The organism is Moorena bouillonii PNG (assembly GCF_001942495.1).
Lineage (GTDB): Bacteria > Cyanobacteriota > Cyanobacteriia > Cyanobacteriales > Coleofasciculaceae > Moorena > Moorena bouillonii.
Window position 1 is genome coordinate 2,931,336 of the sequence record NZ_MKZS01000001.1, and the last position, 57,671, is coordinate 2,989,006.

51 protein-coding genes and 4 pseudogenes (2 of these 55 cut by a window edge) are annotated in these 57,671 nt (G+C 43.1%); 31 read left to right on the forward strand and 24 right to left on the reverse strand.

Annotated elements, in window-relative coordinates; genetic code table 11:
* The 4 genes from BJP37_RS11995 to BJP37_RS12005 form a co-directional block, all read right to left on the reverse strand.
* On the reverse strand, positions 1-738 hold the 5' portion of the coding sequence (locus BJP37_RS11995) for a pyridoxamine 5'-phosphate oxidase family protein (RefSeq protein ID WP_075899031.1). The gene continues 183 nt to the left of window position 1, outside the view; only the first 738 of its 921 coding nucleotides appear in the window; its start codon is at positions 736-738; the stop codon falls past the left edge of the window.
* Positions 739-1,318: 580 nt separating this feature from the next.
* Entirely contained in the window at positions 1,319-2,119 is an 801-nt protein-coding gene (locus tag BJP37_RS12000) for an ABC transporter permease (protein ID WP_070392661.1), read from the reverse strand.
* Between the two features lie 274 nt (positions 2,120-2,393).
* Positions 2,394-2,771: a hypothetical protein gene (locus BJP37_RS36310; protein ID WP_158069546.1), complete on the reverse strand. Its 378-nt coding sequence runs from the start codon at positions 2,769-2,771 to the stop codon at positions 2,394-2,396.
* A 48-nt stretch (positions 2,772-2,819) separates the two neighbouring features.
* The gene (locus BJP37_RS12005; protein ID WP_070392662.1) at positions 2,820-3,848 is read right to left on the reverse strand and encodes an ABC transporter ATP-binding protein; all 1,029 of its coding nucleotides are present in this window, start codon (positions 3,846-3,848) and stop codon (positions 2,820-2,822) included.
* 327 nt (positions 3,849-4,175) lie between these two features.
* Between BJP37_RS12005 and BJP37_RS12010 the strand changes: the two genes are divergently transcribed.
* The 3 genes from BJP37_RS12010 to BJP37_RS12025 all read left to right on the forward strand — a co-directional run bounded on the left by BJP37_RS12010 (position 4,176) and on the right by BJP37_RS12025 (position 6,226).
* A complete protein-coding gene (locus BJP37_RS12010; protein WP_143727580.1) occupies positions 4,176-4,370 on the forward strand; it encodes a hypothetical protein in 195 nt (64 codons plus the stop codon).
* Between the two features lie 276 nt (positions 4,371-4,646).
* Positions 4,647-5,447 (forward strand): hypothetical protein, encoded by an 801-nt coding sequence (locus BJP37_RS12020; protein ID WP_075899035.1) that lies wholly within the window; start codon positions 4,647-4,649, stop codon positions 5,445-5,447.
* 272 nt (positions 5,448-5,719) lie between these two features.
* Entirely contained in the window at positions 5,720-6,226 is a 507-nt protein-coding gene (locus BJP37_RS12025) for a hypothetical protein (RefSeq protein ID WP_075899037.1), read from the forward strand.
* Between the two features lie 319 nt (positions 6,227-6,545).
* On the opposite strand, the gene BJP37_RS42420 is transcribed toward BJP37_RS12025, so the two are convergent.
* Positions 6,546-6,893 carry a phycobiliprotein lyase gene (locus tag BJP37_RS42420; protein WP_229415281.1) on the reverse strand — a complete coding sequence of 116 codons (348 nt, stop codon included), beginning with the start codon at positions 6,891-6,893 and terminating at the stop codon, positions 6,546-6,548.
* A gap of 7 nt (positions 6,894-6,900) precedes the next feature.
* Here BJP37_RS42420 and BJP37_RS42425 point away from each other — a divergent pair.
* The 3 genes and pseudogenes from BJP37_RS42425 to BJP37_RS36315 all read left to right on the forward strand — a co-directional run.
* A pseudogene (locus BJP37_RS42425) lies at positions 6,901-7,228 on the forward strand (transposase); the annotation flags it as partial.
* Positions 7,229-7,232: 4 nt separating this feature from the next.
* The gene (locus BJP37_RS39040; RefSeq protein WP_158069547.1) at positions 7,233-7,379 is read left to right on the forward strand and encodes a hypothetical protein; all 147 of its coding nucleotides are present in this window, start codon (positions 7,233-7,235) and stop codon (positions 7,377-7,379) included.
* Between the two features lie 135 nt (positions 7,380-7,514).
* Positions 7,515-7,637, forward strand: a complete 123-nt coding sequence (locus BJP37_RS36315; protein ID WP_438941503.1) for a hypothetical protein — start codon at positions 7,515-7,517, stop codon at positions 7,635-7,637.
* 12 nt (positions 7,638-7,649) lie between these two features.
* Here BJP37_RS36315 and BJP37_RS12040 read toward each other — a convergent pair whose 3' ends face one another.
* The 3 genes from BJP37_RS12040 to BJP37_RS43500 form a co-directional block, all read right to left on the reverse strand.
* Positions 7,650-7,928: a DUF7689 domain-containing protein gene (locus BJP37_RS12040; protein WP_075899039.1), complete on the reverse strand. Its 279-nt coding sequence runs from the start codon at positions 7,926-7,928 to the stop codon at positions 7,650-7,652.
* A gap of 100 nt (positions 7,929-8,028) precedes the next feature.
* Positions 8,029-8,283, reverse strand: coding sequence for a hypothetical protein (locus BJP37_RS12045; RefSeq protein ID WP_143727581.1), 255 nt, complete (start codon positions 8,281-8,283; stop codon positions 8,029-8,031).
* Between the two features lie 50 nt (positions 8,284-8,333).
* Entirely contained in the window at positions 8,334-8,468 is a 135-nt protein-coding gene (locus tag BJP37_RS43500) for a hypothetical protein (protein ID WP_269086991.1), read from the reverse strand.
* A gap of 428 nt (positions 8,469-8,896) precedes the next feature.
* On the opposite strand from BJP37_RS43500, the gene BJP37_RS12050 reads away from it, so the two are divergent.
* Entirely contained in the window at positions 8,897-9,094 is a 198-nt protein-coding gene (locus BJP37_RS12050; protein WP_075906012.1) for a DUF433 domain-containing protein, read from the forward strand.
* A complete protein-coding gene (locus BJP37_RS12055; RefSeq protein ID WP_075899041.1) occupies positions 9,091-9,297 on the forward strand; it encodes a hypothetical protein in 207 nt (68 codons plus the stop codon). The genes BJP37_RS12050 and BJP37_RS12055 overlap by 4 nt, the downstream gene beginning before the upstream one ends.
* Positions 9,298-9,309: 12 nt before the next feature.
* Here BJP37_RS12055 and BJP37_RS12060 read toward each other — a convergent pair whose 3' ends face one another.
* Positions 9,310-12,378, reverse strand: a complete 3,069-nt coding sequence (locus tag BJP37_RS12060; RefSeq protein WP_075899043.1) for a DUF4407 domain-containing protein — start codon at positions 12,376-12,378, stop codon at positions 9,310-9,312.
* A 177-nt stretch (positions 12,379-12,555) separates the two neighbouring features.
* Here BJP37_RS12060 and BJP37_RS44965 point away from each other — a divergent pair.
* The 7 genes and pseudogenes from BJP37_RS44965 to BJP37_RS12090 all read left to right on the forward strand — a co-directional run.
* Positions 12,556-12,675: pseudogene (locus BJP37_RS44965) on the forward strand (IS982 family transposase); the annotation flags it as partial.
* A gap of 1,111 nt (positions 12,676-13,786) precedes the next feature.
* On the forward strand, positions 13,787-14,320 hold the full coding sequence (locus BJP37_RS12065) for a hypothetical protein (protein ID WP_075899045.1): 534 nt from the start codon (positions 13,787-13,789) through the stop codon (positions 14,318-14,320).
* Between the two features lie 395 nt (positions 14,321-14,715).
* Positions 14,716-14,970: a hypothetical protein gene (locus tag BJP37_RS12070; protein WP_075899047.1), complete on the forward strand. Its 255-nt coding sequence runs from the start codon at positions 14,716-14,718 to the stop codon at positions 14,968-14,970.
* A gap of 492 nt (positions 14,971-15,462) precedes the next feature.
* The gene (locus tag BJP37_RS12075; RefSeq protein WP_075899049.1) at positions 15,463-15,723 is read left to right on the forward strand and encodes a type II toxin-antitoxin system Phd/YefM family antitoxin; all 261 of its coding nucleotides are present in this window, start codon (positions 15,463-15,465) and stop codon (positions 15,721-15,723) included.
* Positions 15,723-15,977: a type II toxin-antitoxin system RelE family toxin gene (locus tag BJP37_RS12080; RefSeq protein ID WP_075899051.1), complete on the forward strand. Its 255-nt coding sequence runs from the start codon at positions 15,723-15,725 to the stop codon at positions 15,975-15,977. The genes BJP37_RS12075 and BJP37_RS12080 overlap by 1 nt, the downstream gene beginning before the upstream one ends.
* A 270-nt stretch (positions 15,978-16,247) precedes the next feature.
* Entirely contained in the window at positions 16,248-16,412 is a 165-nt protein-coding gene (locus BJP37_RS39045; RefSeq protein WP_158069548.1) for a hypothetical protein, read from the forward strand.
* 172 nt (positions 16,413-16,584) lie between these two features.
* Positions 16,585-18,024 (forward strand): S-layer homology domain-containing protein, encoded by a 1,440-nt coding sequence (locus BJP37_RS12090; RefSeq protein ID WP_075899053.1) that lies wholly within the window; start codon positions 16,585-16,587, stop codon positions 18,022-18,024.
* A gap of 104 nt (positions 18,025-18,128) precedes the next feature.
* On the opposite strand, the gene BJP37_RS12095 is transcribed toward BJP37_RS12090, so the two are convergent.
* A complete protein-coding gene (locus tag BJP37_RS12095; protein ID WP_075906014.1) occupies positions 18,129-18,470 on the reverse strand; it encodes a ribbon-helix-helix domain-containing protein in 342 nt (113 codons plus the stop codon).
* Between the two features lie 413 nt (positions 18,471-18,883).
* Here BJP37_RS12095 and BJP37_RS12100 point away from each other — a divergent pair, with 413 nt between their 5' ends.
* Both BJP37_RS12100 and BJP37_RS12105 read left to right on the forward strand, forming a co-directional pair.
* Positions 18,884-19,462: an HNH endonuclease gene (locus BJP37_RS12100; RefSeq protein ID WP_075899055.1), complete on the forward strand. Its 579-nt coding sequence runs from the start codon at positions 18,884-18,886 to the stop codon at positions 19,460-19,462.
* The gene (locus BJP37_RS12105; RefSeq protein WP_075899057.1) at positions 19,434-19,823 is read left to right on the forward strand and encodes an alr0857 family protein; all 390 of its coding nucleotides are present in this window, start codon (positions 19,434-19,436) and stop codon (positions 19,821-19,823) included. Before BJP37_RS12100 ends, BJP37_RS12105 begins: the two co-directional genes overlap by 29 nt.
* A gap of 51 nt (positions 19,824-19,874) precedes the next feature.
* Here the strand turns inward: BJP37_RS12105 and ureE are convergent, their stop codons facing one another.
* The 4 genes from ureE to holA form a co-directional block, all read right to left on the reverse strand.
* Positions 19,875-20,306, reverse strand: a complete 432-nt coding sequence (gene ureE / locus BJP37_RS12110) for an urease accessory protein UreE (protein WP_075899059.1) — start codon at positions 20,304-20,306, stop codon at positions 19,875-19,877.
* A gap of 395 nt (positions 20,307-20,701) precedes the next feature.
* Positions 20,702-21,148 (reverse strand): DUF4168 domain-containing protein, encoded by a 447-nt coding sequence (locus BJP37_RS12115; RefSeq protein WP_075899061.1) that lies wholly within the window; start codon positions 21,146-21,148, stop codon positions 20,702-20,704.
* 694 nt (positions 21,149-21,842) lie between these two features.
* Positions 21,843-22,355, reverse strand: coding sequence for a DUF4168 domain-containing protein (locus BJP37_RS12125; RefSeq protein WP_075899065.1), 513 nt, complete (start codon positions 22,353-22,355; stop codon positions 21,843-21,845).
* A 204-nt stretch (positions 22,356-22,559) separates the two neighbouring features.
* On the reverse strand, positions 22,560-23,552 hold the full coding sequence (holA, locus tag BJP37_RS12130; RefSeq protein WP_075899067.1) for a DNA polymerase III subunit delta: 993 nt from the start codon (positions 23,550-23,552) through the stop codon (positions 22,560-22,562).
* 24 nt (positions 23,553-23,576) lie between these two features.
* On the opposite strand from holA, the gene BJP37_RS12135 reads away from it, so the two are divergent.
* The 4 genes from BJP37_RS12135 (at position 23,577) to BJP37_RS12150 (ending at position 32,144) form a co-directional block, all read left to right on the forward strand.
* Positions 23,577-24,383 carry a DUF1868 domain-containing protein gene (locus BJP37_RS12135; protein ID WP_075899069.1) on the forward strand — a complete coding sequence of 269 codons (807 nt, stop codon included), beginning with the start codon at positions 23,577-23,579 and terminating at the stop codon, positions 24,381-24,383.
* Between the two features lie 55 nt (positions 24,384-24,438).
* A complete protein-coding gene (locus BJP37_RS12140) occupies positions 24,439-25,065 on the forward strand; it encodes a cobalt-precorrin-8X methylmutase (RefSeq protein WP_075899071.1) in 627 nt (208 codons plus the stop codon).
* Between the two features lie 10 nt (positions 25,066-25,075).
* Positions 25,076-26,401 (forward strand): precorrin-6y C5,15-methyltransferase (decarboxylating) subunit CbiE, encoded by a 1,326-nt coding sequence (gene cbiE, locus BJP37_RS12145; protein ID WP_075906016.1) that lies wholly within the window; start codon positions 25,076-25,078, stop codon positions 26,399-26,401.
* A 1,288-nt stretch (positions 26,402-27,689) separates the two neighbouring features.
* The gene (locus BJP37_RS12150; RefSeq protein ID WP_075899073.1) at positions 27,690-32,144 is read left to right on the forward strand and encodes a condensation domain-containing protein; all 4,455 of its coding nucleotides are present in this window, start codon (positions 27,690-27,692) and stop codon (positions 32,142-32,144) included.
* Here the strand turns inward: BJP37_RS12150 and BJP37_RS12155 are convergent, their stop codons facing one another.
* The 3 genes and pseudogenes from BJP37_RS12155 to BJP37_RS44970 all read right to left on the reverse strand — a co-directional run bounded on the left by BJP37_RS12155 (position 32,145) and on the right by BJP37_RS44970 (position 34,292).
* Positions 32,145-33,497 (reverse strand): flippase, encoded by a 1,353-nt coding sequence (locus tag BJP37_RS12155; protein ID WP_075899075.1) that lies wholly within the window; start codon positions 33,495-33,497, stop codon positions 32,145-32,147.
* A gap of 428 nt (positions 33,498-33,925) precedes the next feature.
* Entirely contained in the window at positions 33,926-34,078 is a 153-nt protein-coding gene (locus BJP37_RS36330; RefSeq protein ID WP_143727584.1) for a BrnA antitoxin family protein, read from the reverse strand.
* A gap of 4 nt (positions 34,079-34,082) precedes the next feature.
* Positions 34,083-34,292 (reverse strand): annotated as a pseudogene (locus BJP37_RS44970) (BrnT family toxin).
* A 246-nt stretch (positions 34,293-34,538) separates the two neighbouring features.
* On the opposite strand from BJP37_RS44970, the gene BJP37_RS12165 reads away from it, so the two are divergent.
* Entirely contained in the window at positions 34,539-35,387 is an 849-nt protein-coding gene (locus BJP37_RS12165; protein WP_081431472.1) for a DUF4437 domain-containing protein, read from the forward strand.
* Positions 35,388-35,576: 189 nt separating this feature from the next.
* Here the strand turns inward: BJP37_RS12165 and metH are convergent, their stop codons facing one another.
* Entirely contained in the window at positions 35,577-39,179 is a 3,603-nt protein-coding gene (gene metH / locus BJP37_RS12170) for a methionine synthase (RefSeq protein WP_075899079.1), read from the reverse strand.
* 1,462 nt (positions 39,180-40,641) lie between these two features.
* On the opposite strand from metH, the gene BJP37_RS12175 reads away from it, so the two are divergent.
* Complete coding sequence (locus BJP37_RS12175) at positions 40,642-40,857, forward strand: hypothetical protein (RefSeq protein WP_075899081.1); 216 nt, start codon at positions 40,642-40,644, stop codon at positions 40,855-40,857.
* 435 nt (positions 40,858-41,292) lie between these two features.
* Here the strand turns inward: BJP37_RS12175 and BJP37_RS42430 are convergent, their stop codons facing one another.
* The 5 genes from BJP37_RS42430 to BJP37_RS12195 form a co-directional block, all read right to left on the reverse strand.
* Positions 41,293-41,745 (reverse strand): hypothetical protein, encoded by a 453-nt coding sequence (locus BJP37_RS42430; RefSeq protein WP_229415282.1) that lies wholly within the window; start codon positions 41,743-41,745, stop codon positions 41,293-41,295.
* A gap of 69 nt (positions 41,746-41,814) precedes the next feature.
* A complete protein-coding gene (locus BJP37_RS42435) occupies positions 41,815-42,375 on the reverse strand; it encodes an RNA ligase (RefSeq protein ID WP_229415283.1) in 561 nt (186 codons plus the stop codon).
* 378 nt (positions 42,376-42,753) lie between these two features.
* A complete protein-coding gene (locus BJP37_RS12185) occupies positions 42,754-44,190 on the reverse strand; it encodes a coniferyl aldehyde dehydrogenase (RefSeq protein WP_075899083.1) in 1,437 nt (478 codons plus the stop codon).
* A 40-nt stretch (positions 44,191-44,230) separates the two neighbouring features.
* Entirely contained in the window at positions 44,231-44,794 is a 564-nt protein-coding gene (locus tag BJP37_RS12190) for a TetR/AcrR family transcriptional regulator (RefSeq protein WP_075899085.1), read from the reverse strand.
* Between the two features lie 18 nt (positions 44,795-44,812).
* Positions 44,813-46,021: an iron-containing alcohol dehydrogenase gene (locus BJP37_RS12195; protein ID WP_075899087.1), complete on the reverse strand. Its 1,209-nt coding sequence runs from the start codon at positions 46,019-46,021 to the stop codon at positions 44,813-44,815.
* 171 nt (positions 46,022-46,192) lie between these two features.
* Here BJP37_RS12195 and BJP37_RS43505 point away from each other — a divergent pair, with 171 nt between their 5' ends.
* Positions 46,193-46,327, forward strand: a complete 135-nt coding sequence (locus tag BJP37_RS43505; RefSeq protein WP_269086992.1) for a hypothetical protein — start codon at positions 46,193-46,195, stop codon at positions 46,325-46,327.
* 179 nt (positions 46,328-46,506) lie between these two features.
* Positions 46,507-47,094: a hypothetical protein gene (locus tag BJP37_RS12200; RefSeq protein WP_075899089.1), complete on the forward strand. Its 588-nt coding sequence runs from the start codon at positions 46,507-46,509 to the stop codon at positions 47,092-47,094.
* Here the strand turns inward: BJP37_RS12200 and BJP37_RS12205 are convergent.
* Positions 47,078-47,305: pseudogene (locus tag BJP37_RS12205) on the reverse strand (hypothetical protein); the annotation flags it as partial. The gene BJP37_RS12200 and the pseudogene BJP37_RS12205 overlap by 17 nt on opposite strands.
* Positions 47,306-47,732: 427 nt before the next feature.
* Between BJP37_RS12205 and BJP37_RS36335 the strand changes: the two are divergent.
* From BJP37_RS36335 to BJP37_RS12230, 6 genes are all read left to right on the forward strand, one after another.
* Complete coding sequence (locus BJP37_RS36335) at positions 47,733-47,939, forward strand: hypothetical protein (RefSeq protein ID WP_143727585.1); 207 nt, start codon at positions 47,733-47,735, stop codon at positions 47,937-47,939.
* 1,033 nt (positions 47,940-48,972) lie between these two features.
* Positions 48,973-51,468: a cellulose biosynthesis cyclic di-GMP-binding regulatory protein BcsB gene (locus BJP37_RS12215; protein ID WP_229415284.1), complete on the forward strand. Its 2,496-nt coding sequence runs from the start codon at positions 48,973-48,975 to the stop codon at positions 51,466-51,468.
* Positions 51,468-54,059 (forward strand): UDP-forming cellulose synthase catalytic subunit, encoded by a 2,592-nt coding sequence (gene bcsA / locus BJP37_RS12220; protein WP_075899093.1) that lies wholly within the window; start codon positions 51,468-51,470, stop codon positions 54,057-54,059. Before BJP37_RS12215 ends, bcsA begins: the two co-directional genes overlap by 1 nt.
* A 27-nt stretch (positions 54,060-54,086) precedes the next feature.
* Positions 54,087-54,344 (forward strand): Uma2 family endonuclease, encoded by a 258-nt coding sequence (locus tag BJP37_RS44975; protein WP_438941504.1) that lies wholly within the window; start codon positions 54,087-54,089, stop codon positions 54,342-54,344.
* Complete coding sequence (locus BJP37_RS44980) at positions 54,326-54,682, forward strand: Uma2 family endonuclease (protein ID WP_438941505.1); 357 nt, start codon at positions 54,326-54,328, stop codon at positions 54,680-54,682. The genes BJP37_RS44975 and BJP37_RS44980 overlap by 19 nt, the downstream gene beginning before the upstream one ends.
* A 288-nt stretch (positions 54,683-54,970) precedes the next feature.
* On the forward strand, positions 54,971-57,671 hold the 5' portion of the coding sequence (locus BJP37_RS12230; protein ID WP_075899095.1) for a helix-turn-helix domain-containing protein. It continues 989 nt past the right edge of the window; 2,701 of the gene's 3,690 nt are visible here — the first part of the coding sequence; its start codon is at positions 54,971-54,973; its stop codon lies beyond the right edge, outside the window.

The following is a 57,671-nucleotide window of genomic DNA, read 5'->3' on the forward strand; positions in this document are numbered from 1 at the left end:
TAGTTGTAAGGTATTACCTCGCTCAAAATCGATGAACAGCAGACCAGCATGGGGATTCACTGTCAGGTTACCTAGGGTTTGAAACATATTATTGCCAGCATAATCAGGAAACACTAGCTGATTATCACTGATCACCTGGATAAATCCTGGATATCCACCCCGATGAGAGGCATCTGCCCCAGTTTCTGGATTAAAACTGGCAATGAAAAAGGTATCAGATTGGGTAATCCAGTCTTGCTCGGTTGTGGTCAAAGCCTCAAAGCTGCGAATTTCAGGCTCCCTTGACTCAGGGGTATCAGTCTCTAGATGACGCAGCTGGATGTATTTGGGACAGTTGAAAAATACCTCAGTGGTCTGCATCACAATCTGCCCTTTGCCTTCTACTCTAGCCAAGCCATTCATCCGCAAGCGTTTACGGGTAGTCAGGTCAATCACCAGAAGTCCCAGTACTCCATTTTGCACCAAGTTTTCGTACAAGGGATCCCCATCGATAGGGATACAGTTAATCTCGACAGTTTGATTATCGAAAACTTGGACAAAACCAGGTTGACCAGTCAGCAATGATGCCCAAACTAAGCCATTGGTATCCACACTACTAGCGATCGCTAATTGTTGAGTTGTCAGGAGCATCTGAGCAGCAGGTTTGATCACGGGAGTAATCATCGAGCTGAGTTTCTCAGCTTCTTCGGTTACCCCAGCCCGAGTTTGAACAGCAATCTCTCCAGTGTGAAAGCTCATAATCTACTCCTTTGGGGATAGTGACACAGAACACAGCAGTTTTCTTATACACAGAATTTCTGTATATGTCTGTATCTAATCTGTCTGTCTCTAAACTAGAAAACTGTCCAGATTTGGGCTAAAGAAGACTATCACCCAGCACCGGACAGGATACAACCAGTCAGGGGTGTTAGGTCAATAGCTACATATCCCTGAACTTTCTCTAATCTCAGACTACTGGGAAGACAAGAGCAAAATGTCTCAGTTTTTGTCTCAGTTTTGTCTGGTGTTGTTTAACTGACAATCACTCACCTCAGTTCGATGTCAGAAATTGCTTTAAGAAATTGCCAGGTTTTGAGGAAAGCATTCAGCTATCAGTTATCAGCTATCAGCCATTAGCCATTGGCCTGTGGCCACGTTACTTGAGGTGCTTATCGGCTATGGGCACGCTACTGTTCGCGCAGCACCTCAAGTAGCGCAATCCGTGCTTTTAGGTGCGACCCGTGGCGAATTTAATAATTAGATCTCGAAAGCGCACCTTTGAATGAAATAAGCTGACCGCTGACCGCTGACCGCTGACCGCTGACCGCTGACGGTTTACCTAAGAACGCTGAAATCTCAATGCATCAATAGACTGAGCAGTTAGAAAAATACCGATAAAGATATAACTCAAAAACAGAATTATACTACTAGTATCCAAAACACCCTGAATCAGATTTTTATAATTTTCCAACAACGATAAATGACCTAAGGCTTCTCCAAGGGGTCCACTAACATTTTTAGCAATCAAATCAATCACCCAAAGTCCCAAAACCACAGCAAAGGTGAGGATTGCTGACAAAATTGAGCTATCAGTTAGGGAAGAAATGAACATCCCCAGAGAAAGCACCGATGCTGCCAGTAAAATTAATCCGGCGTGGGCGAGTAACGGTAGGACAGGTTGAACCGGGGGATCTGTAGCACTAAATGCGATCGCTTCATAGGCAAGTAAGGGTAGCACCATAAAGCTATAAAATGTCACCACTCCCAAGAGTTTACCCACGGCTACAGCCCAATTCGTTAGTGGAGAAGTTGCCAAAAGCTCCAAAGTCCTGCGTTTGCGTTCCTCAGCATAGAGTCCCATGGACAGAATTGGCAACACAAATAACGACAGTGAACCCATCACTTCCAAGAATTGACGCAAAAATACATAAGCAACATCCACTGGCGGTATCGGTAAACCCAATTGTTCTGCCGTTGCTACTTGGTTAATAATACCCTCTTGATCCAAAAGAATTTCTACAAAAAAGGAGCCAGACAGCCACCAAAATACACCGGCGATCACATAAGCGAATGGTGAAGCAAAATATCCCTGTAATTCTTTCCTAAAAATTGCTAATATATTGCCAATAATTATCATTATTCGTTTAATTATAGAGGGTATTTTTTGGGATTGAAGGTTGAAAGTTATTTAGTTTAAGGTTGAAAGTTATTTAGTTTAAGGTGGAAAGTTAGTTAGGTAATGATTAGTTATTTTAAGGTTACTTAGTTAAGCATGTAAACAAAATTGATTACACATTATTTCACAAACCTCAAAGTATGACAATCGTAAGCTATCAGCTATCAGCTATCAGCTATCAGCTATCAGCTATCAGCTATCAGCTTTTGAATAAAACAGGTAACCATTTGTTTAATAGTCACGAAAGTCCCAGGGTCGTTCGCACAGCGTGGCCATTCGCGTAGCGTGGCCATTCGCTTAGCGTGGCCATTCGCGTAGCGTGGCCATTCGCGTAGCGTGGCCATTCGCGTAGCGTGGCCATTCGCGTAGCGTGGCCATTCGCGTAGCGTGGCCATTCGCGTAGCGTGGCCATTCGCGTAGCGTGGCCATTCGCGTAGCGTGGCCATTCGCGTAGCGTGGCCATTCGCGTAGCGTGGCCATTCGCGTAGCGTGGCCAAAGCCTGTGCCACAAAGCTGACCGCTGACCGCTGACCACTGACCGCTGACCGCTGACGGCTGATGGCTGAATGCTTACTGACAATCTAAGGGTTACCAAACTTGGTAGTAGGTAATTCATTCTGTGTAGGTGATTAAAGGTTTTCAAAATAACTTTCATCCTTGATGCTTAATCCTTAATCGTTAATCCTTCATCAGATTCCTCAGACTCGTCTAAATCAGACTCCTGTAAATCAGGATCGGGTTGAGGCAGTGGTTTTTCGGTGGTAGTCAGTTTCAAAAAGACATCTTCCAGGGTAGCGCGAGTCCGTCGCATTTCGTATATCCCTACACCAGCTCCCACGGTCACAGCTGCAATATCCCGTGCGGGTTCTGCTCCCGGTGCTGATACGATGTGGAATAAAGATCGTCCGCCAGGTAAATTGTGATCATTAACCAGTTCCACCAGGCAAACTCCTGGTATTACTTGTAATAATTTCTGTAACTCCTGTGCATCACCATCTATTTCTAACTCATAACCTGATCCCCCGGTTAACTCCGCCAGTAACTTGTCTGGACTATCTGTTGCTACAATTTTGCCTTCATTGATAATGGCTACCCGGCTACAGGTCATACTCACTTCTGGTAGAATGTGGGTAGATAGGATAATAGTATGGTCACCAGCAAGGCTCTTAATTAAGTTACGGACATCAATAATTTGCCGAGGATCAAGACCGACTGTCGGTTCATCTAGAATGATGGCCGGTGGGTCATGTACAATCGCCTGAGCGATACCCACCCGTTGACGGAAGCCCTTAGAAAGCTTGCGGATCAGTAGCTTGGCCTTGCTCGTTATGTTACAGCGCTCCATGGCAGTTTTGACCTTAGTAGTGCGATCGCCTGCAGCAACACCTTTAATACGGGCAACAAAGTGCAAAAATCCTTCAACGGTCATGTCCGGATACAGTGGCGGAAATTCCGGTAAATAACCAATTCGGCGTCGTACTGCCATAGAATTTTCATGAACATCATAATTAGCAATTCGGGCAGTACCATGGGTTGCTGGTAAATAGCCTGCCAAAATTCGCATGGTAGTGGTTTTCCCTGCACCATTCGGTCCAAGGAAGCCTAGGATTTCTCCTGGTTCAACCCTGAAAGTAACATTCTCTATCGCTGGGGTGGTGCCATAGATTTTGCTTAGATGCTCTACTTCTATCATAGTCTTAAGTATTACGTGTTAAGTATTAGGTATTAAATATTACCTGTTAAGTATCACTTGTTATAGATAAAGTTTTAAGTGTTAATTATTAAATATTAAGTAGTAATTATTAATTACTAGGTGTTAAAAATTACCTGTTAATTACCATTTACTGACTAATATGGTTAAATCTATTATTCACGTTAACCCAGTCACTGGTAAGGATAGCGATACTGGTGATACTGTTCCATTTAAAACGTTGACGCTTCGCACTTTCTATTGCCACTGCTTGAACTACCATTCACTTAGCACCTGGCACCTATAATGCGGCTAGTGGAGAACAAGTCAGTGAAAGAATCTTCTGACATTTCTGGCATTTATGAAGATTGGAAGGATATTCCTGGTTATGCGACCGTTGCAGTTGCGATTGACATGCAGGTCACGCGGGGCGCGAACGCATTTATCTATCAGGCCTTGGTTAAGGCAGGACGTGTCACTGAGTTCAACTCACCGTATAGTGTTTTCATGAGTCCTAAGTCCTGATTTCAGTGACTAACCAACTCACTACCAAAACTAGTTGCAAGTTCCAGGTTGCAGGTTGCAGGTTACAGGTTGCAGGTTGCAGGTTACAGGTTGCAGGTTGCAGGTTGCAGCTTGTAGGTTACAGGTTGCAGGTTGCAGGTTGCAGGTTGCAGGTTGCAGGATATAGGTTATATTCCCAAGCGACTTTGCCCGAAGCCGCTGTGTGTCGATAATTTGTCACCTTTTTACCTTTCCACCTGGAATCGTACCACCTTCCCACCTTGAACCCTTTTACCCATGACCAATGACTCAGATTTAGCCATTGCCTATGCCCTTGCCTTGCTCAGTCACTATGGGTTTGAGCTCAGGGGTTACACTGTAGAAGAATTAGTCAATCTATGGATTGAGCACTATCCTGCCAATTGGGTGCGTCTAGCGGTGATTGAGGCTCTTTATCAAGGGCGTTACAAAGCGATATCTGTAGAGCAAATTTTGGCAGTCTGGTTACGACGAGGACAACCTATATATCGCTTTAATCATGAGTTTGAGCGGATGGTTTGTCGTAAATTTCCCCAAAATTTAACCGCTCCAGTCGATAGTACATCCACAACCGAGAGCTTAGAACTAAGTTTACAGTGGTTCGACAATATTGCTGAAACCTCTGTAGGTACTAGTTCTTATGAAACTACACCAGAGCAAGAGATGCTTGAGTCAAAGACACTCCAAGCACCACCAACAGGGCAACAGGACACTTCCCCTGAAGCCAAGACCATACCATCCAAAATACCTGAAAAATCAGTCAAGCCCAGAGAAAGCTTCCCAAAGCCTCTGAGCAAAGCCCGTGCTAGTCCTATCTACAATGTAGATTGGTCAAGTTATGAGCTTAACAAGAAGCCAATTAACCAATTTCATCCACCACCAGACTCTTCAGATGTCTACCTTAAGCTGAAGGCAGTTGTCCAGCACCAAGACTCTGGTACAGTCACAGCTACGGTAGTCAATCAGCAGGTCAGCGATTCAGGGGAAGATCAGGACGTCGAAAGTAGGTCAGAGGCAGAGAGTCTTTCTCAGGCCACTGTTAACTTGGATAAAAGTTAACCATCCCAGGATTAATCCCCGTGGGATGATTGGCCGTAGGCCACGCTACGCGATTGAAATGCAGGTCACGCGGGGCGCGAACGAAGCTAATCATACCAAATTCTCCCTGATACCCCTATGGTATACCTCATTGTGATTAAATTATTTTTTATAAACTTTCATAAAATTATCCAGTAATTTACATTAAAATTTCATATATTATATAAATTTATAGCGATTAATTGATAGATATAACTCCAGTCTAAAGTCCTTTAGCCAAGTCTAGGATCAGGATGCAGGAAAAAAGTTTTTATTTTCCCCTATTTTCTGGTTTAATAGCCGGACTTATTTTTGGGATACAGCTGACCTTATTTGTCCAAATAATTCTTGAAAACTACTCTGCCCGAGCCTGTGCCAAGATTCCCGATGGCAAATTTGCTGTTTTTGTACCAACAAGTTATTTATTGAATAAAATAAATCTTAAACGAGTCGTTATATCTAACAAATGGGCTTACAATTACAATTGTAAGCTGTTTAAATCAAAACATGATTATATTAAAAATTCTCAAGTCCTTAAGTCGGATTCATTTATAAAAGATAACTATGCCCCAGCCGGTTATATACAGGTGCCATCAGAGAGATATATGCTCAGGAAAGTGTGGCGAGGTACCCTGATTGGCTATTTTTCTGAATATGAGGCAAATTTAGTCAGGAACAAAGTCCTGGAAAGTGCTTACAGTAAAGAACCAAAACCTATCGATAAGCCTTTTGTAGTAAATAACATAAATACTAATAATTGAGACTATAAGCATTGAGCGGTCAGCTGTCAGCTGTCAGCCGTCAGCTAAAAGCTAACGCTAGTTGAGGTGCCTTAGCCGTTGAGCGATTCGCGTAGCTTGGCCAACAGCCAAGGCTCACGCTACTGTTCGCGAAGCACCGATCTAGTAGCGCAATCGGTGCTTATTTTATTCAAAAGTATCTCAAGTAGCCTGGCCACAGGCTCAAAGCTGTTGGCGTAGCCTGCGCGTAGCGCATTAGCATCTCACAAGTAGCATCTCAAGTAGAGCATTAGCTGATAGCTGATAACTGATAACTGATAGCTTACTTAATGCTTAACTTTCACGTAACACCAAGACGAATTTCTGTGGCCAGAGAAGCCATGGTTAATTGCCCCCCCTGCTGGAGAACGTTAGTGCGTAAGCGAAAGTTAGGGCTAGCAAACCAAAAACGTTCTTCAGCATATAGAGTTTTCCCCTCTGTAATCATTGTTAAAACATCATCCTGGCCGATACTGTAACGACATTTTAGCGATGCAGCGAGGTAGCGCGGTCTTGGGGGTCCCCCCCATGAGCGACTACCGGTGCGGTCTTGGGGAGGCAGCGCGGTCTTGGGGGTTCCCCCCATGAGCGACTGCCGTGGTCTCCCCCACTCGCGGTCTGCCGTGGTTTCCCCCATGAGCGACTGCATCAAGACAATGGTTAGGATGTATGCTAGAGCCTTAAAAGGGAAAAGAGCCAGAGGTAAAAAACCACTGAAAAGAGCCTGAGGCAAAAATATCTCCGTAATAGGTGCTTTATCTTTATAAAAAGTCGTGGCATCTAGTAATATATCTGGAGGAGTTAATCGAGTAACTTTTGAAGCAGTTATTGCTAAAAATTTAGTTACTAATTTATTTCTGTAAAAATGCCTGTATAATAATGGATAATGCTAAAATCCATGAAGGATAAATGGTTAGAGAATTAATTGAACAAGCGGGAGCAAAACTGATTTATTTACCCCCCTATTCTCCCGAGTTTTCACCAAGCGATGCAGCGCGGTCTTGGGGGTTTCCCCGGAGACGAAACCTTAGAGAGTGGAGCCTTTAATGTCAGCAGGTTATGCAGAAAAGAGGTGCGACCCGTGGCGAATTTAATTCGCCTACGGAAAGCGCACCTTTGGTTAAATATTTTTTAATAAGGCGACCCTCTCGAAACGGTAACTTCGGCGTAGCCGACGCTTGGCCGTAGGCCACGCCAAAGGCGAACGCGAACAAACCACTCGCTATTGCATCAAGACATCGAAAATTTTTGGTCAAAAGTCAAAGCAATCTTGAAAAAGATTAAAGCCAGAACTTACAAAGATTTAATAGAGGGGATTGCCGATGCCATCTTAAAAGTCACTAAGGAAGATATTCGGAATTGGTTTACTCACTGCTGTTACTGTACCTCATGAATATGAGAATTGCTATAGCGCAATTTTCTCATAACCAAACTCTAGAAACTCGCTCTGGCATGGTGTATAACCCAATGTTTGATAGGCTTGAATATAGGCAGATAATGTTTCTTCTTTCGGTACGCATTCAACCCAATAAAACTGATATTCTGGCGTAGGTTGCCACCATCTTTCGCGATCGCCAGCCACCCAAGCAAAACAGTTATATTCTTGGGATTTTGGACTGGTAACAGTATATTGAGTCCGCGCTAAATTAGGAAAACGTAACTCTAAGTGTATAGCTTCTCCCATGAAAAACTCAAGCAATATAACCCTTTTGTCTTCCCCAATTTAACCATGCTTGAGCCATTAGTTTGATTTTTCCCCGTTGTTCTGGCAGAACTGGGTTTTCTTAGGTAATCTGACCTAAAGCAGGCAACCAATAGAGCGGGTTTTGCTGCAAATCTTCCAATAAAAAAGGAATTACCCCTTCTCCCATCTTGATGATTTCTTGATAAGCGGGATGTTTTGACATTTCGACAGTCGAGGATAACGCCTCTACTTCTTGACGACCTTGGGAAGCAAGAGCGGTAAATTTTTGGCGTATTTCTTCGGGATTTTCTTCAGTCGGTTTTCTAGAGGCTGCATCTAAGGTTGGTTTTTTCATAGTTGCTTTGTGAGTTGCTTTGTGAATTGGCAATACTGACTAGGAAGTCATTACTCCAAAGTGCGTTCGCGTAGCGTGGCCCAAAGGCCAAGGCCAAGGTCAATCGCCCATCTTGTAGGGTGCGTTAACAAAGTGTAACGCACCGAAAACTCACCCGTCCACCCGACAATATCGTAGGAAATCATCTGGGGCTCTTGGAATTGCGATCGCCTACGGCACTAGCGGAGCTGATCCCATCAAGTAAGGGAATTACTAATATAGTGAAGAAAAATACAGCAATTTATAGCCTAATGAGGTACACAGGATTTTTTCCCTCTTGCCTCTTGCCCGCCCCCCTTACTAAGGGGGGTTAGGGGGGATTCCTCTTGCCTCTTCTCTGTTCCCTGTTCCCAGATCCGCTGTTCCCTAAAACCCAGGACTGAAGTACCTCACTCAATTAAAAACCACTATACAAGGTGTGAGCTATGACAGATAATAAACTGGTATTTGAACGCATTACCTGTCTTGATGCAAAGCGCGAGTGGGGGAAACCACGGCAGTCGCTCATGGGGGGAACCCCCAAGACCGCGCTGCCTCCCCTGTTCCCTTGCTGCATCGCTTTGATCCCCAAATAATGGGAGGACGTGCTTGTATTCGAGGCATGAGGATTACAGTATCTCTAGTACTGAGTTTGGTAGCCGACGGTATGGATGTCAACGAAATTATTGAAGCTTATCCCTATCTAGAAGCAGAAGATATTAAAGCTAGTCTTCTGTATGCAGCATTTTTAGCTAGTGAGCAAGTTCGTCCCTTCAGTGGAAGTGCAGCATGAAGTTTTTAGCAGATATGGGTGTCTCTCCTTTAACTGTTCAATTAGTGCGTCAACAGGGACCAGTCCAAACTTGTCGTTTTCAACAACGGTCGGTGATGGATTTCTTTGACCTTTGGTCACGCTACGCGAACGAGCAAGCTCTCATGGCTCAATCGGGTCATTTAACGGAACCTCCTTCCCTCATCCCTTCTTTCGAGACCTGAATCCTTACTAATTTACTGTTCAAAATCATTAATTTTTTTCATGTATTTTTTTGATAATTCTTCAGATAAGAGAAGTCTTTGTTCTTTTTTAAGGCGGAAATATTCATTATAATTTTCCTGACTTTCTTTCTGTTCAAGTAAATAATCATAAGGACCTTTGCCAGACAAAAGTTTAACTAATATAGGTGAGATTTCAATAGTGACGAATAAGGCAGTTATTAGCCAATTAATATTACGAATATTCGGATCGTCTTTAGATAGTTCTTCTAAAGCAACAAGACGGGCTAAGAAGCCATCTGATTCTTTGTCAATTTGTTCTTTCAGTTGTTCTAAGTTACTGTCTGGTGACTGCAAAATCAGGTTACGTTCTTGCCTAAGCTTATCTATTGTTTCCTCTTTATCCTTAACTTTCTTATCTAATTCAATAAATTTTTGTTTTATTTCATCTGCATAATTTCGTTTGTCTTGATAAACAATTCCTTTTCCAAATTGGCCTGTTCCCTGTGTACCTTCTGCTTCTGCATTAGCTGCATTTTCGGCGTCCTTCCATTCATTTTTATACTTGTCCTTTTCTTGATTTAATGCTTTAATTTCTTGCTCCAATTCTTTTATTGGTTCGTTAATTTTTTCTTCTCTTATCTCATTTTTATTTTGTTTTATTTTCTGGTTAATTTCTTTTTCAAAAAGCCTCAATTCAAGGGGCTTAGCAACCACAAAACTTAATAATAATGCTATTATTAATCGAAGAATTGTTGCTGCAATAAATGGCAACTTTGAATCCGATTGTTTTCTCTTAGAGCTTAAAATTAAAAAACGATCTAAGTTAAAAACTATAAAACTCCAAAAAGTTCCTCCTACACAAGAAGCTGCTACAGAACCGAATACTGTAAAAAGAGCATAACCACCGGAAAAAATAGCCGTTGTTGATGTTAGCAAAACCGTGGTACCAATTGCTGTATATTTATATCGTTCTGTCAAACATTCTTTTTGTGCCAAAATATCATGATCTGCACCAGCAGACCATAGCAAGAATTTTTCTAGTGAATTTAAATTATCTTTAATTGTTGGAGCCTGTATTAGGTGTTGAAGTTCAGCTGGTAAGCCAATTTCGTTGATAAAAGTACCAACCGCTTCAACACCATAAGCATTAAGAGCACTTTTGATATGTTCTGTAGCTCGTTCCTGGATTTGATCCCGTTGTTGTAAGAAGTCTAAGACATTATATTCTTGAGCGGAATTACGGAAGTAATTATCAACCATCGGTTCTAATACCCTATTCACAAGGTTTTTAATGGAGCTATATTTAACCGCACCATTAGACAAGCAGCTAAGAACTCCTCCTTGTTCCTCAACTTGCTTATAACTATTAGCATTTGGTGAACCCACACGAGATATCATTTTAGGGGAATTTTTGGGATAAATATTAATAACCTGTGTGACTTCAAGATTCAAAATAAAGCCATCTTTTGAGCGAAGCTTTAAGGTTTCCAAATTAGAATCGTAGTTGGTTGCTGGTTTATTTTTATCTGTCCTCCAGTCCAAAGTTATTTCATGGACAGGAACTATTACTATACTTTTCACTCTTGTATTGATAGGATGTGTTCCAGCTTCTATTGGTATGTTCTGAATCCCTTTATACCCGATATTAAACTGAGAACCATAAGTAGTTTGCTCTTGATTTGCTTGGCTATTCTTACCAACATTTGAGATTAAAACTCCAACTGTTCCAGTTTTAATATTAGTTAAAGGAACTTGTTCAACTTCCACAAACCAAGGATTTAAACTCCAAAAACCTTCTTCGATAAATTCTTCTTGTAAACCTCGATAGCCACCTTTATCAATAAACTCCTGTGGCTCCTGAAACTTATTATGTCCCTCAATAACTGCTCCCGCAATGTCTCCTCCTGGTAAGGGCTTACCATCAAAAGTGGTAACAATACCAATTTTACCTGATTCAACTCTGTAAACTTTTAATTGTTCTGGATTCAGTCCATATTGCTTGGCATTGTCAGTAGTAACTACTGTAAATAGTTCAGTGTTTATTCTATAGTAACCTTCAGTAATAATTGCTCGCTGTTTACCTTGTTGACCACCGTTTTTGACAAAGGCTTCAGCATTCTGAAAATTCTCGCAATCTACAGCTTTACCTAGTATTTGTCCTGGTGGTAGTTCAGCACCATCTTGAGCAATAACTAGCCCTATCTCCCCTGAGCGAATATTAATTACTGGTACATTGCGAACTTTAAACAACTCTGTATTAATGTAGTGAATTCCAGGAGGAATAATTGCTAATTGGTTCCCTTGTTGACCGCCGTTTTTGATAAATGCTTCAGCGTCCTGAAAAGTGCCACATTCAACAACTTTACCAAAGTTCTGACCAAGTGGAAGTGGCTCACCATCCCTTGCTTCTACTAACCCTACTTCATTAACTCCAATTTTGATAAGTTCAACTCTCTTAATTTTGAAAAGTTCTGTATTAATTGCGTATTTGCCAGTAGTAATAATCTTTAACTGTTGGCTCCTATATCCTCCATTATTAATAAATGCTTGAGCATCCTCAAAATTGTTGCATTCAACAGCATCACCAAAGGTTTTTCCAATCGGAAGTGGCTTGCCATCTTTCGCTTCTACTAAGCCAATTTCATAGTCATTAATATGAGTAATTGGCCTTATTTCAACAGAAAAAAGTTGAGGATTAATCCGATAAATACCATTTCTTAAAATACCTAACTGCCTACCCCGTTGACCACCATTGTTGATAAAAGCACGACCATCTTGAAAGTCATCACATTCTTCGACAACTTTACCAAACATTTTACCTGTGGGAAGAGAAGCACCATCGTTGGCTGTTACTAATCCAATTTCATCTTTATCAATCTGTATAGCCTTTTGTTTGAAAACTTTATAGGTCAACCTAGAGCGGAAATGTCGTCCAGGACCAAGAGTATCAACCTGCCAACCCATTTCTCCATTAAGAGCAATTTGACGATTAGATGGTAAAGGACTACCAAACTTTTTATAGACAATTCCAACCTCATCTTGAGAGATTACATAAACGCCAGGTACCCGATCAATTGCCATAACAACAAATTTAGTTAATTAGTTAACTAATGAATTGAAAAAAAAATACTCTTTCGCTACCTTAATCGTTATTATTGTAACGTGAGTTGGACGAACTGCACAAAGGTGAAAGAAAGGCGCTCGACTAGATTTGAAGCCATTGAGTCTCAGCCAGCTATAACCAATATTGTATCGCGTTTGGATATCACCCGTATGTTCTGTGAAGTAGACGACTTTTGTCAGTTGTTTGAGTGTTACTGGCAGCAACAGTCCCAATTACCTTCCATTGCAGGGGAACGATCCTGTCGTTCTCGAATGAGTCGAGGGTGAGATGATGACCATCGTGATCCCCTTGTTTACGATTCCTTTGGAAAGGATAGAAATTAAATAGTATACAATTTAGAGAGTTTGTCAAGTACCCTTTAAAACGCCTCGAATTTTGTATCAAAAGTTACAGCTAAAAGGTAAACCATAGTAATCCTTGTTTACGATTCATTTGGAAAGGATAGAAATTAAATAGTTTACAAATTAAGGATTCTGTCAAGTACCTTTAGATGGTTTTACCCTAGCAAAAATTAAGTGTAACGTTTTGTTAAACACATGATATTTGTTGAAAATTAGTTGATATAGTTGCATAGGTTGGATTTGAAAAAGCCTGTTTCAAAAGGTGCTCAGGCAAGGTTGAGAGGCAAAAGTAAAGCCGAACAACCGCAAAATTAGCCAACCATCGTAGGATCAACCTCAGGGATAACCAGTGCCAATTGCTGTTGACACTCATACCCAGAGCCAAGGCCGTCCGACGCCATCGCGGGGTTTTGGTGCGGGGAAGTACTCAACGCAATTTTATAGCTCCTATCAACAGGCATTGCTAGGAGTATGGTGCCCGGTGGGATTCTCAGTAAATGGCAAAAAAAAGAGTTGAGCCTAGGCATCAATAGCATGATTTATTGGCTGGGCTAAAACTTGTATGTAAAACCGGCTTTTTTTGCTTGTCAAGTCATTTTTAATACTGTCTTGTTGAGGGTTGCTCAGGGTAAGCTATTAGCTATCAGCTAATGGGCGTAGCGTATATCCTTACATTGTAGTAAATAGTAAATGTCCCTACAAGGAATTTTATTACCTATTTGATTGTAGTGCTTTACTACAAGAAATAAATAAGTAAGTCGCCCAAAATTTTTGGGAGCAATCAGAGCTAATTCGTAAAGTAAATCTTAATAAGTCTGAAAGCCTTGCTATGATTGTATTTTAGCTATTAAATAGTTCAATTGTTCTATTTTTACGCAAGCCTTATCCTACAAGGTTTAGTGCAATTTTACGAATCAGCTCTCAAAGTTTTAAAAAAAAAGTAAAAAAAAAATCAAGGATTTTTTTTTTACTTTGCTCTATATTAATTACTATAGATTTTTCGCTTAAAAAGGTAAAAATACCTATGAAATTGGTAAAAACCTGTCTGAAATTAATCGGAACAATTGTTCTTGTCTGTGTACTTTCTTTGACCTTATCTCAGTCAAAAGCCTTTGCTTTCCAAGAGTATCAATTTGCAAACAATTCAACGCCCATACTTCTAGCTTGGGCCCCGCGAACTCTTACACTAAAAGGTTCGGTTTACATTGTTGACGATGAAGTATTTGGGGATGAAGTGTGTAATGTCCCTGTTAATGGCAAAATTACTCTAGCACCAGGCAAATCCGGAAACCTGATTAATTTTAAAGAATGTTGTGGAGATGAAGTTCGTGCCGAACTCTATTTGGATGCTTCAAATAGTTATGACCACTTTGAGGTTGATGGTTCCGCGAAGCTATATGAAGGGACGAGTTGTAAAACCGACGATCTAGAAGATGATCAAGTAGTCAATTTAGGGGTTGATAAAAATGACTCCGAAACTTTAAAAATTAATTTGGAGAATACAGGTATCGGTGGTGGCGATACCGCTGACTTTGACTTGAGATTCACCAATACCTAGTTAGGGGTAATCCCGAATTCGGTTATCATCGACCTTAGTTTAGCGGAATAGGGCTCTGCCACCCCTAGGCAATCCCCTGAAATTTTGCAGGGACATTATCAGAAGTGTTGAAGGTTTTAAATCTTCAACACTTCTGCTTTTCATTATAGGGGTTGGCCAGTTTATTGAGTACATCTTTATGGATTTTTAGGGAACAGGATAAAAATTTGTGTCCCTCATTATATAAACTGCTATACAATCCCTATTACCTATTCCCTTTTTTTAAAACAAGCTTCCATTTCATTACCGTACGATTTATTTCAATTACCCCTCAAAAAAAAATTTCTAAAAACCCTTGACACTTAATCCTATAATCGTTATGATTATAGTGTAAATTTCAAAACCAATTTTGAACTATGCCTGACAACTTTCGCCCGAATCAAGAAAACAATCCTGAGGATATCACTCCTAGTAATACTCCTCAGGAACCTTTCCGAAAAAAATACCCCGTTCAGCACATTCTGAAGGGCTCCCGCCGGGCAATAAGCAACACCATGTATACCCTTTCTGCACTGCGTTATGCCCAAATTTCCGACTGGAGCCCCCTTCAGCCGACTGGAATTCCTGGCGAATTCATCACGACTATGACGAAGTACATAATTCTAGATTAGACTAACTTATTAGGGGGGGTTCCCCCCCTAGCCCAAAAATCAAATCTGTTTTCCTAGGGTGACCTTTGGTCTATCAGATTGGATTATTTCTGGGTGGTGTACAAAGTTCAGGCATAGTAAAATTTCCTAGCCGTGGAAGGTATTTCTGCGGCTATTTTTTTTTGGAGTTGTTCGCCTTTGGCGTTCCCGTAGGGTAGATTAGAAGGTTGGGATGTTGAAGGTTGGGATGTTGAAGGTTGGGATGTTGAAGGTTGGGATGTTGAAGGTTGGGATGTTGAAGGTTAGAAGGTTGAAGGTTGAAGGCAGAATGTAGAATGTAGAATGTAGAATGTAGAAGAATGTAGAAGAATGTAGAAGGCAGAAGGTAGAATTCTTAATTCTTAATTCTTAATTCTTAATTCTTAAATGTTGAAGGTTATGATGCACCACCAAGGGCGGGGTACCTCAGCAACTTAAAAACTGCTATAATAACAAAAATAGGAAATAAAAAAAATGGAAAAACTGACGGTTAATGCTGCCCAAAAAGAGTTAATTAACCTAGTTGAATCAGTTACAGAAGAAAACAAAGTTTATGAAATAGAGATTTCTAATGGCTCTGCTGTTTTAATTTCTCGAAAAAACTATGAAAGCTTACAAGAAACCTTAGAATTACTTTCAATACCTGGAATGAGGGAAAGCCTACAAAGATCCCTTGAACAAATAACCAATAATGAAACCTACTCCCTAGATGAAGTCTTGGGAGATATTGATTGATGGTTTACGAAGTTCGTTTTACTAAAGAGGCTAAAAAGGATGTTGCCAAACTTACGCCCAAATTAAAGCAAAAACTCAAAACAATGATTCAGGACACGATCAGTATAAATCCTTATGCTGGTAAAAAGCTGGTGGGGGATCTTGCTGGTTTCTTTTCTATGCGTTTAAGTTATAAAGATAGAATTATTTACACAATTGACAATGAGCAGAACCTGATCTATATTCACCGCGCCAAAACTCATTATGGAGAATAAAATAATGGTATTGCATAGTGCGTTCGCGTAGCGTGACCTTTCGGGCAAAGCCCGACGCTGTGCGAACGGTAAATCCCGTAGCGTGGCCAAACGCGCCCCGCGTGGCCCAAAGGCCAAAGCCAATCGCCCATCTTGTAGGGTGCGTTAACAAAGTGGATGCTGTTGGGCGATAAGTCATGACTATAGTATTTTTATAGTATTTATCAAATAGGTGAGGCGTGAAAGTCCTGGGTTTTAGGGAGTAGGGAGCAGGGAGCAGGGAGTAGGGAGATGGGGAGATGGGGAAATAGGGAGATAGGAAACATTTTTATAGCGTTTATCATACTGACGAGGTACAGTAAATTTTCGTCTTACCCCGACTCCCGACTCCCGATTCCCGACTCCCGATTCCCTATTCCCTATTCCCTATTCCCGATTCCCGATTCCCTTTTGTAACTGATTAACCGGACTTGATCTGACTCGCCTACCTCTACCGATCTTTTTTTGAAAACCTGGGAACTTTCAGGTCATCTGTGCGTCTGGGGATGGTGTTTGGGAGGCTCTCAACTCTAATAACCAAGGAGTTGAGCTATCTGGAAGAGTTATCTAATCAGGAGAGTTGTGTTCTATGTCTAGTGCGTCTACTTGGAATGCCACAAGCACTGCTATGTTGCTGTTGGGAATAGTGACTGGTGTGACTGCGCCGATGGTAATTGCGGTACCAAACCAAACTAGCTTTATTGATATTCAAGGTCATTGGGCAAAACCGTTCATTGAAGGGTTGGCAGCAGAAAACCTGGTAAATGGATATGCCAATGGCACCTTTAAACCTGATCAAGCTGTTACTTACGCTCAGTTCTCTGGGATGGTGAGCCAAGCGTTCAGCGAAAATAATTTAGCTTTGCCCAAAACATTTGATCGTGAAGCGGCTGAGTATTGGGCAAGTCGTGACCTGACTGAGCAGGATAAATCCAATAGCCAACTACGTCCATCTTCGCCACTTTCTCGGGGACAAGTATTGGTGTCATTAACCAATGGTTTGGGTCTATACTCTAGCACTTCAGTCAAGAACACTCTCTCTTCCTATGAAGACCTATCCCGAATCCCTGACTATGCCAAAGTTAGCGTTGCGGCTGCTACCGAAAAAGCTATGGTGGTTAACTACCCCGATGTAACCTATCTTGATTTTGGTAAACCTGCCACCCGTGCTGATGTAGCAGCCTTTATTCATCAAGCTTTGGTGAATCAACAGGTATTAGCTCCCCTGTCTAGTCAACATCCAGCCTCTCAATATATTGCTCAGCTGACGGAAGAGACTAAACCTGTGGGTGACGAAAGCCTGATGGAGGAAACTGAGGCAACTGAAAAAACTGAGGGGACTGAGTCCACTGAGTCAATGACTACTAAGGATGACTCCTTTGAAACTAAGGAATATCAAGTTTCCAAAGGCACAGTGATTAATGTAGCCTACACAGTATCAGACAAGATGGCTGTGGAGCGTGGTGAAACCATTGATATGACGCTGTTAGTGGCTGAGGACATCAAAAATGATCAAGGAATAATCTTAATTCCAAAAGACAGCGAGATTGAGGGTCAATTAGTACCCCGTTATAGTGGTTCTGAGTTTCTTGGTACTCAGTTTGTGGCTCAAAAACTTAAAATTGGTGAATTATCCTATAACACCATCAATGCCACCTCGAAACTGGTTACTGATGCTAAGCCTGATGATACGGAGACACAAACATTAGAAGGTGCTGCGGTTAATATTTTGACTGGTGTTTTAACTGGTGGTGATTCTAATCAACAACCGGAGCAGCAAAATCCTATGATCATTGATCCGGAAAATGACTTACCACTAACACTGGGTTCTGATTTATATCTGCAAGTCGCTACTAAAACGCCAGAAATGCCAGAAACCCCAGAAGCCCCAGAAGCTATGGACACTGAAGAAACCCCAGAAGCTATGGAAACTGAAGAAATCCCAGCAACACCAGAAGCCCCAGCAGTTCTAGAAGCACCAAAACTTGAGCTTCCGCAAGTGCCACAGTTGAAGGTTCCAACTCGTTAACCGACCGACAAGGGTACCTAGTTAAGGATTGAGAAGAGACATGCGATCGCCTTTGGCGCGGCTTCGCCGATCGCATGTCTCTTCACTTGTATCGATGCAAACGCTTAACAGTCGGACAGACTACCGATACTGAGGGGAAGCATCTCTCCGTTGATCGTAAGTCCTAATAACATGGGCTCTTGGGGTTCTATATACTTGCCAGTCAGTACACAACGCTCTTTGCGCTCAGCGATCGCTTGAATGGTGGCTCTGATATCAGACTTACAAAATTGAGGTCGATAGTCACCGGACTTGTGCTGGACATAGTTCCAGAGAATATCTCGAATCAGAGCTTGATAGCCCTGAGAGCCAGAAAGTTCTTTGAGTTTATCTTTCAACTGTCGCTCCAGACGGATGCTGGTAACTTCCATATCAGTGGTTGAGTTTTGACGGGTGAGTGTAGGCATTAATTTTTTCCTCCAAATATCTGGACATTCCCGTAATACAAGTGTAGTATTTAAAAAGCGGCTTGAAAATCGTTTTTCACAAATTTCGCCTTCAAACATTTCATCTTCTATGAGTCATCATTTAACCTCCTCCACCAATTGCTCAGATATCAACTGCTTCGGCGGTTCTGGATTCGGGGCAATATGGGTGGAGCTTTTGTTTAGGGGCAAATATGACTCGATCGCACAGAGAACAGTCGAGTATAGAAGGCATGATTCACAACCAGTCAATTGTCGGCCAGAGATCAATCTGAAACTAAATAGACACAGCGGGAGGTATAGGCGAACGCTAGCACTACTGACATAGCAATCAGCCTACCCTAAAAAATCTTAAACGCCCCCGCTCCTGACAAACAGAAGCGGGGGTTTGGTTTATGAGGAGTCAATCCGTGACAAGCACAACTGAGGTGTTAAAGCAATCGGTAGTGGTTTTTTCCAAAAACTACTTACCTATTAATCGAGTCAATATCAAACGAGCGATTGCTCTGTTGGTTACCGGCAAAGCTGAACCAATCGATTTCTTTGGTGGTAAGGGCTACAAAGTCCGTTCCCCTAGTGTAGTGATCTTGGTACCAAGCCATATCCGCTTGATACTTACCGAAACCGAACCAACTTGGCGAGTTCCTCCAGTAAATCGGCGGGAGGTCTTAAGACGGGACAAGCATCGGTGCCAATACTGTGGCAGCACCAAAAAGCTAACCCTTGACCATGTCATTCCTCGGTCAAAAGGCGGAAAACACAGTTGGGACAACGTCGTTACGGCATGTGAGAGTTGTAATAGCCTTAAAGGCAACCGCACTCCCCACCAAGCGGGAATGAAATTACCCAGGCAGCCCAAAGCACCCATGCATCCAGCTGTTGCTTTTGCGGAACAGTTTTGGCGTCAACAGCAAATCAATCGGTTAGAGGAGGAGGTTACAGGTAATGCTGAAACTGATTTATACCGAAAATAGCTTTTATCTAGAGCGTTTGGCTCAATCCCTAGAAGAATGGGTAACCACACGAACCCTTGTCTCGCTCCGTGCGGGTGCAAGTTTCTATATCGAACCCAGCACTGCGTCATTTTTGCTACCAGCTGACTTGCCCCACCTCAGGCAATTAGAGGTGTTTGTGCGGCAAGACAAAACAGATGCGATCGCATTATCGATTTGTGATGCGGAATATGTTGAAGTAAGCCTACAAGGCACCTGGCTAACCTCAGATCCAGAGGATGAAGAGGGAATTTTTGTAACAGCAATGAACTATGCTGTTGAGTTTTTTCTCTATCAGCTGTGGCAAGAGGCTAACCATCGGGCTTCTGTTCCGAAGGATTGATTAAGAGGCACACTGAAGTGTGCCTCTTTTTAAGAGTTATCTTAAACCTTCTCAATGTCCATAGGCACCGATTTCTGGTTGAAACGGTACCACTTCCTGGTGTACCTCTACCCCCAACTGCTCTAACATGGCCTGCAAAACCGGGTCAGGAGATAATCTTAAATAGCTAGCCGTTACTTCTAAAGGCACATGGCGATTACCCAAATGATAAGCAGCTCGCAGCAAATTCACCGGTTTTTGGGAGGTGACAGTGAGTACCGGTTCTGGTTTAGCAGCAATTCGGATCATCACCTTTGTATCTTCCGCTTCCAGTAAATCCCCATCCTGCAAGACACTGCCCCTAGGCAAGCGCAAATACAAATTTTCACCATCCGGTGTTTCAAAGCGGTGGCGCGTTCGGGTACGCTCCTCGGCTGTCAAGGAGAGGGTAAAGCCGACTTTAGTATTTTGATTAGCTGTGAGGCGTTTGGTAAAGGTGAGCATGGGCAATTAACCATTGCTGAATTCAGACTTCTGTGTCAAAAAAATACCAATTAAAGTAGGGTGGGCAAAGTAATCTGATCGTGAATACTGATTTGAAGCAAACTATTTTGGCGTTGCTGAATTAATGAATGAATGCGCGATCATCTGGTTTTGTTGAAGCCCCCTAAATCCCCCAACTTTGGGGGACTTTTAGAGTTTTTTCCCCCCAGAATTGGGGGGTTAGGGGGGCGAAACCATACCCAGAATCAGCAACGCCACTATTTTTGCCCACCCTACAAGCTTGCGTGTCAAAAAAATAGCAATTAAAGGACGGTGGGCAAAGTAATCTGATCGTGAATACTGATTTGAACCAAACTTTTTTTGCCCACCCTACAAGCTACAAGCTTGACATCTTGTCAATTTTGTTGTAAGCGAACTAGTTCATTGTGGATTCGCCGTTGTAACTTCTGATCGGATTGAGCGCTAACCGTAATTGAATTAAATCGAGATATGGTCAAGTCATGACTTTCAGCAATGGTTTTCGAGCGCTTACAGTAGTTTACAGCCAGATCTCGGATATTTCGACGTAGAGCTGCTATGGTTTTTACTTGGGTGCAGTTAATCTCAGGAACTATCTTGTCCTTATCTTTAGTGAATTCCTGAATATCCTCGTAGACACCTTGACGATTTTGATCGATCGCCAGAACAGCTTTGGCGTAATTCTTCAATTCCTGACTCTTCACTTCAGATGAGGCTACTGTGGGGATAGCTGCCGTGGGGTCAGGGTCTGGACTGGAAGAACATCCAACCAAAACCACTATCATTCCGGCAAGCCATCCCAAGGGATAGATAAATTTGGTCATTAGTTTTTTGGGAGATAAGCGACCTGCACTGGCTAGCCTGTTCGCGCAGCGTCGGCTTTGCCGAAAGCTGGATTAGTCTATTTTTTACTATTGCTAGTGGCTAGCTATTATGGTTCTTTTTCTGATAACTATACCATTTCTCAAATCGGTCAGGTAAACAAGTTGTGGATTTTAGGGAATCGGGAATCGGGAATCGGAAATGGGGAATCGGGAATCGGGAATCGGGAATCGGGAACTTCGGATCAGGGAATAGCGATGCATGGAATCTTCGGTCACTGTTAGCAACAATTGTTAATTTAAATCCACTACAACCCTTATTTGGTAAAGCTTTAAAATTTCAAAAATTTAGTTTTTAGGCTAAATACTATCTCAAGTTTATGACAAATTAACATACTCAGTACGGAAGACCCCTTTTTTGGAACTATAGCGTTTTACACACTTATGAGGTACACAGGATTGTTTCCCACTTCCGACTTCCCTCTTCTGACATCATGTCAGGATAATTACCCTTAATCAAAATCTCCCCCATCTCCCCATCTCCCGATCTCCCCATCTCCCGATCTCCCCACACCCCACACCCCACACCCCACACCCCACACCCCACGCTTTTCCTAAAAACATATAATTATGGTTGAAGTATGGTTGACGTTATGCTTCAAGGGAATAAGTTGCTGATTCTTAGAGCTATATCTAGCTAAAAGCTAGCGTCAAATTTTGCTTGTTGAATACGCACTAATTCACTTTGAATCTGTTCCCGTAAATTTTCATTATCTTGCATCTCAATAGTAATTTCGTTGAAGCGTTTATTTCCTCCTTCGGGAAAATACTTAGAGACAATTCCCTCTGACTGTTGGCAGTAATCTTTAGCAATCTCTTGGGCGGTCGAGGGGAGCTTACTGATGCTTTCGGAGTCATCGCAGAAAATTTCTGGTTGCTCTCCTAGGATTGTGGTGATTTTTTCATAGGCAGATGCGCGAATAGGCTCTATTTGTAATAGAACTTCAGCATATTGAGTGACGTCATTAGGACTAATGTCAGAGGTGACATCTTGAGCATAGGCTGAAGTTGTAATAACAAGGGTATAAGAGTCTTCAGAAAGCTCAGGGATAAATCCAGATAGCAAACTAATAGCAGTAAGTCCTCCGACAAGGAGAGATTGGGAGAAAAGTTGGGTCAAGCTAAGTTTTAGAGAGTTAGCAGTGAGCATGATGATAGATTAGGAGCAAAACAAACAATAACCAAAACCACTAAGGGCTAGTTTAATGTGAATTAATTTATGGGTGGTAAGTTCCTCATAAGGCAAGATATTCTGGGGATTGGGAAGTGCAGACAGGATAAATATCAAGCATGAGTATAAAAAAAATTTAACCTTCAATCGTTTAAGCTAGCCTGGGTGAAGCCACTGACTGGTCTAAACTCTTGAACTGTTAAAGATTTCACAAAGTTGTATAACCTTAGTTTGTAATGTAGAAAGGGGGTCTGCTCCGGTTTTGAGGTTGAGGTCTAACTCCAGCAACACCCGCAGAGTGGAGATGAGTTGCTTGGGGGAAAGGAACTCCACGTCTTGTTTGAGGAAGTAAACTCGTTTGGGGTTATTGATATTGGCGGTGTTAGCGATCGCATTTGGATCGGTCTGGCCCTCACTCACCAGCAACTTCACCCACAACCAGGTACGAAACTGAGTAATTAAGGTAGCGACAATCTTTAAAGGAGGTTCATTGTGGTTGATCAAGGCAGCTAACAACTCTAAGGCTTTTGCCCGATCCCCTGCCCGAATCGCCTCTGCCAGTTGCAAGGTATTTTGAGTATTAGCCACTACCAGGGTGGCAACGGTGCTCTCTTGTAAGGGTTGGTTGTCATACAGCGCGTAGAGTCGTAATTTTTCCAGTTCGTTGAATAACTGCCGGGTGTCATTGCTAACGGATTCGGCTAAGAGAACAGCCGCACTATTGGTTAGTTTGATCCCAAATTCAACGGAGTAGGACTTGACCCGATGCACTAGCTGCTGGGTCTTCCAGGGGGGAATCAGAGCAAACTCCCGAATCTCGGCGTACTGTTGCAGTAGTTTCGTGGACTTGAGTCGTGGATCTGGTCGATGGGGGGTAGTTAGTAACAAAACGGAGTGTTTAGGAATGACTGGTATAGTACGCTCTAATTCTGCCAGTAAATTGTCCGAACATTGCTGGCACAGGGTTGTATCGACTAACCACACTAGACGTCCACCCATGCCAAACGGAGGAGTCATTACTTGATTCAAGGCTTGAATTACGGCATCTGGTTGGTCTGGGGAAATTTTGTCATAGTTAAAACTAGCCCAGTTGGGGTCAACTAGGGATTGACGCAGCTTGTCGAGGGCTTGAGCCATGGCAAAGTCATCCTTTCCCCAATAGAGGTAAATTCCCATATCAGAACACGTAAGGGGGCAAAATTGGACGATACATATCAAAGTTATCTAAATCGGGTCACACGGCTGACCCTAACCGCAACCTATCAATCGCAGTTACTCAATATCCAAGAGTCACCCAAGTTTAAACGTCTCCCTAATGGCAGCAGAGAGCCTGCCCCTTTTCCTGGTTACACTGTAATCACACCACCTTGGGAGGAAGAGACGAATAATTCAGCATTCTATAATAACATGCAGCAGCTCCAAAAAGAGCTTCTTATGCAACTAGACCCGGGTTTAATGGTACCGATACCCCCGGATAGTTTTCATTTAACCTTGGCTGACTTGATTTGGGAAAATGCCTACCGAGATGCCACGGCTGAAAATCCACAGTTTGAAACTCAACTGCTTAAGTCGATACAGGCAAGTTTTGACAAGTCTGTCAGTATCAGCCAGGAAACCTCTTTAGCAAATGGTGGTAATCCTATTAGCTGGCAGCTATTGGGCTTAATGGTGATGCCCAGGGCGATTGGTGTATGTCTAGCACCCCAGGATGAACAGGCATACAATCGCATTTCCCAGCTGCGCCGGTGTATTTATCAAAATTCTGATTTAATGGCTCTAGGTATTGAACAGCAATACCATTTTACGGCTCACATCACTCTAGGATATTTCGGAGATATTCCCCAGGAGTTGGATAGCGATCGCATTAGCAATATCCTATTCGAGTTAAGTGGCCAAGCCTTAGAAGCGGAAGGGAGTGTACTATCGATTAGGGAGGCTCAATTAAGGAAGTTTGACGATATGATGCGCTTCTTGCGGGAACCGGAATGGCCAGTTTTGGAGTTTTGAGTGCTTTCGCGTGCTTAGTGTTTGAGTTGGAGCAGAGTATGGCTTGGGGTATAGGATGAAAGCATTGTCAATGCATCCGATTATGGAGCAAAGTTTTGCAATTATTGACCAACAGATTGGGGAGCATCAGTTTAATCGAGCTGAGTATGCTATTGTGCGCAGGGTAATCCATAGTACAGCTGATTTTGAATTTGCCCAGCTGCTTCGGTTTAGTGAAAATGCGATCGCATCTGGTATTTCTGCACTGCGGCAGGGAATACCAATTGTTACAGATGTAGGAATGGTCAAACAGGGGATAGCTAGTATGGTGGCAAAAACCTTTGGTAATCCCCTGATCGCAGCAGTAGACCAGGCACCAGTAGCTCTGCCAGGAAAGACGCGCACGGAAACTGGTTTACTCCGATGTTTCGAGCAGTTTCCGGGGGCTATTTTTGTAATTGGTAATGCCCCTACGGCATTGTTGGCTTTATGTGAGCAGTTGTCCCACTCTCAGGTCAAACCAGCTTTGGTCATTGGCGCAACCGTTGGGTTTGTGTCAGTGCTGGAGTCGAAAGCTGCTTTGGCCAAGATATCCATCCCTCAGATTCGGGTTGAGGGAGCTAAAGGAGGGTCTCCAGTGGCTGCAGCTATTTTGAATGGATTGATGGTATTGGCTTGGGAAAGTAATGAATCCCCGAGATAGCAGCAAAACCATGACCTCGATCCATGTAGTGGGGATTGGTTTAGACGGAGCAGCTAGCTTAACTGATCAAATCAAGCAGCTGGTGGAACGAGCGACGCTATTGGTTGGAAGTCAGCGCCATTTGGGGTATTTTCCCAACCACCAAGGGTCACAACTGGTATTGGGTAATTTTACTGACGCTATTGAATTAATTCGTAACCAGCTCGATAGTACTGATGACGATACCCTAATCGTAGTGTTGGTGAGTGGTGATCCATTGTTTTTTGGCTTAGGACGATTGCTGCTAAGCCAACTTCCTCCCTCAACCCTGAGGTTTCATCCCCATGTCAGTGCAATTCAGTTGGCCTTCAGTCGGATTAAGGTGCCTTGGCAAGATGCTAAGGTAATCAGTGCTCATGGCCGTTCTATGGAACAACTAATCCCAGCCTTGAAGCAGGGGGTTGAGAAGATTGCAGTGCTCACGGATGGCACCAATACACCTGAAGCGATCGCTAAATTATTGCTAGCGCTAGATTTACCCAGTTGCTACCAGTTCTGGGTATGTGAAAATTTGGGAGGTATGGATGAACGGGTGCAATGTCTTGATGTAGAAGCAGTATTGAACCAGACCTTTGCGCCCCTGAATGTGGTGGTATTACTACGTCAGGGTGAGTCCGTTGACCAATCCCTAGATCCAGACTCCTTACCGATACTGGGATTACCAGATCAGACATTTACTAGTTTTAGCGATCGCCCTGGTTTAATGACCAAGCGAGAAATCAGGCTGCTGTTACTAGGAGAGTTAGCACTCAAACCAGGGCAAACAGTTTGGGATATTGGTGCAGGAACAGGTTCAGTTTCCATTGAAATTGCTCGTTTATCGAACACCTCTCAGGTGTATGCTATTGAAAAAACAGCAATGGGGAGTACTTTGATTGAGCAAAATTGTCAACGTTTGGGCGTTACTAACGTTACCTCAATTCATGGTTCAGCACCGGATATTTTGAAAGATTTACCAACACCAAATCGAATTTTTATTGGCGGTAGTGGGGGTAATTTACACTCAATTTTGGATTATTGTGATACTCGCTTAGACCTCGATGGTATTTTAGTGTTAGCGTTAGCAACAGTTGAGCGTAGTAATACAGCTTATAGTTGGTTTGAATCTAAACGTTTCCCCCCCTCCGAGCGCGGGATTAGAGCAAATTCCTTCCCCCCTTCCGCGCGGGGGGTTAGGGGGGATCACTGGAATTATCAATGGTTACAGGTGCAGTTATCAAAGTCGGTACCTGTGGGCAAACTAACTCGGTTTAATCCTCTTAATCCGATCACTATTGTGACGGCTTGGAAGTGCTGAGTTTGAGAGTGGTGAGTTCGTAAGTGCTGAATTCTGATACCCTATCTGCCAATCTCCCCATATCCCCACAAGTTGCCGTGTCATTAGCTGATATTATTCCTACTGTTGCCTATTGCCTCTTGGCCTTTGCGACTCTGTTCACAACTCAAATAAAAACGCTATATGTAACTTTTAATACAACTTGAAATGGGTTGACTTTGATATCCTAAGCACAATCACACTTAAAGTAAAGTTAAAAGGGCTTTACCTTAAGGAAACACAAAATATAGACAGAGTTGTCATGGGGTGGAGTTAAAGGATTTGTAGTATCCTATACGGGCAGCTCTTGTTCTGCTTTTAGGTATTGGGTATGTATTAGACCAAACATCTTGAATATCCAGAGTAATCCCATAGAATTTATTTTGTATAGATTGTACTTGACAAAATGCCTATTGAGTTTGGTATATATATTGTACTTGGCAAAATACATGAACAGGAGGCGGGAGCTTTCCAAAATCGGCAGATCAACTGGCTTTTCACAAATGCACAAAAAAGTGGTATTATAGTACTCGCAAAAAATACTACACTGTCAAAACCTACAGTAGTACCTAAAGTGTGGTAGCTTTGGAAAACGATTAGGTGGGAGCAATTAAACTGAACAGGAGCAATACCATTTTGTTAGAGATATCGAATACTTATCGATCATCAAATGCCTGATTAGAGTGTTCTTTTGGGGTTGCTGAATCTTCGAATCAATAGGAGTAGGGTGGCCATCCTGCCGCCCCGGAAATGTTGATAATGGGCAAGATGCTCATTCTACCAAGATTTCCGTTCCACAAAACTCCTTTAATCCTTCTATTATTAAGCAAAGCCAGCTTTGGAAAAAAAGAAACCGCAATAATCTCAGAAAAAAGTGGTATGCTAGTAATCGCAAGGCACTATCAAAACGTAGAGTAGTACCTAAAGTGTGGTAGCTTTGGAAAACGATTAGGTGGGAGCAATTAAACTGAACAGGAGCAATACCATTTTGTTAGAGATATCGAATACTTATCGATCATCAAATGCCTGATTAGAGTGTTCTTTTGGGGTTGCTGAATCTTCGAATCAATAGGAGTAGGGTGGCCATCCTGCCGCCCCGGAAATATTGATAATGGGCAAGATGCCCATTCCACCAAGATTTCCGTTCTACAAAACTCCTTTAATCCTTCTATTATTAAGCAACGCCAGCTTTGGAAACAAAGAAACCGCAATAATCTCAGAAAGTGGGATCTCAGGGTTGTAAAGACAAATCAATTCAAAGAATAAGAATATGTTAACTAATCAAAAAAAAGACTCTTCAGACGTGAATCAGGAAGCTTTAACAACTATTCCGGCTATAGATGAGCAGTTAGCCCAGAAACTAGAAGAGCAATGGAAGCCCCAGGCTCTAACAGATGGGGGGCCATTACCATCTGACCCGGATGCTCCTACTACCCTACCCCAAGTTTTAGAAAGATCAGCAGAGCAAATCGTCGGAGAAAGCATTGTATATCTCCAGGGAGATGGCTCGGAAATAGTCCAATCCTATGCAGAATTATTAGAAGAAGCTAAGAAAATCCTAGCGGGTTTAAGAAAGCAAGGATTAACCCCTCAAGACAAAGTAATTTTACAATTAGAAAAAAGTTGGGACATCATACCGGCTTTCTGGGGATGTATTCTCGGGGGGTTTGTGCCGACAATTATGGAAGCACCTATTACCTACGTAGAATCTAACCCGATCGCTAAGAAGCTGCGTCAGATTTGGGAATTTTTAGACAAACCTTTCATCATTACTAACAAAGAGCTGCCAGAAAAAATCCAGTCCTTTTTATCAGGCTCTGAGCAAAAAGTAAGCTGCATTGAAACGTTAAGGCACAACGCCCCAGATAAATCCTATTACCCCAGTCAGCCAGAGGAAACGGCATTTTTTAATCTCACCTCTGGCAGTACGGGAATCCCCAAATGCGTGAGAATGACCCACCGCAATCTCATCTCTCGCTCCAGGGGAGCCAATATTCTCAATCAGCATCAACCAGAAGATGTAATCCTGAATTGGCTGCCTTTTGACCACATCGGCAGCATCTGCGACTGGCATATCCGTTGTATCGAATTGGGCTGCAAACAAGTTTACGCAGCAAAGGAATATATTTTAGGTCGCCCTCTCAACTGGTTGGATTTAATTGATAAATACAGAGTCAACTATAGCTGGGCACCTAACTTTGCCTATTCTCTGGTTAATGACTTGCTGGAACGAGAACCAAATCAAACCTGGGATTTGTCTTGCGTGCAATTCTTACTCACAGCAGGGGAAGCTGTTTCTTCCCAAGCCGTAGAGGAATTTATGGAGAATATGGCAGCCTATGGTTTGAGTAAAACTGCCATTCGCCCCGCTTTTGGGATGGCAGAGTTGGGTTCGGGGATAACCTATTATCAGCCCACACCAGAGGCTCCTTTAAAGTTCCATCGGGTAGATAAAGACTCTTTACAAGGAACCATTAAACGAGTCGGGGCAGAACATCCCAACAGCAGCATTTTCGCCGATCTAGGGCCAGTTATCCCAGGAGTAACGATTCGGATTGTCGATGAAGAAAAGTCGATTTTGCCCGAAGATACTATAGGTCACTTGCAAGTATGTGGCGATGCCGTTTCTCCAGGTTACGATAAAAATCCTGAAGCGAATCGGGCATCTTTTCTAGAAAATGGTTGGTTTGATACTGGAGATTTAGGTTTCATCACCAACGGACACTTGGTGTTGACCGGTCGAGCCAAAGAGACCATTATTATCAATGGTGCAAATTACTACAGTCAGGAAATTGAAACTGTAGTCGAAGAAGTAGAAGGGGTCGAAGTTTCCTATACCGCAGCTTGTGCGGTTCGAGATGGAGGTGGCTCAACAGAAAAACTAGCGATTTTCTTCCATTTGACGACTCAAAAAGATGAAGAAATACTGCCGCTGTTGCAGACGATTCGAAAGCAGGTGATTTCCAAAATCGGGGTCAATCCAGATTACTTGATTCCCGTTCCTCGGGAGGTGATTCCGAAAACCGGTATCGGGAAAATCCAACGCTTACAATTGAGTAAGGGTTTTGAAGCCGGAGAATTTACCCAAATTCTGAAACAGTTGGGTGATCAAAATGCCCGATCGAGTAAGGAAAAGATTGCCCCCCGCAACAAATTAGAACATCAACTGGCTTCGATTTGGCAGGATGTGCTCGGAATTCCAACGGTCGGTATTGAAGATAACTTCTTTGAACTGGGGGGGAATTCGATCGTGGCAATGGCCATGGTGAACAAGCTACAAGACGAACTGAACAAAATTCTGCACCCAGTTGCCCTGTTTGACGCGCCAACAATTGCTACATTAGCTGAATATCTTGAAGAAAATTATTCGGAGCTAGCTGAGGAAACAGAAGGTAAAGTTGTCAGTAAGACAAGTAATACATTAGTAGAGAAACTGAACACCAAGCAAATTGGTCAGATGCGGCAATATCTACTGCATCACCTTTGTGGGGAATCTGTTCAATCCGATACATCTGGGAAGAAAAATAAACAAGCTATTTTCATCCTCTGTACCGGACGCTCTGGTTCTACTTTATTAAGGGTGATTATGGCCGGACACCCACAACTTTTCGCACCACCAGAGTTGTATCTGCTTTCGTTTAATACTCTTGCGGAACGCAAAGCTGCTTTTTCTGGGCGCAATAATTTCCTGGGAGAAGGGGTAATTCGCGCTATCATGGAAATCAAAAACTGTGATGGGGAACAAGCACAGCAGATTATGGAGGAGTTAGAGGAACAAAACTTGAGTACCAAGGAGTTTTTCTCTTTGATGCAAGAGTGGCTGCCAGGTCAAATCATAGCTGATAAGACTCCACCTTATGTGTTTAACCCAGAAGTTCTGCAACGTGCGGAGGAAGAGTTTGAAAATCCCCTTTATATCCACCTCCAGCGCCATCCCCTGGCCACAATTCGTTCAATGAAAGAGGCCAGGTTAGATTTGTTGGTGGCCATGGAAGAAAACCAGTTCTCAGTGGAGCAAAAAGGAGAATTGATGTGGTTGATAAGTCACCAAAATATATTAGAGTTCCTCAAGAATATACCCAGTTCCCGTCAGCATCAGCTTAAATATGAAGACTTAGTGCAGCAACCCGAAACTACTGTTGATCAGTTATGTGAATTTATCGGGATAGATTTCCATCCCGATATGCTCCAACCTTATAAGGAAAAGAAGCAGCGCATGACCGATGGGGTTCACGCTGTATCCCGGATGATGGGAGATCCTAAATTCCACACTTACAAAGGGATTAATGCCAAAGTTGCTGAGCGCTGGAAGGAAGAATATAAGGTAGACTTTTTGAGCCCAGAAACTTGGAAGGTAGCAGAGTCTTTGGGTTACGATCGCCCCTCGGAGAATTCGCTCAGCAATTCCTTACCCCTTACCGTCGAACAAGAATACATGTGGTGGCGTGCACATCCAGAGGGACTTTACAACAACACTTGGCGCATTTGGCGCATTGAAGGCCCATTAAACCTCAAGGTCTTGCAGGAAGCGATTAAAGAAATTGCCCGCCGTCACACTCCCCTCCACACCACTTTGGAAAAAGTAGATGGTTCTGTGGTACAGGTGGTACGCCCAGAAATGGAGCCAGCTTTTGAAGTAGTAGACTGCCCCAATATACCAGAAAACGAAGAGTCCCAGGTAATCCGGAACTATCTCGAAGAATGTTCCCTGCGTCAGTTCGACTTAGTCAACGGTCCGATGCTGCGGGTTAATATCCTGCGTTTGAGCGAAACCTCCCATATTCTCATGCCCTGCATCAACCACGCGACCACTGATGCTTCGTCTTGGGGCTTATTCATCCATGAATTAAACGCTCTCTACTCGGCCTTTGCTTCTGGACAGCCCTCACCCTTGCCACCACTGGCCATGACATTTACCGACTATGCCCAGTGGTATCAGCAATGGCTGCAGGCAGGGACCTTGGACAAGTGCCTCAACTACTGGCGAAAAACCCTGGCGGGAGCGGAACTTTTGGAGTTACCGACCGATCGGCCCCTTCCAGCCAACCCCACATTTCGCCAAGGCTCCGAACCGTTAAAGATTAGTGCCGACTTGAAGAGTAGCTTGGAAAACATCAGTAAGAAAGCCGGGGTAGTTTTATACGTTACTTTATTGTCAGCCTACGGAGTAGTTCTTGGCAGTGTTGCTAACCAAGAAGACTTTGCCATTGATTCCATCTTCGTCAATCGCCTGAGGAAAGAAGCTCAATCCTTAATTGGTCCTTTTGGCAATATCCTACCCCTGCGTTTGGATTTAAAAGGCGATCCTACTTTTGCCGAATTACTTGATCGCATACAGCAAACTGTCCGTAATGGTTACGCCCACAATAGTTTGCCTTTTCTTCAACTGGTGGATATCTGGAAAGCCCAAGGCAAGCAATTCAAATATCCTACCTCCGTAGGTTTCAATGTGATTAATGCAACCAACTCCGAACAACTGGAACTACCTGAAATGGAAGTCTCATTTATCGGGATGAAAAAGAAAGCTGTAGTCAGAAACCTACATTTGCGGATGTTGGCTAAAGACGGAGGTTATAGCGCTGACTTCAGGTACATTACCGATATCTTGGACGGCACGACAGTTGCTCGCATCGCCAGAAAATACCACTTTCTTCTGGAAAGTGTAGTAAAGGAGCCCCAAAAGCCCCTTTCTCAATTACGAGTAATGCTTGATCGAGTGGAGTAACTAGATTCCCTCCGATTTTGAACCCCGTTGAAAAAGTCCCCTGAAAACTAGGGGACTTACTCCTACATATTTCACCACTAAAAAACTGAGCCAAATATTCCACAGCGCTTTAGAGAAAGCTGTAGCTATAGCTGCCCCTACTCCACCGATGAGGGGAATAGCGATCGCATTTAACACGATATTGAGAATAGTCGCATAAATAAAAACGGGTAAAGATTTATTTTGATGACCCGTCATCACCATCAAATAGCCTACAGAACCACATAAAGCACTTACTAAATTGCCTAAAACCAAAATTTTGAGTTGCAAACTCGCTGCGATAAATTCTGAGCCAAATATTCCTAAAATGGGTTGACTGAAGACCGTGAGCAATAAGGAAATAGCCATAGAAGGCCAGAAAATCCACAGGGCAACTGCGGAAACCACCTTTTGCAGACCCTCGATATTGTTTTTAGCGTAAAGGGCTGCGAAACTGGAAGCGGCGACTATATTGATAATGCTCAGCACAACACTAACCCATTGAGCCGTATTCACGGCCGCACCGTACATCCCTGCTTCCTTTGCTCCCAATATTGAGCCAACCATAATCGTGTCGATTTTACCAAGAATTTTCAAAAAACTCTGCTGTAATAACAAAATGAAAGCGACACCCAACCACTCTCGAATGGCATAGACCGGCTTGCTGGGTTCAAATTCTTCATTTAACTTAAACAATAACAATCCAAACTGGAATAACAGGGCAGCTAGGAAGGCGATTTCAGCGATCGCGATCGTAGAAATTCCGGTGAGGTCATGACTTGTCTGTATGAACAGAAATGCGCCACAGACTACCAAAACCGGCCAAATTATTTGTGATGGCGCGTAGGCTAAAGTAACATCCTTGGCAGCTCTGGAAGTTTCCAATTGCAAATTTACCAAGGCTTGTAGTGGTATCAGACCGATACCTATTAATAAAGGAGTGGCATAAGCAAAGGGGTGGTAATAATTCAGCAGTAAAATTACACCAGCAGCTAGCAAGCTAAGCAAAAGACTAGCGAGAATAGTAATCAACCAGCTACTGCGCACGATACCTCGCAACAGTCCCCATTCTTCTTTCACCTGGTACTGGGAGACAAAGCGCAAAACGGTATGGGGTAAACCCAATCCTGCGGGAATTGCTAAGAGGATAGACCAAGCAATCACATATTCATAAATGCCATACTCAGTGGTACCCATCCATCGAGCCAGGAAAACCTGCACTACATAAGTCAGAAGAATACCTGCAAATTTTATGATCAGAGCTATTCCAGCTTCTTTAGCCAGAATACCTAAGTTAAGATTTTCGTCGGTAGTGGAAGATACGGTTTGAGTCATAAATTTTATTGAAATCAAAGAAACGGGGTGAAAACCAAGCTACAAGCCTGATGGATTGCCAAAACACAAGACAGTTATATAGCATTTGTAGTTGAAATGTAAACCTGTATCGTCTTTTTTGATGGGACAATAACACTGAGGATCTCTTTCCCCTCTTGCATCCATGCTTTTTTCGGTAATTCGTATGTTTACAACCCAGATACAAAAGCTTTAAGCTAATGGGCTACGCCCATTAGCTGATGACTGAATGCTTAGGATAAAAGTGACAAGATAATGGGCATATTGTCAAGTTTATATCTTAATTTATGATCAGACAAAATTTGGCAGCCTTTTTAAGCTGAGATAACCCACTCTACAAGCTCAGCAATCGAACTAATCAAAGGATATTTCTCCTTTAATGACAACACAATCATGAAGGCATAAATTATTTATTGGTAATAAATAAATAACTTTTTATTCGCCTTGGCTTCAAAATATTCTATTACATCAATCCTCAAAAGCAAAGTTACTTGTTGCTTCAATTTATTGGGATAAGGATTGGGGCGGCTTTTCATATTTCCAAGGTCATATTCTGGTTTCATGGTTTTATCCTCGATAGTGTTTACTTTCATTTTTGGTGGCTTTGCGGGCTGAAATGATTCTGATTACTAATTCCTCCTATCGGTAACAATGAATAATCAGTAAGATTCGCATTTTCGAGCTTATGCCTAGGAGTAAAAATCGGTCTTCTATCTCAGAATGATCTTCGTCCCAAAACTGGATTGCCTTCTCATCATAGAACACCTTAAATATCAATCATTACTGCTAGTGAAATCACTGCTGTCACTACTGCTATAGCAGTGGAAGCAAAGCTTAAGACATCTTTTGCTCCCTGCTCCCTGCTCCCTGCTCCCTTTCAAGCAAAAGACTATGCCCATTACCATGCTTCCCTTGCTATTTAATCACTACTGCTGGAGCTGGTGCTATAGTCACTACTACTTTCACAACAGGTATTATTAGAGTTATTAAATCTCTCAATACCCCACGTAAATGAGAATTAATATGAGAAGGTTTCTAGCACTAGCACTTACAAGCCTCGTAATTGCTGCCTGCACTAGCTCGCTGGTTCCATCCGAAAGTATCACTCCGAAATCAGCAGCCGAACCAAGCCCCAAGGTTGTCTTGAGGTCCGAAGTCAAGTGGGAGCAACTCAACCCCGCTCGCGGTGACAAGAGCCCGCAGGCTGGTACTCTTTGGGGCGATCGTACTGGCCCTGGAGCAGCAGGCTTTCTTCTTAAGCCAGCAGACGGCTTCAAGTCACCACCTCATATTCACAATATCGCCTACCGAGGAGTGGTCATTAGTGGCCTCATTCACAACGGTCATCCTAATGCGGAGGAAATTTATATGCCTGCGAGTTCTTTCTGGACCCAGCCAGCTGGAGGTGTGCATATTACCGCTGCCAAGGGTAATAACAGCCTGGCGTACATAGAGGTTGAGGATGCATTTGGAGTCCTTCCTGCACAGAAGGCGTTTCATAGCGAAGACAAGCCGATCAACGTGGACGCATCGAACATCGTTTGGATCGATCAGCCCGGAATGCCAGCCTCTGCCAATGGAGCAAAGGTAGCCTTTCTTTGGGGCAACCCGCAGGACGATCAGTTGAACGGGACCCTTGTCAAGCTACCGGCTAAATTTACTGGAAAGATACGTAGCCACGGCTCAACCTTCCGCGCTGTAGTAATCCAGGGTCAACCACAGTACCAAGTGCCGAGTGAGACCGAGGTCAAGACCTTGGTGCCGGGCAGTTATTTCAGCTCGAAGGGAGAGTCGGAGCATCAGGTCTCGTCTAAAACGGGAGAGGAGAGCATCATCTATGTACGTACGGATGGCAAGTTCGAGGTAATTTAGGGTGGGCAGTGGTTGATACAAATTCACCAAGCTGGACAAACACCTTGATAAACACTGCCCACCCTAAGATTAATAACAATGATGCAAGATTCCAGCTTTTATTAACTGAAATCTTGCTAGCTCAACTGAATTTTGCCCCCCTAGCCCCCCAACTTTGGGGGAAGAGTCAATTCTCAAAAACCTAACTAATCAAGCAGTAAAATATCTAGCGATGGGGTGGTAAGTTACAATTGCTGTCGTAGATTGCTCTGGATACAATTGCTCACTCTCATCCATGTATAGCTTAATGCGATCGCATTCCAACAAATCCAACTGCTTGTACTGATCCTGGAGATTTGGACAAGCGGGATAGCCAAAACTATACCGTGAACCTTGATAGCGCTGAGCCAACACATCCCGAATGCTATCGGGTTCTCGATCTGCGAACCCTAACTCCCGACGAATCCGAGCATGACTCCATTCTGCCAAGGCTTCAGCCATTTGTACCGCCAATCCGTGGTAATACAAATAATCGGTATATTGATCACCATCAAATAATTTCTTAGCGTACTCTGTGGCAATATCACCTACAGTTACCGCCTGCATTGGGAACACATCGAATTGACCTGCTTCTGCCAACTCCTTCGGTAAAAAGAAATCCGCTATACACAAACGCTTACCAGACCGTTGCCGAGGAAACTCAAATCGTGCCACCTCTTGCAATTCCTTCGAGTCTTTAGCGCCTTCGGAATTCATCCCTTGGGCATCATAAATTATCAAGGAATTCCCCTCAGCTAAACAGGGAAAATATCCATACACCACCTGGGGATGTAACAAGTTCTCAGCAAGAGTTTTTTCCTTCCATTTCGCCAGAATTGGGTCAACCTTTTCCTTCAAAAACTGATTATACTCTTCCCTCGACTGGTCCTTTGGCTTCCGAAACTGCCATTGTCCAGCAATCAACGCCTGCAAATCCAGATACCAAAAGACTTCCTCGAAGGAAATATCTTCTGGCTGGAGTATCTTGGTTCCCCAGAATGGCGGTGTTGGACGCTCAATATCCAAGGTTACCCCTTCCGAACGATTAGTATCTGGAGGAGTTGCCGGTTGTTCGCGTAGCGTGGCCGAAAGGCCAAGGTTGTCTGAAGAACCTTCAACTTTCAACTTGTCAACTTTCAACTCGGAAGACCCTTCAACCGCTACACCATTCTCTACCTCATCGATAAACCCTTTGATATCATCCCAGTTACCAGCTGATTTTGCTGGCATTAACTTATCCATGAAATGGAGGTCAGAAAAGGCATCTTTACCATAAACCACCTGACCGTTGTAGGTATTCTGGCAGTCCTTATGGACAAACTTTGGTGTTAGGGCAGCACCCCCTAGAATAACTGGTACCGTAATTCCCCGCTCATTAAAGGTTGCCAGATTATCCTTCATAAAAGCGGTAGACTTCACCAGTAGCCCACTCATGGCAATACAGTCAGCATTGTGCTTTTCATAAGCATCAATAATATTTTCCACTGGCTGTTTAATCCCCAAGTTAATCACCTCGTAGCCATTGTTGGACAAGATGATATCTACTAAATTCTTGCCAATATCGTGAACATCTCCTTTCACCGTAGCAATTACAAAGGTACCTTTAGCATTCTTCCCTGCTTCAGATTTTTCCATATATGGCTCTAAATAAGCCACTGCTGCCTTCATGGTTTGAGCGGATTGTAATACAAATGGCAGCTGCATTTGCCCAGAACCAAATAGTTCTCCTACCACTTTCATACCGTCCAGCAAAAAGGTATTGATAATCTCCAGGGGAGGATATTTTTCTCGGGCTTTCTCCAGTTGTTCTTCTAAACCAATCCGTTCCCCATCAATAATATGACGCTTGAGCCGCTCTTCTACCGATAGGTTTTCATCCTGGGAGCGATCGCGTTTTGTAGTTTTGCCTTCAAACAGGGTAGTCAGCTCAGCCAAGGGGTCATAGGTACACACATCCCCATCAAACTCTCGCTGATCATAAATCAGTTTTCGACAAACCTCTTGATGCTCTGGCTCAATCTTGGCTAAGGGTAAAATCTTACTAGCACTAACAATGGCTGCATCCATCCCCACTTGCATTGCTTCGTGCAAGAACATGGAATTAAGCACAATTCGTGCTGCTGGGTTTAGTCCGAAGGAAATATTAGAAACCCCAAGCATAACATGACACCCAGGCAATTCTTCCCGAATCCGACGAATGGATTCGATTGTAGCTTTGCCGTTTTCCCGGTCTTCCTCAATCCCTGTGGAAATTGGTAACGCTAGCGTATCAAAGAAGAGTTCATGAGCTGGGATACCATATGCGATCGCATCATTATAAGCACGTTTAGCAATTTCAAACTTCTTATCCGCTGTCCGTGCCATACCATCTTCATCGATAGTACCAATTACCACTCCCGCGCCATAGATTTTAGCTAACTCCAGTACCTTATAGAACCTAGGTTCCCCATCTTCGTAGTTAGTGGAGTTCAGGATACACTTACCCCCAACCACCTTTAAGCCAGCCTCCATCTTTTCCCATTCCGTAGAGTCCAGCATCAGGGGTAAGGTAGAATTTTTTACTAAACGGGAGGCCAATTCGTTCATATCCCGCACTCCATCCCGTCCCACATAGTCCACGTTAACATCTAGGACGTTAGCCCCTTCCCTAATTTGGGATTTAGCCAAAGATACCAATCCATCCCAATCTTCTGCGTTGAGCATGGTGCGGCACTTTTTAGAACCACTAGCATTGAGCCGTTCACCAACAATTAGGAAAGAATTATCTTGGTGATAAGGCTGGGAACTGTAAATCGATGCTGCTGACGGTTCATACTTAGGATGCCGTTCCTTCGGGGTCAGGGTTTTGGCAACCTCCGCTAACTGTTCAATATGAGCTGGCCTAGTACCGCAACAGCCACCAATAACTTGTACTCCCAAATCCTCTACAAAATGCATCAGTGCCATCCGCAGTTCCATGGGAGTAAGCCTGTAGTGAGCGTGCCCTCCGACATTTTCCGGTAATCCAGCATTAGGGATACAAGAAACCACAAATGGGGAACATTCAGACAAGTATTTGATATGTTCCTTCATTTGCTCTGGCCCAGTTGCACAGTTAAGACCAAGGATATCAATCGGGTAAGGCTCTAGAATCGTTAGCGCCGCATTAATTTCTGACCCTACCAGCATAGTACCCATCACTTCCATAGTGATCGATACCATCAGTGGCAGTCTTGCCCCTTTTTTTTCAAATACCTCTTCTACGGCATTCAGCGCTGCCTTAATTTGCAGCACATCCTGACAGGTTTCCACAATCAGCAAATCAGAACCGCCATCATACAACCCTAAGGCTTGTTCCACATAGGCGTTCTTCAAGGTATCAAAATCAATATGTCCCAGGGTAGGGAGTTTAGTACCAGGACCCATGGCCCCGGCCACAAACCTAGGTTTTTCTGGAGTAGAGTATTCCGCTGCCATCCGTTTCCCTAGTTCCGCAGCTGCTTTATTTAGGTAATAGGCTTGGTCAGCTAGATCATATTCTGCCAGTACAATCGAAGTACCCCCAAAGGTATCCGTTTCAATCACATCTGCTCCCACCTCCAGGAAGCCCCGATGGACCTTTTCCACTGCTTCTGGTTTAGTATGGACAAGGTACTCATTACATCCCTCGTACTCAGGTCCACCAAAGTCTTCAGCGGTAAGGTTTTGGGTTTGGAGAGAGGTTCCAGTTGCCCCATCAAATACGATAACCGGGCGCTTTGGGCTATGGAGGTGATTGAGGAAAGGGCTATTCATAGATTCAGTTGCTATTTGTTGACCGTTGACAGTTTACGGAATTGGCTTCATTTATGTCGGCTCTTATAATTAGTTTATCAAAAATCACCCAAATTATTTTATTTTATTTTTGGTATAATTTAAAGATTAGGCAAAATTAGGGGGGTAAAAAACTCAATAATTAATTGTTTATTTTGAAATTTTAAACATAAACTTTCAAGGTTTTATTTAAATTCATTAAAAGGGTAAAACCAACAGTAATTTTCCAACTAAATTCTAAACAAAAAGTAGTATAATTTAAAGATTAGGCAACGTTAATTTTACTAGTTGTGTAAATCCATTAAACCAAATTAATAGCGTTGATCATACTTATAGTGAACAGAACCAGCACGCAATTTATCAGTTTACGTCGGCACGGATCTCTTAGAAAATCCCTTGGGATGGTGAGTCCCTACGGTGCAGAAAAAGTTAGGCAGTGCAGGGATTAAAAACACCGGCTTACTTTGGGTAGCCAATTGTGTCCAATTCCAGAAACTGCTGAAAGACAATCTCCTCTAAAAAATGCTATAATATAGAGTTACTATGTGATGGGAAAGACCATGCAAGTTAAAGACTTGACTATTGAAGAGTTTAAGCTGCTCATCCTGAAGCTGCTTTTGCCCAGTGGGTTGCTATGGCCTGCAAATTAATATTGGTCGGGCAATTACGACTATTTCATGATTCCCCTCGAGAAGAGAGTGTGGGGAGATGGGGACCCACCCCTAACCCCTCCCAGGAGGGGAATGGGGAGATGGGGAGATGAGGAGATTTTTATTGCATTCGCGTAGCGTGGCCTTAGGCCAATCCTGTTCATCTCACCATGGGATCGCCTCAAGGTCAAAATGCGAACGCGCCCCGCGTGACCTTAGGTCAATCGCATTCATCCCATCCTATGATGCCCTCAACTTTTTCCTGTTCCCTATTCTCTTGTTTAGATCTCAACTAAAAATGCTATAGCTATTTCAGCTTCCTGTCTTTTGTTGCCATAAAAGACAGGAAGCTAATTTTTTGATTACCAATAATAACTCGAATTAAGTAAGCCTTCAGCTGAAGGCTGATAGCTGATAGTTTACATTATAAACCAAATATAGCAATTCTCTATGCCATGAGGTACAAAGGGATCCCCCGTTGGTCCCTATTATCAAGGGGGACTTTGACCTCATAAATCCTAGAAAGGGATCCCCCGTTGGTCCCCCTTATCAAGGGGGACTTTGACCTCATAAATCCTAGAAACGCTACAACCCAAAAGCTGATGATAACAACACCAGAAAATTATCAGCTTTGTTTTAATACTATTACCTCTTACTTTTTGCCATAATCTCCACACTTTCCACATTCTACTATTGGCCATATTTCGTAATAAAAAAAAAATCCCAAACCCCTTGACATTTTAATTAATTTATTAAGATATTAATAATGTAACCACTTAAGAGGAAAGATTCTCATGACTGAAAACATTCCCCCCACCCCAGACAACCAAGGTCGCAAACCTAAGAAATTCAAGCTCTTGTTGATCGGTACTCCTAAACAGGTTCGCGATACAATTAATGCCCTGTATTCCCTTAAGTATGCATATCCCTACGAGTGGAGCACTCCCGAGCCCACCGAAAAGCCTGGTGAGGTGATGACCACTTTGGTGCGATATTTTTACCTAGACTAGGATAGGAATTTGCCAGGGCTTTTAGGCCCTGGCCACCATCAAGATTGAAAGTTGTTTTCTGAAGCGGGATGAAGTAGTATGGAATAGGATAAGTCAGAGGTTAGAATGTGGTTGCTTTCGAGCAATTGCTGACTAACTCTGGAGGAATGTTTTTAGTCATTAGAATTGATTTCATTGAGTTGACCTATTGTGTACTCGTTTTTGTGTACACAATAGAATTCGGTCAAGACTTGGGGTTAACCAGAACTTGACCGAGTTTTTTTTTGCTATATATTTAAGCATTCAGTTATCAGCTGTCAGCTGTCAGCTATCAGCTATAAGCATACGGCGGTTTGCATAACTATCAGGTACACAGGATTGTTTTCCCTCTTCCCTCTTCCCTGCTCCCTGCTCCCTGTTCCCTGTTCCCTGTTCCCTGTTCCCTTTGCTATATGCTTACCCCAAATGCATGTAATCTAAATCTAATAATGTTTCTAATTTCCCTATGGGAAGATGGCACAGGAATTCTCGGACACTGGATACTTTCTGGGCGCGCAAAGCAAATAATGTCCCACAGTAGGGAAGATGTTTAACTGCTAAAGCAAAATCTTTCTGTAGAGGGATGTCTTTGTATTGTTCGTAGCTTGTTTCTATTTCTCTAACCAAAGCGTCATAGTTAGCTTTAATTTGATTAAATAATTCCAACCATTTGGGATAGTAAGTTAAAAACTCTTCTCCTTCATTGGTTAAAATAATCTCCAATATACTACGAGTATAAAATCCGCTTTTGGCAGAAGATATTTCTATATATTTCGCCGATTTTACTTTAAGTCGATTAAAGCGATGGTCGCAAACAATATAGCCCTCTGATATCATCGGATCTAAAGCTTCTGTAGCTTTGATAATCAAGGGTAACGTTGTTAAAGGATACGTCTTAACAATTTCCCATCCATATTTTCCTTCCCATTTACTGGGTAATTATTCCTGCAATGTCTGAATATTTCTCGCCCCATGCAGGATGAGTTGTTCTCTATTATGTCGCACTACAATGCGATTATAAGGAGTCATTAACTCAAACATAAAACAGTATGCTGTTTCCTGGGGCAATTGATAACCTGCGGAGTGCCAAACTTTCCAAAAAAGTTCGGCAAATGTCAGGTCAAATCCTTTAACTTCAGCAATTCCATCCGGGGTCCCAGTTGATTGAACTCTCCATTCCCCTTGGTAAAAATAGAGAACCATCAGGGAACCATCTAATTTTTCATAAACACGAGTGTTTTTCCAGTCAAGAGTTGCGGCTTGACTTTCTCCGTAGTTAAAAAATTTATCATAGGGATAAGATATGATCTCCCAATTATTAGCTTCATCTAAAATAATTCCGCGACATTGCTGTACTATTTTCTCGTTTAAGGGAGATTCTGTTTGGGAATATTTTAAGCAGACGAGATCAGGAAACTGCTGATGGCGATTTACTTTAATCTTAAATTGATTACATAAACTCTCTAATCCCTGTGTTCTTAGATAATCCTGTAACTCCATCTCTATATTTCCTAATCTCTATTGTTGCTAAGTTGACCAGAATGATGAACCCTATATGGCATGTAACCTTATGTAACTTAATTGTAACACAATTAAGCTTTCTGGCAAAAACCTCACGGGGTGACAAGCTAATTTAAAATCTTACAGGGGTGTTTGTTAATGGGGTTAGGTGAAGCGCGAACATCGTCATGGCGTAGTAGTTGATTAAAACTATCTATGCAGTTGGATTGGTGAAAATTGCTTCAACTGCTCGGAATTACAACAACACGAGTCGCGCTCATTAAACCCAAAACCTAAAACCTAAAACCTAACACCTGCCTAGGTTTGAGCTTTGTTGTCACCCCTTGAGGTATTTGTTACAGCCCCTGCCAACATTTTCTATCTCAAAAACGCTGTACGAAGTGCCTTGAACACAAGATCCCGGTTTTTGAGGATGATTCTGTTTTTCGGCAACCCTGCTGGGGCATGTAAAACGGTTTTGGCTTTTGAGAAGGTCAAGAACCCTTCATGGCCGTGATAATGCCCCATGCCGGAATGCCCGATCCCACCAAAGGGGGCATCATCGGCCATCACTTGCATGGCGGTATCATTGATGGATACGCCGCCGCTATGGGTGTTTTTCAGGAGGTGCTCGATCAGCGCGTTGTTCGTTGACATGATATATAAGGCCAACGGACGTGGGCGCGCATTGATATAGCCAATGACCTCATCAACATTTTTATAGCTCATCACAGGCAGGATAGAGCCAAAGATTTCCTCCTGCATGACGCTCATATCCTCGCTGACATTGGTCACGACATGGGGATAGATCAGCCGCCCATCGCTTTCCTCATGGTCTTTTACAGGATGGATGTTTGCACCTTTAGCTTTTGCATCGTCTAAAAATCGTTGCAGGCGATCATACTGTCTGTCGGTGATAATATGGGTATGCGTGTTTTTATTGTTACTGCTGATGTGGTATTCGGTGTAACGCTTGATAAACGTCTCAACAAATTCCTGCTCTCTGGCTTCGGGAACAAATACATAATCCGGTGATACGCAGATTTGACCTGAGTTAGTCGATTTACCGATGATCAGCGCATCTACAGCAGCATTCATATTGGCATCTTCGCCAATAATCGTGGGGGATTTACCGCCCATCTCCAAAGTGATGGGAGTAAGGTTATCGGCTGCTGCTTTTGCGACCAGCTTGCCGACAGTGGTTGATCCGGTAAAAATCAGATGATCAAATGGCAAGGCGGAAAATGCTGCGCCCATATCGGCTTCACCTTCGATGATGACGATATGATCAGAGATAGTTTCCACGACCTTGCGAAGCATTTGATTGGCGTTCGGTGTAAACTCGCTCATTTTAATCATTACGCGATTCCCTGCGGCCAGAGCTTGTATGGCTGGGCCAAGGGCAAGGAAGAACGGGAAGTTCCACGGTGTAATCACACCAACCACGCCTAATGGCTGATAATGTACAGTAACGCTGGAAGGGGTAAGCAATAAACCCGCATGGCGTTTGGATGGTTTCATCCATTTTTTGAGGTTCTTTAAAGCGTAATTGATTGCTGCAACGCTTGGCAATACATCGGCAATCAATGAATCAAACTCGCTGCGATAGCCGTAATCCTTTTTCAAAGCGTCATAGATTGCTTGCTCATTCTCGATCAGAGACTTCTTTAGTTTTAATAGCACCTCCTTGCGGTCTTTGTAGCTTGGGGCTGGCGCGTTGTTATACGCTGCCTTCATTGCCTCAAAGTCAGCTTGAAGCTGTGCCTGCGGGTTGGTGTTTTCTGTTTCTACTTTAATGTTTACTACTTTAGTCATGGTCTTTCTCCTTTAGGTGTGTTTAAAATTGGGTAATTCTCTAACTTTTATGGCTAACAACGCTTTCGATGATCACTGTCATATCTTCAAGAAACTGCTCTCTTGATGTTTCTTCCAGCAACAGACCTTTTCCGGCAGAGATAAGAGCAAAGGCCGTTCCTGTTGCTTTTTCACTTGATGCATAGTTATGGCGTTCAAGAAAATCGGCTAGCCGGGCTCTGAACCGCAATGGCCAGTCCTCTTCGGAAGAATGCGTTGCCTGCAAAGCATCGTTCAATATTTCAGTTCCGTGTGAGTTTCTGACAATTTCTACTGCTTCGCCGATCAGGATATCAAAGACATTGATGAGCGTACGTAATGGTGGAAGATCTTCATTGTTCAATGCTGCAAAAATTCGGGCATACATACCAGATAGATAGGTATGGATCGTCCATTCATAACATTTTTCCTTTGAGCCAAATTTTTTATAAATTGACTGTCTGGAAACCCCTGCAGCACGGGCAATATCTTCCATAGATGTTTTGCGAAACCCATATTGAGCGAATGTTGCAAGAATATCTTTGGCATTTTCTTTTTCATTTTCCTTTTTTACTGTATTTAACATCTCTTCAATCCCCTATTTTTAAGCAAATGATATGTCCCGATGACCGGCAGAAACTGAATGCAAAATCGCTTCTACATCTCTGCGTCGCATCACTTTTGGAACGGCATAAGAACGCCATGCCTCGGCCAGCGCATCTTTAGCAATCTTTTGGAAATCCTTTTCCTCAAGCTCTGTCAGGTTGGCTGGAATGCCGACTTGTTCCGCCAATTGATCAACACGCGCACTAAAATGTTCGGCAAGTGTATCTGTATCTGCTGACGCTTCACCGCCCAGCATCACTTCCAGTTTAGCAAAACGCTCTGCGCAGGCCGACTTATTAAAACGTAAAACTCTTGGGAGTATGATGGCATTCGCCAAACCATGTGGTGTATTATAATGGGCGCTTACCTGATGCGAAATCGCATGGACGTAGCCCAAACTTGATTTGGTAAAAGCATAGCCTGCCAGGAAAGATGCTTGCGCCACCATCTCACGGGCCTTCAAATCGCCACCGTCAGCGTAAGCAGCCGGTAGAAAATCAAAGAGCAGTTTGATGGCCATCGCCGCATCACGATCCGTATCGGCAAAATTATTGCGTGATGTGTAGGCTTCAATCGCATGGGTAAGCACATCCATACCAACCGCTGCGGTCATATGTGCCGGCAAGGATTTTAGAAGCTCTGGATCGAGTGCCGCAGCAATCGGGACATATTTAGGATCAACGAAAAATTGTTTCTTATGGGTTTTCGGATCTGAAATCACGGCAGTATTTGTAACCTCTGATCCGCTTCCTGATGTTGTGGGAACGACATAAAACGGTAACGGAGGCTCTTTAACCTTTAAAATACCTGCCAGTTTATCCAGGCTTCGATTGTTTGTGCTGGCTGCTGAGACAACTTTTGCAACATCGATAATTGATCCGCCGCCTATGGCAAAAACACTATCACACTCATTGTCTTTACTGACTTTAAGGGCAGCTTCTACTTGTTCAAAAGTGGGGTTGGGTTTAACGCCATCAAATATAGTCACTTCACAATCATGTACTTTAAGGTGTTCCAGGAACCCATCAAGCATACCTTTTTCCAATAAAAAGTTGTCTGTGATCAGAAGTGGCTTTTTCTGACCTGCGGCAATCATCAGATCCGCCAGTTTTTGCGTAGACCGAGATCCGGAAAAAACCAGAGGTTTTTGTATCGGGTAAAAAGTTGAAAGTGCCCGAAGCGCATATGTGATCGGTGTTGGTAGCATTTTTTTTCTCCTAAATGTAAAGCGTTGCGTTACAACTAACTGTCATAGTTGTAACCCTTACATTTACAACTATGACAGTTAAATTCACTAATGTCAAGTTTAAATTTACATTTTTAAATAAAAATGTAAATTTGCAAGAATTGAGGGGTATTGGAGGGGTGAGTGCTTGGTATGGTGCTTGATCGCCGAAAGCAGCATCACCCCAGCGATACCGATGAGTATCGCCACATAGTCCCCGATACCCAGTGTTTCGCCAAACAACAAGCTACCGAGAATGGCAGTTTAGATGGTTTCTGTTTTACATAGGCTGTGCCTACGGCAAAATTGCGATAACCAAACAGAATTACCACCAGTCTTGATTAAGGGAGTGAGACATCAGTCCTATGGCTTATGCCCCTAAGTCATAGTCTAAAGTTGCAATTATTGTGGGTCGAGAATTTATGATTGTGGTCTCAGAATGTCGATGATTGCGGGTCGAGCGACTTATGATTGCAGGTCGCTACATATACCAACTAGCATTGTCAGTTATCACCAAATCATACTTCCCCTACGATTGGGCAACCACTCAACACAATCTGGGTAATGCCTACTGTCAAAGAATTGCCCACGACAGGGATATTCAGAGCCTGATTGATCAAGGCACCGCTATGATTGAGTGGTATGTTACCAGGGATAAAATTCTTACCTTTGTTGTCACCAGTCACAGTCAGCAGCCCATAGTTGTGCCATCCTCTCCTGAAAAGCTGAAAACCTTGGAAGAGTGGGATAAAGACTATACCAATGCCTACCGCAACCAAAAAAATCAATGGATAACCGATCTATCCTCTCGTCTGGCGGAACTCGCTACAATACTAGATATTGATAACATTATTTCCAAGATTGATGGAATATTTGAGAAAGTTGGGGGTAAATGCGATCGCTTAATTCTAGTGCCCCATCGTTTCCTGCATTTGTTTCCCCTCCACGCTTTACCGTTATCAAAGGGAAATTTACTTATCGACCGCTTTGAAAGAGGGGTAAGTTATGCTCCTAGTAGCCAGTTACCAAATTTTGATATTGTGGCTGACAGATGAAATCACGACATTTCCGAAGTATCTCAGTAAACCAACGCAAGTCAGCATTATCTTCTACCCCTTCAATCCCATTCCGAGTGGCTAGGGATTCAGCAGCATCAGCTAAATCACCATCCCACTCTTCGATTACGTCAAGAGCTTCTAGCGCTTCTGGATTATTGGCCAGTTCGGAACGTAAGCTTGAAATCTGTTCTGATGTAAGTGTAGTCATCAAGTTAGTAGAGTAAACTTGCTGAATTTGACAACAACTTTCAGTTTACAACAATTGTTATCGAAAATAGCGCTTTATATGCCGTTGCTTAATAATGGAATGATTTTAAGCGCACCTGTGGAATGGGGATATTGGTGGAACTGGCATCTTGCCAGTTTCAATCTATTTTCCTGCGGGCAGGATGCCCACTCTATAATGGAATGATTTTAAGCGCACCTGTGGAATGGGGATCTTGGTGGAACTGGCATCTTGCCAGTTTCATGCTTATTTTCCTGGGGGCAGGATGCCCACTCTATAATGGAATGATTTTAAGCGCACCTGTGGAATGGGGATCTTGGTGGAACTGGCATCTTGCCAGTTTCATGCTTATTTTCCTGGGGGCAGGATGCCCACTCTATAATGGAATGATTTTAAGGGAACCTGTGGAATGGAGAGCTTGGTGGAACTGGCATCTTGCCAGTTTCATGCTTATTTTCGTGCGGCCAGGATGCCCACTCTACTCCTATTCATTCAGAGACTGACGCAACGGCCTTTATATTATATTTATAGCAATCGGTGTCGAAATTTTGATAATTTTTCTTCCCTACTCCCTACTCCCTACTCCCTATTCCCTTTACTATATAAGGTACCTTAAATTTTGTTAAACCTACTCGACACTGCCTGCTTTCTTGAAACTCTCTCAGGGCATCCGTGAAATAAATTGTACCAACAGGGGGGCGCTAAACAACAAAGCGATATCAATAACGGTGATAGTGGCGAAGCGAATCTTTTGACTACTCATAATTACTTATTTCCTCATTTATCAAGGTAGCTTAAATTGTTTTAACCCTACTCGACACTGCCTGCTTCCTTCAAACACCTTCAGGGCATCCGAGAAATAAATTGTACTAACAGGGGGGCGCTAAACAACAGAGCGATATCAATAACGGTGATAGTAGCGAAGCGAATTTGTTGAGTAGTCATAATTACTTATTTCCTCCAGCTGTTATCTAAAACTTCTTTAAAGTTGATGTGAATATACTACAGTCCACAATAATTCCAGTTCACGGACTTAGCTCACCCACCTTAGTGATTTTCCAGACCGATTGGTGTGATCTGGATCACAATAGCTACGGGAATCGGGAATCGGGAGTCGGGAATCGGGAGTCGGGAGTCGGGAGTCGGGAGTTGGGAATATGGCATTAAAAATTCTCCCATTTGTATTTGAGTTGTAAACAGAATCCCTGATATAAGAGGCAAGAGGCAAGAGGCAAGAGGCAAGAGCTAATCAACTATATAGAGATTATCGGCAATGGAAACAACTGTAATCTTTGTTTACAATTCATTTGGAAACCCGATCCCAATCCAGTGATTTTCTTTGATGCATATAAAATAAAATTTGTCAAGCCACTTTACTGAACTTTTAGTCTAGGCAAAATGTCCTAGAAGCCTGTGGTAAATTTAACTCAAAGACTGGAGAAGCTTGTCAATCGAAAAGGTTGGTATAGGGAGGATTCCGTTCCCTAGATTCTCATCAGTCAAGGGTGTATCTGAGGGTGTATCTGATTTTTATTTAACCGCTGGTAATGCAACTAGCTCGCTCCGGATTAGGTAGCGCTAGCCCTGTATCAAGAGGTAAACATCCAAAGCGGCAAATTAATTTGTAATCAGAGTTAAACATTCTGCTGATGACACCCTTTTTTCGCAAGGCTTTTGCCCATCTACCCAAAAAAACTCCTAGGTCACACCAATCAGATGGTCACTCTAGCGCTAATCAAGCCTCTACTTCGAGGAGGTTTGATACTAAAGCAGATCATCCTCGGCCTTCGTTCCCTAGATATTCTTTAGTCCTACTATTATTCCTCAGCTGTAGTATTTCCATTGGGTTAACTACAAGGTTAGTGTATGCCCAAACTGATGGCAGTAGCACCGATACTAACAAAACCCTAAGGGAGAGTACCATCGAGGAACTCAAGGAAAAATCTCAACCCACCTTTGCTCTACCTTCCCCACCAACTAAAGCTCCTGAGATCGATGCTCCTGCTGCTGGTCAGTACATCCTAGAATTCAATCGTAGCCCAGTAGTAGGCTCTCGTCTTAGTTTAAGAGGCATCTATGACGAAGCACGGCTAGGGTTTACCCGTCCCCGAGATTGGCAACTCAAATCTGTTAAAGCCTCAATTCGCTTTCGCCATTCTCCAGCGCTCTATGCTACTCGCTCTAATCTTACGGTTCTAATTAATGGTGTTAGCGTTGGCAGTATTCCTCTCAACCGCCAGGAGGGGGAAATTGGGAATGTGCTCTTTAATATTCCGATCGACCAACTCCGTAACTACAACCAAATCACTATTGCGGCGCTACAGAATAACTCTCCTACCTGTACTCAAGACCCCTATGATCCTTCCCTATGGACAGAAATTCTGCCGGATTCAAAAATAGTCTTTGATTTTGAACCCCAACCGGTTTCTCTAGACTTCAATCGCTATCCTTACCCGATCTTTGATGACCTTAGTCTAGAACCAAATCAAATTACTTATTTGTTGCCTAAGAAGATTGATGATAATTGGTTAACTAGCACTGCTCGTTTCCAAGCTTCCTTAGGTAGGCTAGCGGATTATCGTCGCCTGAAGACCTCCTTAGTGAAATCGGTTAAAGAGGCCAGTGGAACGGGGATTAATCGCTTTTCTGGTAATCGATTGGTAATCATAGGCACACCAGAACAACAGCCAGAACTCAAATCCCTGAAATTGCCCCTTCCTGTAGGAAACAATAAGATTCTCGATGCTAAGGACAAAGCCTTACCACCGGATGTCGGGGTCTTAATGTTAACCACCACTCCTGGCAATGAAGCCGCAGTATTGGTAGCAACGGGTAATGGGCCAGAAGGAGTGGCGAAAGCAGTACAGTTTTTAGTGCAATCCCAAGACCGTCAAATTGCTACCAGTCAAGTGATCTTAGTCGAAAAGCTGGAGGAAGTGCCAACCCCTGCACCCCGTGATTGGCCAGACTATTTACCTCTAGAACCCACATTCAAGCTCAGCGACCTCAAAACTCCCTACAATCAACCGATTGAGGATATCACAGTCAGAGGTTCCGATTCTCCACCCATTACGATTGACTTCCGGGCATTGCCCGATGATCAGTTTGAGGGGAATAACTATATGAACCTAATTTATAGCTATAGCCCTCAAATTAATCCCAAAACCTCAGTAGTGGAAGTCAAGCTAGATGGCATTGCCCTGATCGGCAAAAAGCTAAAGTCCATCGATGGTGGCACTAGAGAGTCCCTGAGGGTTGCCCTGCCTACTGACAAAATCAACCCCTATTCTAAAATCGAGGTGGATTTTCGTCTTGATGCTCGGGAACGCCGCTCCTGTAGCAAAGTAACTGACCAACAGCTTTGGGGTACGTTGCACAGTGATACAAATTTTGAACTCCAGCGCACCAGTGTTGCCAAAGTACCAGATTTGGGGTTGCTGAAAACTGGTTTCCCCTTTGCTGCTCCTCAGGATTTATCCAATACCGTTATTGTGCTACCAAAAGACCCCTCAACCAGTGTACTGATGACATTACTAAAGTTCACTAACAGACTGGGACGGTTAAGCAAAGCAGAATCAATCCAGCTATCAGTTTACACCAAAGACTCTTTACCGACTGAGGAACGCAGTGACCATCATCTGGTCGGAATTGGTACTCAAAATAAATTTCCGTTTCCCGAAATTTTCTCCTCTGGTGACTTGAAATTAAAAGATTTCTTGACACGGCAGCGCAGTGATAGTCAGATTCAAACCTGGTCTGATCATGATGGGGTGATCAAAGAAATTATCTCGCCATGGAATAAAGAACGGGTGCTGCTTGCTCTAATTGCTCAAACTGACAAAGGTTTAGATAAAGTCCAAGATTTCTTAAGCCAAGACCCACTATTCTCTCAAATCAAGGGAGACACGGTACTAATTAGTGCTAACTCGGAAAATCCCGATAGTTATGACCAAAATTCTTATAATATGGATTTTTTCCAGCAAGAGCGAAAGCGTCAAATGGAAAAACCTGAGTTGACTCAGCAAATTTTTAACTTCATAATAAGAAGTTGGTTGATGTTAGCTCCAGCTATTATAGCTGCTACCCTGATTAGTTACGGGGTTATTCAGTTTTATCTACAGAAAATGGCTAGGGATAGAAATTAATGACTATTCCATTTTTAAAGATTAGGTCAAAACCGGGTCAAAGAGGCTTGGTGACGACACCCCAACAGCGAGAGAAACTAACAGTCTGGGTAGTGGAAGACTTACCCTATATATTTGGCGAGATTTTACAGTGGCTAAGTCGCCGTCAATTGCTGTTGCTAATTGTATCTTTACTATTACTATTCATTCCTCTAATTACTGCTCGCCCACCAATTTGGCAACAAGGGTTGCTTGGTTTAATTTTGTTACTGGTGGGACGGGTGATTATTCAGATGGAGGAAGATAAACCCAATCGTAAAACCAGTGAATATCTCCACTTATTGTTGGTTTTACTTAGCGTTTTCACTACCCTACGCTATTTTTATTACCGCACTCGATATACCCTTAATTTTGAAGGGTGGCTGAATATCGTTTTTTGCTTCCTGTTGTATGGAGCAGAATTGTATGCGATCGCTACCTTATTTTTGGCTTACTTTCAAACTATAAAAATTAAAGAACGTAAAGCAGTAAGTTTAGAAACTATTCCCCAAGAGGAGTGGTTTAGCGTTGATATTTACATTCCTACCTATAACGAAGATATCGAAATTGTCCGCAAAACAACCTTAGCGGCTGTAGCCATTGACTATCCGGCTGATCAAAAATCAGTTTATGTCCTTGATGATGGCAGAAAGTATCCAGAGCGTAGGGAAAAGTTGCGCCAAATGTGTGAGGATATAGGCTGCGAACTCCTAACTCGGGATAACAATGACCATGCTAAAGCTGGCAATATCAATACGGCTTTTCACAATACCAAAGGAGATTTAGTCCTTATTCTGGATTGTGACCACATTCCCGCTAAAAGCTTATTGAAGGAAACTGTTGGCTTCTTTTTTAACCCTAAGGTTTCCTTTGTCCAGACACCCCACTGGTTCTACAACCCAGACCCCTTTGAGCGTAATCTGCTCACAGAAGGCAGAATACCTGTGGGTAATGAACTGTTTTATAAGGTGCTGCAAAAGGGCAATGATTTCTGGAATGCAGCTTTCTTTTGTGGGTCTGCGGCGGTGATTCGGAAAACCCACGTCATGGAAATCGGAGGGATTGCTACCGAAACAGTTACCGAAGACTGCCATACTGCCTTCCGTCTGCACTCAAAGGGTTACGAGTCGGTCTACTACGACAAGATTATGGTGGCAGGTTTAGCGCCAGAGAAATTTTCGGCCTATATCGGTCAACAGGTACGTTGGGCAAGGGGAATGGCTCAGATTCTGCGCCTGGAAAATCCCTTATTCAACCGGAAGGTGAATTTGAGCCTGGCGCAACGGTTGTGCTACATGAGTGCCACATCCCACTTTTTCTTCGGCTTCCCCCGATTGATGTATGCGATCGCACCCACTCTATTCTTATTATTTGGCATCAATTCGGTTAAGGGTCTCGGTTTTGAAACCTTGTGCTATGCTCTGCCTCACGTTATCTTATCGATGCAGACCAACCACATTCCCTACAAGCACGTCCGTTTTTCCTTCTGGAACGAGATTTTTGAATTTGCCCTGTCATTCCAGGCGGGAATTGTTACCCTCTTAGCTCTGATTAATCCTAAGTTAGGGTCTTTCAATGTTACCGATAAAGGGATGAATGTTACCAAGCGCAGCTTTGATTTTGATTCGGTAAAGTACCTGGTGTTAGTGGCTGCACTGGCTACTGCTGCCTTGTTTACTGTACCCCTGTGGCTATGGTTAAGACCAGAGGATAGCCAAGCGGTGATTGTTAATGTGTTTTGGTCTATCTTTAACTTAATCCTGCTGATTGCTGCTTGTCTAGTTGCTTTCGAGCAACCCCAACTCCGTCGATCCCACCGGATGCCAAGGAAGTTAACGGCTGTGATTCATACTCCACACCACCGTTGGATCGGTAAAACCGTTAATATTAGTGAAAGTGGCGTCCAAATTCTGCTGAATACCCTACCCAACATCCCTGATGAAATTAGAGTGGAAATCGAAGGAGACTACGGACACAAGTGCTTGGTCCGAGGGCGGGTGGTTCGAGAAGTTGCCATGGGGGAGCAGGTGAGGCTATTTGTTGATTTTATTGAGCTCACCCGTACTCAGCACGATGATCTGGTTTTAGTTATTTATTCTGATGTCAATGAGTGGTATTCCCAGAGACGATCTCAGACAGACCATCCTCTGGAATCCCTTAAGTTTATTGCTACGAGTATCAGACGAGTCTTCCGTGAATTCCGACCAGCTAAACAGACGAAGGTACGTCAACAGGTTCAAACGCCGGTGGAATTATACTGGGATTACTGGAAAAACTATTCCGTTAGCGCGACAATCACGGAAATTGGAACTCATGATTTACGGTTGGAATTAGATGGCAGCCAGATTAGCAATCTCGATATCATGCAGCAGACTAAACCCATGATCAGTTTACTGGTAACTCAGGAATCTAATCACTTACAAGATTTGAGCTTTTTGGCTAAGGTCGAAACTATAGAGGAGTTAGTTGATACCGGATCTGTTGATTCGATTGCGATCGAGTTAAGTTTCCCAGAATCAATGAAACAACAGCAACGGCTCAAAATTCCACAGCTTCTCGATCGTTTAGATTGATGGTAAACAGAACAAGGAATAGGGAAAATGAACCCTTTAACTCTTGACCTGCGACCAGTCCTCAGGTTAACCCACCGAGAATTTGAGAAAATTGCAGTAGCTAACCGGGATTTGCGGTTGGAACTGACTGCTGATGGAGAACTGATTGTTATGCCCCCAACAGGAGGAAATACCGGTAGGCGTAATGCTGATATAACCTACCAACTGCAAGCTTGGAATCGTCAGACCCAACTTGAGGTGCGACCCGTGGCGAATTTAATAATTAGATGCGGAAAGCGCACCTAGGGGAAGTTTTCGACTCCTCTACTGTCTTTCAACTCCCCAATGGAGCAGGACGTTCCCCTGATGCAGCTTGGGTTAGCTCAGACCGATGGAACAGCCTTAGTCTTGAGGAACAAGAAAGCTTTCCACCTCTATGTCCTGACTTTGTGATTGAATTGCGCTCCAAAACTGATTCTCTGACATCTCTAGAGAACAAGATGCTGGAGTATATGGATAATGGCAAACAGCTTGAGATATACCGTTCTGGTCAAGCAAAAGAAATTCTACAATCTCCCCAGATTCTTTCTGGTGAGCAGGTATTACCTGATTTCCGATTGGATTTGAAGTTGATTTGGATTTGACATCTCCCCTCTTTGAAAAAAGGGGATTCTAAACCGAATAACTACACTGGATATAGCCCATAATAATTCATGCGATCGCTTATAGCGTTTATCATATTTATGAGGTACACATTGTTTTTTCCCTCTTCCCTTAATTACCCTCCTGGGAGGGTTTAGGGGTGGCTTCCTCTTCCCTCTTCCCTCTTCCCTGCTCCGAAGTCCCTGCTCCCTAAAACCCAGATATTTGTACCTCATGGGTATAAAACTTGCTATATATTATATCATAATAAACTATAATCAAAACCGTATATGAACCTTGAAGACGCTCTGGAATTCGCCAATGCCTTAGTGTTTGCCAAATCGGGGAATCATCTCACTGATTTACAGCAAGCCTTAATTGAGGCATCTTGGTCTTGGAAGCGTCAGAGTTATGATACTATTGCAGATACCTATGGCTATGCCCCGACTTACCTCAAACATGATGTCGGTCCCAAGCTGTGGAAACTTCTCTCAGAGGCTTTGGGGGAAAGAGTCAGTAAAAAGAACTTTCGCTCAGCGCTTGAACGACGGTGGCGCAGTGAACAGGAAACTATCTCCTCGAACCAACCGGTAACTCGACAGGAAACAGATGGGATTGGCCTAAGGCCACGCTACCCGAACGCAAAGCCACGTCACGATTGGTCAGAAGCCGTTGATGTTCGTTTCTTTTATGGACGACAATCAGAACTAGCCCAGTTGCAGCAATGGATTCTGAGCGAACACTGTCGGCTAGTTGCCTTGTTAGGTATGGGCGGCATGGGCAAAAGCTCCCTCTCGATCAAGCTTGCCCAACAACTCCAACACCAGTTTGATTTTGTTATTTGGCGCTCCCTACGTAATGCTCCTGACCTATCAGAGATTTTGACTCAGTTGCTGAGATTTCTATCCAATCAGCAAGACATTGATTTACCAGATACTACAGACGAAAAAATTTCCCGACTGCTGAATGATATACGCTCCCACCGCTGTTTGCTAGTTCTCGACAATATGGAAACAATTTTACAAGGGGGAGCTCAAAGCAATGCTGCTGGAAATTATCTAGCTGGATATGAAGAATACGGTAAACTGTTGAGACGCTGGGGGGAAACCTCCCATCAAAGCTGCTTAGTACTAACCTCTCGGGAGAAGCCTCAAGAAATTGGACTGCTTGAAGCAGAAGTGCTACCTGTTCGCTCCCTACAATTAAGTGGTTTAAAAACTGCTGAAGGACAAGAAATATTTAATATTATTGGTTCGTTTGAAGGTGAAGAAAAGGAATGGACTAGGTTAATTAATGGTTATTCTGGTAATCCCTTAGCTCTAAAAATTGTAGCGACAACAATTCATAAATTATTCGCCGGTAATATTGCAGATTTTTTAAATCAAGATGCGATAATATTTGGGAATATTAAAAATCTTTTAGAGCAGCATTTTGCCCGATTAAGCGCTCCAGAACGAACAGTAATTTTTTGGCTCGCCATCAATCGAGAAGAAGCATCATTTGCTGACTTACGAGATGATATATTTCCCCCCGTATCACCCCAACAACTTATCGACACCCTGGAATCCTTGGAACAGCGATCGCTTGTGGAAAGAAAAGCGTCTTTGTTTTCCTTACAACCGGTGGTGATGGAATACGTAACTGAACGCTTGGTTGAGCAAATCTGTGAAGAAGTTATTGCTGGTGTAACCGCCATTAATAAAACTAATAACAACTGGGAAAATTCCATATTTAGGACTCATGCTCTCCTCAAAGCTCAGACCAAAGATTATCTTAGAAATACTCAAATTCGTCTCATTATTAAACCCATTGTAGAGCGTCTACAGATTGCTTTAACGGGTAAGGATAACCTAAAAACCCATCTAAATCAGATTCTCGACACGCTTCGAGGCAAACCTGCCTTAGCCATTGGCTACGCTGGTGGAAATATTATTAATCTTCTTTGTCAACAGCAAATCTGTTTAAAAGGCTATGATTTTTCAAGAGTTACAATTTGGCAAGCTTATCTACAAGGGGTGGATTTACAAGATGTCAATTTCGCTCACTCCGATTTATCCAAGTCAGTGTTTACTAAAACCTTAGGAGTAGTATTTGGGGTAGCATTTAGTCCTGATGGTAAGCTTTTAGCTACTGGAGATGTGGAAGGTCAGTTGCGTTTATGGCAAGTCGAGAATGGTAAGCCAATTTTAATTTGCAAAGGTCATACTGGTTGGGTTTGGTCTGTTGTCTTTAGTCCTGATGGTAATACCCTAGCCAGTTGCAGTAGTGACAAAACTATTAAACTATGGAATGTCAGCACAGGTCAGTGTATTAAAACTTTAGAAGGCCATACCAGTTCTATTTGGTCAGTAGCATTCAGTAGGGATGGTAAAACCCTAGCCAGTGGTAGTGATGAATCAACAGTAAGGCTTTGGGATGTAAACACTGGTGAATGCCGTCAGGTATGTCAGGGACATACCGGTCAAGTCCTGTCGGTGGCCTTTAGTGCAGATAGTAAAACCTTAGCCAGTGCTAGTGATGACCAGACAGTGAGACTTTGGGATTTTAGTACTGGTGAATGTCGCCAGATCTGTCATGGTCATACTAATCGGATTTGGTCAGTTAATTTTAGTCCCGATGGTGGGATGTTAGCCAGTGCAAGTGCTGACTTTACCATTAGATTGTGGGACCCATGCACAGGTGAATGTCTCAACACCTTAACTAACCATAGCGACAGAATACGGTCAGTAATGTTTAGTGCAGATGGGCAAACCCTAGTCAGTGGCAGTGATGACCAGACGGTGAGGCTGTGGAATGTCAGCAGTGGTGAATGCCTGAACTACCTACAAGGACACACCAATTCTATATTTTCAGTGGCATTTAATCGGGATGGTCGCACCGTAGCTAGTGGCAGCAGTGACCAAACCGTACGTCTATGGAATAGCAACACAGGTAGATGTCTTAAAATTTTACAAGGATATACTAATTCTGTATTTTCAGCAGTATTCAGTC

Bases quoted from the DNA above. Each gene is read 5' to 3' on its own strand.
- BJP37_RS36310 (WP_158069546.1), bottom strand. From the start codon at position 2,771: ATGAATTACCTACTACCAAGTTTGGTAACCCTTAGATTGTCAGTAAGC.
- BJP37_RS12005 (WP_070392662.1), bottom strand. From the start codon at position 3,848: ATGATAGAAGTAGAGCATCTAAGCAAAATCTATGGCACCACCCCAGCG.
- BJP37_RS12020 (WP_075899035.1), top strand. From the start codon at position 4,647: ATGACCAATGACTCAGATTTAGCCATTGCCTATGCCCTTGCCTTGCTC.
- BJP37_RS12025 (WP_075899037.1), top strand. From the start codon at position 5,720: ATGCAGGAAAAAAGTTTTTATTTTCCCCTATTTTCTGGTTTAATAGCC.
- BJP37_RS42420 (WP_229415281.1), bottom strand. From the start codon at position 6,893: ATGCAGTCGCTCATGGGGGAAACCACGGCAGACCGCGAGTGGGGGAGA.
- BJP37_RS39040 (WP_158069547.1), top strand. From the start codon at position 7,233: ATGCAGCGCGGTCTTGGGGGTTTCCCCGGAGACGAAACCTTAGAGAGT.
- BJP37_RS12040 (WP_075899039.1), bottom strand. From the start codon at position 7,928: ATGGGAGAAGCTATACACTTAGAGTTACGTTTTCCTAATTTAGCGCGG.
- BJP37_RS12045 (WP_143727581.1), bottom strand. From the start codon at position 8,283: ATGAAAAAACCAACCTTAGATGCAGCCTCTAGAAAACCGACTGAAGAA.
- BJP37_RS43500 (WP_269086991.1), bottom strand. From the start codon at position 8,468: ATGATTTCCTACGATATTGTCGGGTGGACGGGTGAGTTTTCGGTGCGT.
- BJP37_RS12050 (WP_075906012.1), top strand. From the start codon at position 8,897: ATGGGAGGACGTGCTTGTATTCGAGGCATGAGGATTACAGTATCTCTA.
- BJP37_RS12055 (WP_075899041.1), top strand. From the start codon at position 9,091: ATGAAGTTTTTAGCAGATATGGGTGTCTCTCCTTTAACTGTTCAATTA.
- BJP37_RS12060 (WP_075899043.1), bottom strand. From the start codon at position 12,378: ATGGCAATTGATCGGGTACCTGGCGTTTATGTAATCTCTCAAGATGAG.
- BJP37_RS12065 (WP_075899045.1), top strand. From the start codon at position 13,787: ATGAAATTGGTAAAAACCTGTCTGAAATTAATCGGAACAATTGTTCTT.
- BJP37_RS12070 (WP_075899047.1), top strand. From the start codon at position 14,716: ATGCCTGACAACTTTCGCCCGAATCAAGAAAACAATCCTGAGGATATC.
- BJP37_RS12075 (WP_075899049.1), top strand. From the start codon at position 15,463: ATGGAAAAACTGACGGTTAATGCTGCCCAAAAAGAGTTAATTAACCTA.
- BJP37_RS12080 (WP_075899051.1), top strand. From the start codon at position 15,723: ATGGTTTACGAAGTTCGTTTTACTAAAGAGGCTAAAAAGGATGTTGCC.
- BJP37_RS39045 (WP_158069548.1), top strand. From the start codon at position 16,248: ATGGGGAGATGGGGAAATAGGGAGATAGGAAACATTTTTATAGCGTTT.
- BJP37_RS12090 (WP_075899053.1), top strand. From the start codon at position 16,585: ATGTCTAGTGCGTCTACTTGGAATGCCACAAGCACTGCTATGTTGCTG.
- BJP37_RS12095 (WP_075906014.1), bottom strand. From the start codon at position 18,470: ATGCCTACACTCACCCGTCAAAACTCAACCACTGATATGGAAGTTACC.
- BJP37_RS12100 (WP_075899055.1), top strand. From the start codon at position 18,884: ATGAGGAGTCAATCCGTGACAAGCACAACTGAGGTGTTAAAGCAATCG.
- BJP37_RS12105 (WP_075899057.1), top strand. From the start codon at position 19,434: ATGCTGAAACTGATTTATACCGAAAATAGCTTTTATCTAGAGCGTTTG.
- ureE (WP_075899059.1), bottom strand. From the start codon at position 20,306: ATGCTCACCTTTACCAAACGCCTCACAGCTAATCAAAATACTAAAGTC.
- BJP37_RS12115 (WP_075899061.1), bottom strand. From the start codon at position 21,148: ATGACCAAATTTATCTATCCCTTGGGATGGCTTGCCGGAATGATAGTG.
- BJP37_RS12125 (WP_075899065.1), bottom strand. From the start codon at position 22,355: ATGCTCACTGCTAACTCTCTAAAACTTAGCTTGACCCAACTTTTCTCC.
- holA (WP_075899067.1), bottom strand. From the start codon at position 23,552: ATGGGAATTTACCTCTATTGGGGAAAGGATGACTTTGCCATGGCTCAA.
- BJP37_RS12140 (WP_075899071.1), top strand. From the start codon at position 24,439: ATGAAAGCATTGTCAATGCATCCGATTATGGAGCAAAGTTTTGCAATT.
- cbiE (WP_075906016.1), top strand. From the start codon at position 25,076: ATGACCTCGATCCATGTAGTGGGGATTGGTTTAGACGGAGCAGCTAGC.
- BJP37_RS12150 (WP_075899073.1), top strand. From the start codon at position 27,690: ATGTTAACTAATCAAAAAAAAGACTCTTCAGACGTGAATCAGGAAGCT.
- BJP37_RS12155 (WP_075899075.1), bottom strand. From the start codon at position 33,497: ATGACTCAAACCGTATCTTCCACTACCGACGAAAATCTTAACTTAGGT.
- BJP37_RS36330 (WP_143727584.1), bottom strand. From the start codon at position 34,078: ATGAAACCAGAATATGACCTTGGAAATATGAAAAGCCGCCCCAATCCT.
- BJP37_RS12165 (WP_081431472.1), top strand. From the start codon at position 34,539: ATGAGAAGGTTTCTAGCACTAGCACTTACAAGCCTCGTAATTGCTGCC.
- metH (WP_075899079.1), bottom strand. From the start codon at position 39,179: ATGAATAGCCCTTTCCTCAATCACCTCCATAGCCCAAAGCGCCCGGTT.
- BJP37_RS12175 (WP_075899081.1), top strand. From the start codon at position 40,642: ATGACTGAAAACATTCCCCCCACCCCAGACAACCAAGGTCGCAAACCT.
- BJP37_RS42435 (WP_229415283.1), bottom strand. From the start codon at position 42,375: ATGGAGTTACAGGATTATCTAAGAACACAGGGATTAGAGAGTTTATGT.
- BJP37_RS12185 (WP_075899083.1), bottom strand. From the start codon at position 44,190: ATGACTAAAGTAGTAAACATTAAAGTAGAAACAGAAAACACCAACCCG.
- BJP37_RS12190 (WP_075899085.1), bottom strand. From the start codon at position 44,794: ATGTTAAATACAGTAAAAAAGGAAAATGAAAAAGAAAATGCCAAAGAT.
- BJP37_RS12195 (WP_075899087.1), bottom strand. From the start codon at position 46,021: ATGCTACCAACACCGATCACATATGCGCTTCGGGCACTTTCAACTTTT.
- BJP37_RS43505 (WP_269086992.1), top strand. From the start codon at position 46,193: ATGGTGCTTGATCGCCGAAAGCAGCATCACCCCAGCGATACCGATGAG.
- BJP37_RS12200 (WP_075899089.1), top strand. From the start codon at position 46,507: ATGATTGCAGGTCGCTACATATACCAACTAGCATTGTCAGTTATCACC.
- BJP37_RS36335 (WP_143727585.1), top strand. From the start codon at position 47,733: ATGGAGAGCTTGGTGGAACTGGCATCTTGCCAGTTTCATGCTTATTTT.
- BJP37_RS12215 (WP_229415284.1), top strand. From the start codon at position 48,973: ATGACACCCTTTTTTCGCAAGGCTTTTGCCCATCTACCCAAAAAAACT.
- bcsA (WP_075899093.1), top strand. From the start codon at position 51,468: ATGACTATTCCATTTTTAAAGATTAGGTCAAAACCGGGTCAAAGAGGC.
- BJP37_RS44975 (WP_438941504.1), top strand. From the start codon at position 54,087: ATGAACCCTTTAACTCTTGACCTGCGACCAGTCCTCAGGTTAACCCAC.
- BJP37_RS44980 (WP_438941505.1), top strand. From the start codon at position 54,326: ATGCGGAAAGCGCACCTAGGGGAAGTTTTCGACTCCTCTACTGTCTTT.